The following is a 49,493-nucleotide window of genomic DNA, read 5'->3' as shown; positions in this document are numbered from 1 at the left end:
TGCAGCTTGAACTGCTCGGTGTACTTTGCCATGTAAAAACCCCAAAAAGTTGTCTCCAACTTCTGGGGGTCAGTTCAAAGCGGGAGAGGGAGCGAACAACTGGCGGTTGACTTCTCTCAGGCCTCCTTCACAGCCCCTCGCACCGGCGCCGCAGCGACTTCCGCCTGCGCCGACGCCGACCTCCGGTGATTGATCATCGACACCGCCCCCACCGCAATCACCGCCGGGATTGCCATCGCCATGAAGTTCTGCTGCAACGGCAGGGACATCCCAACCAGCACGCCGATCACGATCGGTGCCAGGATGGCGCCGCTGCGTCCCACGCCGGAGGCCCAGCCGATGCCGGTACCGCGTACCGCCATCGGATAGAACTGGCCCGCATAGGCATAGGTGACGATCTGCGTGCCGATGGTGGAAGCACCAGCCAGGCCCACCACGACGAACAGCGCGGCGCTGGGCATCGGGTAGCCCAGCAGCGTGATCGACACTGCCGCCAGCGCGTACATGCCGATCAGCACATGCTTGATCGGCAGCCGGTCGGCCAGCCAGCCGCCACCGATGGCGCCGAGCATGGCGCCGAAGTTCAGCACCAGCACGAAGGTCAGCGCCGAGCCCAGGCTGTAGCCGGCGGCGGCCATCAGCTTGGTCAGCCAGGAGCTGAGCGCGTACACCATGAACAGGCACATAAAGAACGCCACCCAGAACATCACCGTGCTGAAGCCGCGGCCGTCCTGGAACAGGCGCCGGATCGGCGCGCTGCCGGCCTTGTCGTCCGCGGCCAGGGTGAAGACGTCGCCCGGCTGCGGCCGGTGCGCCGGCACCAGGCGCGACACCACGGATTGCAGAGCGTCGGTCTGGCCCGTGCGGAGCAGGTATGGCATCGACTCCGGCAGCGAGCGCAGCACCAGCGGGACCAGCAGCACCGGCAGGCCGGCGGCGAGGAAAACCGACTGCCAGCCGTAGCTTTCGATCAGTCCCTTGCCCAGCAGCGCGGCCAGCATGCCGCCCACCGAATAGCCGCTGAACATCAGCGTCACCAGCGTGCCGCGCAGCTTGCGCGGCGAGTACTCGGTCATCTGCGCCACCACGTTGGGCATCACGCCGCCGATGCCCAGGCCCGCCAGGAAGCGCGTGACGCTGAACGTCACCGGGTCGCTGGTAAAGCCCGCCGCCGCGGTGAAGACACTGAACAGCACGATGCAGATGGCAATGGCGCGCCTGCGGCCGATGCGGTCGGCCACGGTGCCGAGGAAGATCGCGCCGAACATCATGCCGAACAGCGCCGAGCTGACCATGAAGCCGGCGCTGGTGGCGGTCACGCCCATCTCTTTCATGATCGACGGCAGGGCGATGCCGGCCACGGCCAGGTCGTAGCCGTCGAAGATGATGATCAGCGCGCACCAGAACAGGATGAGCGCATGGAAGCGGTTGAAGCGGGCCTCGTCGGCCAGCTTGTGGACATCGATCTGACGCATGGTTTGTCTCCGGTATGGTGGTATGACGGGGCGGGCGGCGTTGCCGCTCACGCCACCGCGACGGCGCGCTCTGCGGCGGCCTTCAGTTCGCGTTCGCGCAGCATGAAGCGCTGGATCTTGCCGGTGGCGGTCTTGGGCAGCGCATCGACGAACTCGATTGCACGCGGGTACTTGTAGGCCGCCAGCCGCTCCTTGACGAAGGCCTTCAGTTCGCCGTCGCCAAGCTGCGCGCCGGCCTTCAGCACCACGAAGGCCTTGGTCTTGACCAGTCCGTCTTGGTCAGGTACGCCGATCACCGCAGCCTCCAGCACTGCCGGGTGCTGCACCAGCGTGGCCTCGACCTCGAACGGCGAAACGTAGATGCCGCTGACCTTGAGCATGTCGTCGCTGCGCCCGGCGTAGCTGTAGGTGCCATCCGGGTTGCGCACGTATTTGTCGCCGCTCTTGGTCCAGCCGCCGCGGAAGGTCTCGCGCGACTTCTCGCGGTTGGCCCAGTACATCAGCGCGGCGCTGGGGCCCTGGATATAGAGGTCGCCGATCTCGCCGTCGGGCACCGGGCGGCCTTCTTCGTCGCGCAGCTCGATGGCATAGCCCGGCACTGGCCAGCCGGTGGTGCCGTAGCGCACCTGGCCGGGGCGGTTGGACAGGAAGATATGCAGCATCTCGGTGGAGCCGATGCCGTCGATGATCTCGCAGCCGAAATGCGCGGTGAAGCGCTGGCCGATATCGGCGGGCAGGGCCTCGCCGGCGGACGAGCACAGCCGCAGCGCGACCTCGGCGCGCTGCGGCAGCGCCGGCGAGGCGAGCATGCCGGCGTAGCCTGTCGGCGCGCCGAAGAACACCGTTGGCCGGTGTTGCAGCCAGCGGCGGAAGGTGGCCTCGGGCGTGGGCCGCTCGGCCATCAGCACCACGGTGGCGCCTACGCTGAGCGGGAAGCTGAGGCCGTTGCCCAGCCCGTAGGCGAAATACAGCTTGGCCGCAGAGAAGCAGACATCCTGCTCCTGCAGGCCGAGCACCGGGACTGCATAGAGCGCCGCGGTCCAGTACGGGTTGCCGTGGCTGTGCACCACGCCCTTGGGCTGGCCGGTCGAGCCGGACGAGTAGAGCCAGAAACCGGGGTCGTCGCAACTGGTGGCGGCAGGCGCCTGCAACGGGGTTTGCGCGGCAAGCAGCGCATCCAGCGCCGCCATGCCATCGGGCAGCGGCTCATGCGCACGGGACACGAACACTTGCCCGACTTCATGCCCGGGACGTGCCAGCGCCTCCTGCAGCACAGGCAGCAGCGCGGCCGACACCAGCACCGCCTGCGCGCGGCTGTGCTGCAGCATGTAGCTGTAGTCGTCGGCGGTCAGCAGCGTGTTGACGGCTACCGGGACGATGCCGGCGTACATCGCGCCCAGGAAGCAGACCGGCCAGTCGCTGCAGTCGTGCATCAGCAGCAGCACGCGCTCTTCGCGGCGGATGCCGGCGCCGAGCAGCGCCGCGGCCAAGCGCCGCACCTGCTGCGCCAGTTCGCCGTAGGTGAGCTGGCCGTCGTCATCGATATAGGCCACCTTGCCGGCGCGCCCGGCATTGCAGCCGAGCAGGTGTTCGGCAAAGTTGAAGGACGTGCCGGGTGGCCGGACGGGTGTCTCTGCGGGCGTGGCGGTCATGGGTGTCTCCCCGTTGCTGGTGTACGGTGTGCCGCGCGCCGCCATGCGGGCGTGGCGGCGCGGTGAAGCGGGTTGGCTTGAGCGGTCAGGCGAGCGCGTCGAGCACCGCGGTACTGGCCTGGATGGCGCTGCGCCGGTGATAGAAGTGCAGGGCGCGCAGTCCGCCCAGTTCCTCGCCGCCGCCGGCGCGGCCGGGGCCGCCATGCAGCGATTGCGGCATGACGTTGCCGTGGCCGGTGTGCAGCTGCGCCACGTCGGGCGAGATCACATGCACGCGGCCATGGCTGTCGGCCAGCTCGACGGCGGCCGCGCCGAGCGCGGCCGCGTCGCTGCCATAGAGCGATGCCACCAGCGAGCCCTGTCCACGGCGCACGAGTGCCAGTGCATGGGCGGTATCCCGATAGGCCAGCAGCGTGGCCACCGGGCCGAACACTTCGGTGTCGTGCACCGCGGCGGCGGCGTCCGCATCGGTCACGCCCAGCAGCGTCGGGCCGACGCAGCAGGCCACGGCCGGATCGGCATCGACCAGCGGCTGCTGCGTGCCGTCATGCAGCACCTGTGCCTGCTTGCGCAGGGTTGCCAGCCCGTCTTGCACGGCGTTGAACTGCGCACGGCTGACCAGCGCACCCATGCGCACCGTATCGTTGCGCGGGTTGCCCACGGTCACTTTCGACAGCCGTGCGCCGATGGCCTCGGCGGCCTGGCCATACAGCGCTTCAGGCACGAACACGCGCCGGATCGCGGTGCATTTCTGGCCGGACTTGACCGTCATCTCGCGCACGACTTCCTTCGCCAGCAGGTCGAAGGCGGCGGTATCAGGGCCGTCCTGCGGCAGCAGCACGGCGGAGTTGATACTGTCCGCCTCAATATTCACGCGAACAGAGCGTTGCGCGATGACGGGATGCGAGCGGATCACCGCGGCCGTATCGGCCGAACCGGTGAACGACACCACGTCAAACGGCTGCAACTGGTCCAGCAGTCCGGCCGAGCTGCCACACACCACCGACAACGCGCCGGCCGGCAGCACGCCGGCCTCGACCACGTCGCGCACCATGCGCTGGGTCAGCCAGGCGGTGGCGGTAGCGGGTTTGACGATCACCGGCACGCCGGCCAGCAATGCCGGCGCCGCCTTCTCCCACAGTCCCCAGCTCGGGAAGTTGAAGGCATTGATAAACAGCGCCACACCGCGCGTGGGCACCAGCACGTGCTGCGACTGGAACAACGGGTCCTTGCCCAGCCGCGCGGCCTCGCCATCCAGCAGGTAGTGCCGGTCGCCGAGCGTATCGCCCAGCCTGGCGTAAGTGCCCAGCGTGAAGATGCCGCCGTCGATGTCGACCGCGGAGTCGTTTCCTGACGGTGCCGCTGTTGGCCGTGGCGATGTCGTAATAGGCATCGCGATTGGCCTGCAGCACCTTGACGATGTCAGTCAGCAACGCGGCACGCTGGCGATAGGTCAGCGCGCGCAGGGCCATGCCGCCCTGTTCGCGGGCAAAGGCGAAGCCGGCAGCGAGGTCCAGCCCGGTGGCGTCAACGCGCACCAGTTCGTCGCCCAGCACCGGATCGAACAAGGGCGTGCCGGCACCGCTGCCGGCCTGCCACTTGCCGCCGAGGTAGTTGGATAGCAATTCAGTCATGGGGGATCTCAGCGCGTGAAGTCGATGCGGCCTTCCGGCAGCAGATAGAGCACCAGCGCGCGGCCGTTGTTGACGGTGGGGCGGTGGGCGCTGCCCGGCGGGCACACCAGCCAGCCGGCGGGGCGGCCGTCGAACTGCGCGTCGCCCTCGAGCGGCATGATCAGGTCGATCTCGCCGTTGGGATGGGTGTGATGCGGGCCGGCAATGTCCTGCATGTCGACCACGTCGACGGAAAAGCCGTGCAGGTCGTCAGCCGGCTTGAAGATGCGGCCGTAGCGGATGCCGCCGCCTTCGCGGTCGCACAGCCAGCCTTCGGCCACGCCGGCCTGGCAGGCGTCCTTAAGTTGCTGGTAGGTGGGGCTGCCGGCGCCGTGCTCGGCATTGAGCCACGCATCGAGTGCGGCATCCAGCGGGCGGCCTGCCAGTTGCGCGGTGAGCTGCGCGATCTGGCTGCGGAATTCTGTGGGGGACATGGTGTTGGGGGCTCCATCTGATTCGCCAGTTGCTATCACTGGATTCATGCATTATTGTGCATGTATGAAAAATAGAGCCGCGCAGAAATCATGTCAAGCACTATATTGCATAAATCTGGGTTAACCCCGGCAGCCGACATGCACCATGATTCAGATGCAAGCGCTGCCAATGGTATTGAGAAGAACCCGTTCCTGGTCGCGCTGGGCGAGCGTGTGCGTGAGTTGCGCGCCTGCCGCGGCCTGACCCGAAAGGCCGCCGCGCAGGCCGCCGGCGTGTCGGAGCGGCACCTGGCAAACCTGGAATACGGCAGCGGCAACGCTTCGATCCTGGTGCTGCAGCACATTGCGGATGCGCTGCAGTGCTCGCTGGCCGGGCTGCTGGGCGACGTCACCACTTCGTCGCCGGAATGGATCCTGTTGCGCGAACTGCTGGAGCGCCGTGACGAAGCCACGCTGCGGCGCGTGCGCATTGCCGTGGGCGAGATGCTCGGCACGGGTGGCGAAAATGCCGGCCAGGCCGCGCGCAGCCCGCGCGTGGCGCTGATCGGGCTGCGCGGCGCCGGCAAGAGCACGCTGGGCGGGATGCTGGCCGAAGACCTGGACTTCCCCTTTGTCGAGCTGAGCCGCGAGATCGAGAAGTTTGCCGGCTGCAGCATCTCGGAGATCCAGGGCCTGTATGGCATGAACGCCTATCGCCGCTATGAGCGGCGCGCGCTGGAAGAAGCCATCCAGATCTACCCCGAGGCCGTGATCGCCACGCCCGGCGGCCTGGTCTCCGATCCGGCCACCTTCAACCTGCTGCTGGCCCACTGCACCACGGTCTGGCTGCAGGCGGAGCCGGAAGACCATATGGAGCGGGTGCGCGAGCAGGGCGACTTCCGTCCGATGGCGGCAAGCAAGGAGGCCATGGAGGACCTGCGCCATATCCTGGCCGGTCGCGCGGCCTTCTATTCCAAGGCGGAGTTCGCGCTGGACACCAGCGCGCAACCGCTGGAACCCACATTTACCGCGCTGCGCGAGCTGGTGCGCCAGGCCTTGCGCATGCCCTTGTGACGGCTGGGGCGCAATAAGGCGGCATCGGGGGCAGCGACCGGCACCTTCTGAGAAATCTGCACAATAGTGCTTGCAGAAAATCTGAGAGATGAACTATAGTTCGTCTCACCAGATTCCTGTTCATGCACGATAGTGCAGTTTCGCAGAGGAGACACCGCCGTGACAACCGCCCCCCGCGTCGACTACCAGACCGCCCCCGCCCAATACAAACACCTGAAGCTGACGTTCGACGGCCCCGTCGCCACGCTGGCGGTGGACATCGACGAGAACGCCGGCCTGCGCCCCGGCTACAAGCTCAAGCTCAACAGCTACGACCTCGGCGTCGACATCGAACTGAACGACGCGCTCAACCGCGTCCGCTTCGAGCACCCGGAAGTGCGCACCGTGGTCGTCACCAGCGGCAAGGACAAGGTGTTCTGTTCCGGCGCCAATATCTTCATGCTGGGTGTCAGCAGCCATGCGTGGAAGGTCAACTTCTGCAAGTTCACCAACGAGACCCGCAACGGCATCGAGGATTCCTCGGCGCACAGCGGCCTGAAGTTCCTGGCCGCGGTCAATGGCGCCTGCGCCGGCGGCGGCTATGAGCTGGCGCTGGCCTGCGACGAGATCCTGCTGGTGGACGACCGCTCGTCGGCCGTGAGCCTGCCGGAAGTGCCGCTGCTGGGCGTGCTGCCCGGCACCGGCGGCCTGACCCGCGTGACCGACAAGCGCCACGTGCGCCATGACCTCGCCGACATCTTCTGCACCACCACCGAAGGCGTGCGCGGCCAGCGTGCCAAGGACTGGCGCCTGGTGGACGATATCGCCAAGCCCGCCGTGTTCGCGCAGAAGGTGCAGGAGCGCGCGCTGGCGCTGGCCGCGCAGAGCGATCGTCCGGCCGATGCGCAGGGCGTGGCGCTCGAGCCGATCGAGCGGACGATCGAAGCGGATGCGCTGCGCTATACGCATGTGACGGTCGAGATCGATCGCACCGGCCGTACCGCGACCTTCACCGTGAAGGCGCCCGTCGGTGCGCAACCGCAGAGCATCGAAGAGATCGTCGCCGCCGGCGCCGCCTGGTACCCGCTGCAACTGGCGCGCGAACTGGAAGACGCGATCCTGTCGATGCGCACCAATGAACTCGACATCGGCACCTGGCTGATCAAGACCAGCGGCGATGCCGCCGCGGTACTGGCCACCGACGCCACGCTGCTCGCGCACAAGGACCACTGGCTGGTGCGCGAGACCATCGGCCTGCTGCGCCGCACGCTGAGCCGCCTGGACGTGTCGTCGCGCAGCCTGTTCGCGCTGATCGAGCCGCAGTCCTGCTTTGCCGGCACCTTCCTGGAACTGGCGCTGGCCTGCGACCGCAGCTACCACCTGGCACTGCCGGACGACGAGGCGCGCGCACCGAAGATCACCGTGGCGGAAGTCAATTTCGGCCTGTACCCGATGGCCACCGGCCAGAGCCGCCTGGGACGCCGCTTCTACGACGAGCAGCCCGCGCTGGACGCGGTGCGCGCCAAGGCCGGCCAGCCGCTCGATGCCGATGCCGCCTATGCGCTGGGCCTGGTCACCGCCAACCCCGACGACATCGACTGGACCGACGAAGTGCGCATCGCGCTGGAAGAGCGCGTGGCGATGTCGCCCGATGCGCTCACCGGCATGGAAGCCAACCTGCGCTTCAACGGCCAGGAAAACATGTTCACCCGCATCTTCGGCCGCCTGACCGCGTGGCAGAACTGGATCTTCCAGCGTCCCAACGCGGTGGGCGACAAGGGCGCGCTCAAGGTCTACGGCAAGGGCGACAAGGCCGCCTTCGACTGGAACCGCGTCTGATCCAGCCTTACACGACAACCGAATCGTCCCCCGAAGGAGACCACCATGTCCGGCATCAACTACAGCGACAAGATCCCCAACAACGTCAACCTGAGCGAAGACCGCACCCTGCAGCGCGCGCTCGAGCAATGGCAGCCTAACTACCTGAGCTGGTGGAACGACATGGGCCCGGAAGGCTCGCACAGCCATGACATCTACCTGCGCACCGCGATCAGCGTCGATCCGCAGGGCTGGGCCCACTTCGGCCACGTCAAGATGCCGGACTACCGCTGGGGCATCTTCCTGAACCCGGCCGAGGCCAACCGCAAGATCCATTTCGGCGACCACAAGGGCGAGGATGCGTGGCAGGACGTGCCCGGCGAATACCGCGCCAACCTGCGCCGCATCATCGTGACGCAGGGCGATACCGAACCCGCGTCGGTCGAACAGCAGCGCCACCTGGGCCTGACCGCGCCCAGCATGTATGACCTGCGCAACCTGTTCCAGGTCAACGTGGAAGAGGGCCGCCACCTGTGGGCGATGGTCTACCTGCTGCACAAGTATTTTGGCCGCGACGGCCGCGAGGAGGGCGAGGCCCTGTTGGAGCGCCGCAGCGGCCAGCAGGACAATCCCCGCATCCTGCAGGCGTTCAACGAACAGACCCCGGACTGGCTGTCGTTCTTCATGTTCACCTACTTCACCGACCGCGACGGCAAGTTCCAGCTGTGCGCGCTCGCGGAAAGCGCCTTCGATCCGCTGGCGCGCACGACGAAATTCATGCTGACCGAGGAAGCGCACCACATGTTCGTGGGCGAGTCCGGCGTGTCGCGCGTGATCCAGCGCACCTGCCAGGTGATGAACGAACTCAAGACCGACGATCCCGCCAAGCTGCGCGGGGCCGGCGTGATCGACCTGCCGACCCTGCAGCGCTACCTGAACTTCCACTACAGCGTCACCATCGACCTGTTCGGTGCCGATGAGTCGAGCAACGCCGCCACCTTCTACAGCACCGGCCTCAAGGGCCGCTACGAAGAAGGCAAGCGCATGGACGACCACGTGCTCAAGGGCCAGACCTACCGCATCCTGCAGGCGCAGAATGGCCAGCTGACCGAGAAGGAAGTGCCGCTGCTGAACGCGCTCAATGAAGTGCTGCGCGACGATTACATCAAGGACAGCATGGCCGGCATCGAACGCTGGAACAAGGTCATCGAGAAGGCCGGCATCCCGTTCCGCCTGAAGGTGCCGCACAAGGCCTTCCACCGCAATATCGGCGCGCTGGCGGGCGTCAAGGTATCGCCGGACGGCCGCGTGATCTCCGACGCCGAATGGCGCGACTTCCGCGACCAGTGGCTGCCCAGCGAAGGCGATCGCGCCTTTGTCGCCAGCCTGATGGGCCGCGTGGTCGAGCCGGGCAAGTTCGCCAACTGGATCGCGCCGCCGGTGATGGGCATCAACCGCCAGCCGGTGGATTTCGAGTACGTGCGGTTTAACTGAGCTTCGGGCCATCCGCCCGCTACGGGTTTGCTCCCCTCTCCCGCATGCGGGAGAGGGGTGGGGTGAGGGCGGGGGCATCAACGAAGCGCCGGTGCTTAAACCACCCCTCACCCTACCTCTCCCCTGAGGGAGAGGGGAACACCAAGGGCAGGGATACACGCCCTGGAAGCACTCTGATTCTGGAGACCGCCATGGACATGGCAGAAATTCAAGTCATCAAGCAGCACCTGATCGATCCCGAGATCTGCATCCGCTGCAACACCTGCGAAGCCACCTGCCCGGTGGGCGCGATCACGCACGACTCGCGCAACTACGTGGTCGATGCCGACAAGTGCAACCTGTGCATGGCCTGCATTTCCCCGTGCCCGACCGGCTCGATCGACAACTGGCGCGCCATGCCGAAGCTGCGCGCCTACAGCATCGAAGAGCAGCTCAGCTGGGACACGCTGCCCGAAGAGCTAACGCCCGAGCAACTGGCCGACCTGGCACCCGGCGCCGAGCTGCAGACCGCCGCGCCGGAGATTCCCGCCGCGTCGCCGCTGGCCGGCTCAGGCGAAGATGCCATCAACGGCGCCCGTTACGGCGCCACGGTGCCGCCTTGGTCCGCCGCGCATGCATACACCAACCTGTATGGCGCGAAGTCCGCCAACAAGACCATCACCGCTACCGTGACCGGCAATGTGCGCGTGACCGAAGTGGGCCGCGAATACGACACGCACCACATCGTGCTGGACTTTGGCGCGACCCCGTTCCCGGTGCTGGAAGGTCAGTCGATCGGCATCGTGCCGCCCGGCACCGACGCCGGCGGCCGCCCGCACCATGCCCGTCAGTACTCGATCGCCAGCCCGCGCAACGGCGAGCGTCCGGGCTACAACAACCTGTCGCTGACCATCAAGCGCGTGCTGCAGGACCATGACGGCAACCCGGTGCGTGGCGTGGCCTCCAACTACATGTGCGACCTCCAGGTCGGCGACAAGGTCGAAGTGATCGGCCCGTTCGGCGCCAGCTTCCTGATGCCCAACCACCCGCGCTCCAACATCGTGATGATCTGCACCGGCACCGGCAGCGCACCGATGCGCGCCATGACCGAATGGCGCCGGCGCCTGCGCAAGGCCGGCAAGTTCGACGGCGGCAAGCTGATGCTGTTCTTCGGCGCGCGCACGCAGGAGGATCTGCCTTATTTCGGCCCGCTGCAGAACCTGCCCAAGGATTTCATCGACATCAACCTGGCGTTCTCGCGTACGCCGGGGCAGCCCAAGCGCTATGTGCAGGACCTGATGCGCGAGCGCGCGGCGGACCTGGCAGCATTGCTGGCGAGTTCCGACACCTGCTTCTATGTGTGCGGGCTAAAGAGCATGGAAGAGGGCGTGGTGCTGGCGCTGAGGGACGTAGCGCAGCAGGCGGGGTTGCAATGGGAGGCGCTGGCTGAAGGGTTGAAGCGGGAGGGGCGGCTGCATCTGGAAACGTACTAGATGCAGCCGCGGGCGCGAACCGCTCAATCCGTATCCTGCTGCGCCTTGTGTTTCGATGCCATCTTGTCCTGCTGCGCCGGCGGCACGTTGTCGTAGTGGCTGAACTGGATGGTATAGCTGCCGTGGCCGCCGGTGATGCTGTTCAGCCGTGACTGGTAGTCGTTGAGCTCGGACAGCGGCACCTGGCCGGCCACCACCACGGCGTTGCCGACCGCGGTGCGCGTGCCGTGGACCTGGCCGCGCTTGGTGGAGAGGTCGCCGATGATGTCGCCCATGGCTGTGCCCGGCGCCGTCACCTCGATGTCGACGATCGGTTCCAGCACGCTGGGCCTGGCCTTGAGCACCGCATCGATGAAGGCCTTGCGCCCGGCGGTCGCGAACGCGACTTCCTTGGAATCGACCGGATGGCTCTTGCCGTCATACACGGTTACGCGCACGTCCTGCATCGGGAAGCCCGCCAGCGGGCCGCTGTCCAGCACCTGGCGGATGCCTTTTTCCACGGCGGGAATGAACTGGCCGGGAATCGCGCCGCCTTTTACCGCATCGACAAAGTCGAAGCCCTCGCCGCGCGACAGCGGCTCCACGCGCAGCATTACTTCACCGAACTGCCCGGCGCCGCCGGTCTGCTTCTTGTGCCGGTGATGGCCCTCGGCCTTGCCGCCGATGGTTTCGCGGTAGGCGATCTTGGGCGGGCGCGTCACCACCTCCAGCTTGTATTGCTCGGTCAGCCGCTCGAGCGCGCAGCGCAGGTGGAATTCGCCCAGGCCGAACACCACGGTCTCATTGGTGCCAACCGGATGCTCGACGCGCAGGCACGGGTCTTCCGCGCTGAGCTTGTGCAGCACTTCGGCCAGGCGCTGCTCGTTGCCGCGCCGCGCCGGTTCGATCGCCAGGCCGTAGATGGGGGTTGGAAACTCCAGCGGCGTCAGGTGGATATTGCCGTCCTCGGTGGCGTCGTGCAGCACGGCATCGAAGCCCAGTTCGTCGACCTTGGCCACCGCGCAGATATCGCCCGGGCCGGCCCGTGGGATCTCCTGGGTCTCCTTGCCCTGCAGCCGCAGCAGGTGCGCCACCTTGAACGGCTGGCGCCCGTCGCCGATATAGAGCTGGCTGTCGCGCGTGACTGTGCCCTGGTGGATGCGGAACACCGCCAGCTTGCCGACATAGGGGTCGATCACCACCTTGAAGACATGGGCCAGCACGTGCTTGTCAGGCACGGGCTCGGCGCGCACGGCCTTGCGGTGTTCGCTGCCATCGCCCGTATCGCGATAGAAAAGCGGCGGATTGCCTTCAGTCGGGTTGGGCAGCAGTTGCACGAACACGTCGAGCAGTTCCGTGATGCCGGCGCCGGTGGCGGCCGAGGTAAAGCAGATCGGCACCAGGTGGCCTTCGCGCAGCGCGCGCTCAAATGGCGCATGCAGCTGCTCCGGCGTGATCGCCTCGCCTTGTTCCAGGTACAGCTCCATCAGTTCGGGATCGATCTCGATCACCTGGTCGATCAGCGCATCGTGGGCGGCGGGAACAGATAAAAAATCCGACTCGCCGGCCGGATTGAAGAAGCAGTCCACCACCTGGCTGCCGTTGCCGGCAGGCAGGTTGATCGGCAGGCATTCCTTGCCAAAGGCCTCCTGGATATCCGCAAGCAGCGCGGGCAGGTCGACCTTGTCGCCGTCGATGCCGTTGACGATGATCATCCGGCACAGCTGGCGCGCCTGCGCCCACGCCATCGCGCGGCGCGTGGTCATCTCGATGCCGGTCTGGGCATTGATGACGATGGCGGCGGTTTCCACCGCCGCCAGCGCGCTGATGGCGAGGCCGGAGAAGTCGGGGTAACCGGGGGTGTCAAGCAGGTAGATGCGGGTGTCGCGGTAGTGCAGGTGGGCGGCGGCGGTGGTGAGCGAGCGTTTGTACTTGCGCTCGAGCGGGTCGCTGTCGCAGACCGTGGAACCGCGTTCGACGCTGCCGGGCGTGTGCAGGGCACCGCCCTTGTGCAACAGCGCTTCGACCAGCGAGGTCTTGCCGCATCCCGCGTGCCCTAGCAAGGCGACGGTGCGGATGGCATCGGGACTATCGTGCATGGTGGCTCTCGTCCGGCAATGGCTGTCCGGGAATTATTGGCCAAATTCGCCGGAAGCGACATACGCGGATGCCCGACTCGGTGCATTGCCTGACGCAAGATGGCCCGCAAGTGGCGAGGCCGGCGCTCGGCCGGCCTCGCTTCGCGTTTCGCACAGCTTGCCCGCATTGCAGCAAAGCGTGCGCTGCTGCGTTGCAGCAAGATCAGCGGCGCACGTCGTCGTGGTCGGTCGACACCGCCAGCGCCTGCCAGGCGGCCAGTTCGCTTTCCACCTTGCGGTTCTTCTCGGTGATGCGGTAGACCGTGTCCGAGCCCAGCGGCAGCCGCACCGGCGGGGTTTCGCTGTCGGCCAGGGTCAGCAGCGCTGCCGCCAGCTTGGCCGGGTCGCCGGGCTGCTGGTGGTTGGCCGAAGCCATGTGCTCGCGCATTGCCCCGACCGTATCGGCATATGCGGCGATCTCGGTGCGCACGCGCACCAGCGAGCTGGCATCGAGGAAGTCGGTGCGGAAGAAGCCCGGCTCGACCACGGTGGCGCGGATGCCCAGCGGCGACAGTTCCGCATCGAGCGCTTCGGTCAGGCCCTCCACCGCAAACTTGGTGGCGCCATAGACGCCCCAGCCGGGATACGCGGCGTAGCCACCGATCGACGAAATGTTGAGGATGCGGCCGCTGCGCTGACGGCGCATCTGCGGCAGCACCGCACGCGTCACGGTCAGCACGCCGAACACGTTGGTGGCGAACTGCTGCTCGACTTCCTGTGCGGAGGCCTCTTCGACCGCGCCGAGCAGGCCGTAGCCGGCGTTGTTGACCAGCACGTCGATGCGGCCGAAGCTGGCCACGGCGGCCTCGGCGGCGGCGATCGCCTGCGCTTCGTTGGTGACGTCCAGCGCCACGCCCAGCAGGTTGTCGTGCTCGCCCAGTGCGGCGGTGATGGTTTCCGGGCGGCGCGCGGTGGCGACGACCCGGTCGCCGCGTGCCAGCGCGGCACGGGTCAGTTCCAGGCCGAAGCCGCGCGAAGCGCCGGTGATGAACCAGACCTTGCTGGCAGCGTTGATGGCGGTGTTGGTGGTGTTGGCGGACATGGTGAATCTCCTTTCAGGGTGCTCGGTTTGACTGCGATGTCTGATGGCGGGGGCCACGGAGACCAATTTAGGCCGGCAACGCCCACAACACTAGGCGATGTAATCGCGTTTCAACGACAACCATTAGTTGTGAATGGAAGGCCGGCGCGTCGAGCCGACGAAATCGACATAGCCGAGCGCATGCGGAGCCAGTCCGCTCTTGCGCGCGGGGTGGACACGGTGAAGCTGTAGAGCACGCCCGTGCCGGGATGGCGACGGTCTCGTGCCCGTCCGCCAGTGGCGAGTCGGGCTGGCAGCGCCGGGAAGATCCACTCGCCGGTGGCGCGGTCGCGCGACGCGAGCAGTTGGGGACGGGTTCCGCGCTCCAGAGCGGATAGAGCTGGTCTGAGATCGCTGTTGGTTGGCCTTGGCGTAATGGTTGTCGTCGTCGGCTTGCGCGACAAACGATATTTCCGGCGTTTTCGGTTGAGAAGAATCAAGCGAAAGGGGAGGGAGGGCGTTTGCAGACGTGCTTTGGCGGCGGGGTGCTTGCTGCTGTCGTCGTTGCAAACAAGCGGTGGTGAAGCGGCTCAGGGCACGATCCCGACCAGGCGCGACAGCGATTGCTCCGCGCCCCGGCCCGCCTCCACCACGAAGTCGATGAAGCGCCGGACCCGCACCGGCATCTGGCTGCGATGCGGGTAGTACATGTACAAGCCGACATTGCTGCTGCTGTACCCCGGCAGGATCGCCTTCAGCCGCCCGCTCACGAGGTCGGCGTGGATCATGTAGGCGGGGAGCTGGCCGATGCCCATGCCGGCGCGCACCGCTTCGACCTCGGTTTCCACGTCATTGAAGCTCGCCACCGCAGGCACCTCCTGGTAGATCAGGTCGCCGTCCACCTGCAGCTCCCACGGCACCATGCGCCCGGTCGCGGGGCGGCGGAAGCCCGTGCACTGGTGCTGCAGCAAGTCGTCGAGGGTGGCCGGCTCACCGTGCCGAGCCAGGTAATCCGGCGCCGCGCAGATGACCAGCGGCAGGTCGCACAGCCGCCGCGCCACCAGGTTCTGGCCGGGGCTGGTGCCGACGCGGAAGCCGACGTCGATCTTGGCTTCCACAAGATCGGTGAAGAGGTCGCTCAGCACCACATCGAAGGTGATGCCGGGATATTGTTCGCGAAAGCCGCGCACCAGCGGGACCAGCACGCGGCTGCCGAGCGACGGCGGAGCGGTCAGGCGGATCAGACCGTCGTCGTCGCTCTTGCTGCTGCGGACCTGCTCTAGCGCTTCGTCAAGCTGGCGCATGCCCGGCGCGGCCAGCTCGAACAGGCGTGCGCCTTCTTCCGTCAGGCTGAGCTTGCGCGTGGTCCGGTGCAGCAGGCGCACGCCGAGATGATCCTCCAGCGTGCGCACGGCCTTGCTGGCCGCCTGCGGCGTGACGCCCGCTTCCACCGCGGCGCGGTGGAAGCTGCCGGCGCGTACCACGCCGAGGAAGAGGGTGAGGACACGGGCCTTGTCCATGACTGGCAACCAGAGGTTGGGAATGTGGCCATCATAATGCCAGCCGGTAGTACGAAAACAGCAAGGGCAGGCCAGTGCGCAGACTTTTGCTCGACCAGGTGCTCGACGCGGATCGGAAGCTCCCGCACGCGCTTTCCGGTTGCGTGGAACACGGCGTTGGTCACGGCCGGCGCCACGCCCACCAACGCGATTTCGGCTAATCCCTTGACGCCCAGTTCGTTCGTATGCGCATTCACCGGCTGGCCGTTCATGGCCTGTCCGGCGCCCGTCAGCTGCCTCGGCGATTTCATCCATTCCGACGACGCCTTGAACCCTTTGCCATGTGAACAATGTCCCACCACCCAAGGAGACAATCACATGACAAAGCATCCATTCGACCTGAGCGGCAAAGTGGCACTGGTGACCGGTGGCAACGGCGGCATCGGCCTGGGCATTGCCGAAGGGCTGGCCGCGGCCGGCGCCGATATCGCGATCTGGGGCACGAATGCCGCCAAGAACGCTGCCGCCGCCGACCGCCTGGCCCAGCATGGGCGCAAGGTGCATACCGAGCTTTGCGACGTTGGCGACGAGCAGGCGGTCGATGCTGCAATGCAGCGCACGGTGGCGGCGCTGGGGCGCATTAACGGCTGCTTTGCCAATGCCGGGGTGGGCAGCGGCAACAAGGGGCCGTTCGACCAGATGCCGACCGAGGCCTGGCGCAGGACCATGCGCGTCAACCTGGACGGTGCCTTCTTCACGCTGCGCGCCGCGGTGCGGCAGATGCTGGTGCAGGGCGAGGGCGGGGTACTGTGCAGTACGGCCTCGGTTGCAGCGATTGAAGGCGCGCCGCGCTCCGAGCACTATGCCGCCACCAAGGGCGGCGTGATTTCGATGATGCGGGGGCTGGCGGTGGAGTACGCGCGCAAGGGCATCCGCGCGCACTCGATCCTGCCGGGCTGGATCAAGACCGAGATGACCAGCGTGGCCCAGGGCAACGATGCCTTCCAGGAAATGGTGCACAAGCGCGTGCCGATGCGCCGCTGGGGCGAGGGCAGCGACTTCGCCGGGATTGCGGTGTACCTGATGAGCCCGGCTTCCGCATACCACACGGGGGACACCTTCGTGATCGACGGTGGCTATACGCTGTTCTGAGCCGGACGTCCGGCAGGCCTAACTGGCCAGACCCGGCCGCCGCCGACCCCATAGGCGCGCTCGTCCGGTTGCGGCCGAACGGTGGCGTGGCCGGTGAAGGCGCCAAAAGCCGGCAGGATGGCGCCATGCGGGCCGAACAGGAAACAGGGCAGGCGCAGGCTGTCTGCGCCTGCGCCGCGCAGGCGGCAGGCCGGATGCAGGTGGCCTGCCAGTACATAGCCCTGTGCAGAAGCACCGGGCATATGGCATAGCGCGAAGGGGCCCGCCACGGCGGGCTCGGTCACCACGGAGATGTCGAGGGACTCAGGCGGGTCGCCGGCGCGCGCGTCATGGTTGCCGCGCACCAGCGTGCAGCAGACCTGCGGCGGCAGGCGGTGACGCCAGTCGTCCAGCGCCCGTAGCACTGCCTGCGCACGGGCGGCACGCGCATGCAGGAAGTCGCCGAGGAAGACCAGCTCATCCACTGACAGCTGCCGGGTCAGCCGTGTCAACAGCGCCAGGTTGTCGCCGGTGGTGCCGTGCGGCACCGGCTGCCCCAGTGCGCGGAACGCCGCGGCCTTGCCGAAGCGGACATCCGCCACCATCAGCATGCCTGCCGCGGGCCACCAGATCGCATGCTCGGGCAGCAGCCACAGCGTCTCGCCGGCGGCCGTCACGGCGAAAGCGCCGTTCGCTTCCAATGTGCGGGCATCCGGGTTCATAGGAGCGGTAAGGGCTTTGAAGGTTTGCGCACGCGGCGCGGCTTGCGCGGCGTGCGCCCGGACGGGCCGGCGTGGTCGGCCATGCCAAATCGGGCGGCTTCGGCCAGCGCCTCGGCCGGCATGCTTTCCGCTTCGCCTGGCTCCGGACCTGCCGCCAGTTCCAGGTCGGCCAGCATGCGGGCGATGCGGTCGGCCAGCTTCTCGGTGCTCAGCTTCTCGCGCAGGAACTCCACCACCAGCGGGAACGACAGCGGCGTGGGCCGCTTCAGGTCATGCAGGTCGAGCTTCAGCGCCGACAGGCGCTCCAGCGTATCGGCGAGCCGGTGCGCATCCAGCTCCTGCGTCAGCACCTCGCGCTCGGCCTGGCCCAGCAGCAGGTTGCGGGGGGCGTGCTTGCGGAACACCTCGTAGAACAGGCTCGACGACGCCTGCAACTGGCGCGCGCTCTTGGGTGCGCCGGGATAGCCCTGGAAGATCAGCCCGGCAATGCGCGCGATCTCGCGGAAGCGCCGCGCAGCAGGCCGTGCAGGATGCGCTGGGCCTTGCCGAAGGTGTAGGCGTGGACGATGCTGGCGCGGCCGGCCTGCGCGTTGGTTTGCCACCAGTGGAAGATCTCCGCCATCAATGCGGCCTGCGGTGGCCAGCGGTAGATCGGCAGGCCAAAGGTGCTTTCGGTGATGAAGGTACCGCACGGCACCGGCTCGAACGGGTCGCAGGTGCCGTCGGCTTCGAGCTTGTAGTCGCCGGAGGCGACCCAGACCTGCCCGCCGTACTCGATGCGCACCTTGGCCGAGCCGAGCACATGTCCTGCGGGATGCAAGCTCAGCGTGACGCCGTGGTGGCGGATGCGCTTGCCGTAGGGCTGGGTATTGAGGTCGATGCCGGGCAGGCGCGCCAGCAGCACGCCGCGGCCCGGTTCCGCGCACAGGTAATGGGCGTGGCCGAAACGGGCGTGGTCAGAGTGGGCATGGGTAATGACGGCGCGCTCGACCGGGCGCCAGGGATCGATATGGAAGTCGCCCGGCGGGCAATACAGGCCCTCCGGGCGGGCGACGATCAGGTCGCCGGCATGGGAAGGCTTGGGCGATAGCGGCCGGGGTAGGGCCAAGCGTGCCTCCTGATGCACTGCGGCCGGTGCGCGGCCGCGATGCTCCCGGGGCGGGAGACCTGGGAATCATACTGCTGCGTTGCGCTGGCTGGGGAGGCGGTGGGGTCCGGTTTGGGTGTCGGTGGGGGGCCGACAAGGATGGGAGGCGAAGGCCTGCTATCGCGTTGCCGGCGTCCTCGATGCAGCCGCCCGACCACATTCCTCAAAGCACGTCATCCTTCAAGTGATACCAGTGGTACAGCACGCGCTGCCCCATCCTCCGGAACGGCGCGAACATCTGCGATTCCACCATCTCGCGCACGTTCGGGAACGGCAGCGGCGAGCGGAAGATCGGCAGTTCCGGCAGCGCGGCAGCTTTGCCGGCAATCAACGCCGCCAGCCGCTTGCCGGCCTGCGCGGAGTACATCACGCCATTGCCGCCATAGCCCATGGCGTAGTAGATCGACTGGGCCGGATCCGGCTGGGTGATGCGCGGCATCATGTCGTGGCTGACATCGACCCAGCCCCACCATGAGTAATCGACCTGGATCCCCTGCAGCGCTGGGAATTTGCGGTACATGTCGCCGATCAGCTTGTGCTTGTACTGCTCCTGCGGCGCGTCGTTGCCGGTGATGGCGCTGCGGCTGCCGATCTGCAGGCGGCCGTCTGGCATCAGGCGGTAGTAGTGGCGCAGGATGCGGGTGTCGGTGATGACCTGCGTGGTGCGGAAGTTGCACGCGGCCAGTTCGCTGGCCGTGAGCGGGCGCGTGACGATGGAGTTCGACAGGATCGGAAACAGCCGGTTCTTGAGCTCGCGGTGCAGCGTCTGCGAGGTATAGCCGCCGGTGGCCACACCCACCGCGCGGGCGCGCACGATGCCGCCGGGGGTGCGCAGGTAGTGCACGCCGTTGCGCGTTTCCCAGCCGGTCACCGGGCTGGACGGATGCACCTTGGCGCCCAGCTCGCGCGCGCGGCGCAGGTAGCCGAAGGCGAGCTTGCCGGCGTGGATGCCGATGCCTTCGGGCTCATGCATGGCGCCGGCGGCTTCCTTGTCGTCGACATACTCGCGCCGCACGGTGTCGGCGTCCATGATCCGTGCGTCGTACTTGAAGACTTCGCGCAGGAGCTTGGCCTCCTTCTCCAGCGCCGGCATCACCTTGGCGCGGTGCGCGATATACAGGTGGCCGCCCGGCTGCGGGTCACAGTTGATGTCCTTGATCAGGCCCTTGAAGGTCTCCATGCCGTCGCAGACTTCCTCATGCAGGCGCAGCGCGGTATCCAGGCCGTAGCGCTGGATCCACTGCGAGCGCTTGAGCCGCCCGGACGCGCATTGCGCCTGGCCGCCGTTGCGCGTGCTGCAGCCCCAGCTGACGCGGTTGGCTTCGAGCACGGTGGCCTTGATGCCGTATTCCTGTGCCAGGAAGATGGCGCAGGTCAGGCCAGTGAAGCCCGAGCCGATGATCGCCACATCCACGTCGATGTCGTGCGTGATCGGGCCGTCGTCGGCGGGCGGCTCGCCCGCGGTGCCGATCCAGTAGGTGGGCGCGTACTCGCGGCCGTGGCCGGGGTTGGGGGTGTGCAGCGGGTCGTAGGCGGGGTCGTACGGGCGGGCGGGAGCGGTGGACTGCTCGCCGGCAAGGAGGCTGCGGGGGGCTACGGCTTGCATGGCGCGTCTCCTCGGTCAGGCTGCGGGCGCTACGACGGGCGGGCGATCCTTGCGGTACGCGTTCTTGACCGCGATCTTGCCGTCGCGGAAGGTGAAGACGTCCACCATGCGCGCCTCGATGCGGGCGCCGTCGGCACGGGTGCCGCGGAAGGTGGATTCGCTCACGCCGCGGTCGCCCACGACGAAGTGCTCGCCATCGACCCACTGTGCGTCGGGGAAGGTCTGCCAGGCCAGCTGGAAGCCTTCGCGCACCGCGTCGCGGCCGATATAGCTGCGGCCCAGCAGATCGGGCCCGGCCACGCCGTGGAAGGCGCAGTCATCGGCCATGAAGCTCATCAGGGCCTCGATGTCGTGGCGGTTCCAGGCGTCGTTGAAGGCCTGCAGCAGTTCGATGCCGGCGGCGGTGTTGTCCTTGGACATGGGTTGGTCTCCTGAGTGTTGTCTGCCGGTCCGTGGGGAACCGGCCATGACTCGAGGATAGGGAAGCCGTGCGCGGCGCTGTAGCGCCAGTTCGGGACAATCGCTTGGGCCAGCGGCGGCAGACACCGCCGCGGGCAGGCTCAGGCCGCGGGACGGACCCGGGAAGTGACGGCGGCGATGGTTGTGGCGCCGCTGGCGGTGGCCTGCAGTTCACGCGCCACGCCCGCCAGCACGCGGATGCCGGGCTCGATGCGGTCCAGCGAGATCGACGAGTAGCCCAGCCTGAAGCCGTTGCGCGGCGCGGGCTCGGCCATGAAGAAGACGCTGCCGGGCTCGATCAGCACACCCTGCAGCTCGGCCAGCCGCGCCAGCGCATCGGCATCGAGCCAGGACGGCCCCTCGATCCAGCATGAGGCGCCGCCGGCGATCGGCACCGCGCGGAAGTCAGGCATATGCGTGGCCAGCGCCGCCAGCACGGCTTCGGCGCGCTCGCGGTGCGCGGCCGCCAGCCGGCGCAGGTGCGCGTCATAGTGGCCCAGCGACAGGAACAGCGAGAACGCGCGCTGGATATACGCCGACGGATGCCGCAGCATCAGCCGCCGCGCGCCGCGCAGTTCGGCGATCAGCGCCGCCGGCCCGACGATATAGCCGATGCGCAGCCCCGGCGCCAGGCTCTTGGACAGGCTGCCGACATAGATCACGCGGTTGCTGCGGTCCAGGCTCTTGAGCGTGGGGGTGGGGTCGCCTTCGAAGCGGCTTTCGCTTTCGTAGTCGTCCTCGATCAGCACGAAGTCAGCTTCCTCGGCCTGGCGCAGCAGGGCCTGGCGGCGCGCCAGCGGCATGGTCACGGTGGTCGGGCACTGGTGGCCCGGGGTCACGTAGACGTAGTCGCAGGCGCGTTGCGCGTCAGACAGGGTCAGGCCGTCGCCGTCGACCGGCAGCGGCACCAGGTGGGAGGTGTGCGAGCCAAAGATATTGCGTGCGTCCGGATAGCCGGGGTCCTCGATGCCCACCGGCGTGTCGGGGCTGACCAGCAGGTCGGCCAGCAGGTACAGCGCCTGCTGCGCGCCCACGGTCACCACGATCTCGTCGGCGCCGGCCCACACGCCGCGGCGCGGCAGCACGCGGGTGCGGATCTGCTGCACCAGCGATTCGTCGTCGCGCAGGATCATGTCCTGGGCCCAGTCGTGGATGTCGAGCACGCTGAGCGCCTTCAGGCAGCATTCGCGCCAGTCCGCGGTGGGGAACAGCACCGGGTCGTACTGGCCGTAGATGAAGGGGTAGGGGTAGTCGCGCCAGTTGGCGCGCTTGACGATATTGCGCTGCTGCGTGGGGCGGAACACAAAGCGCCGCTCCCAGTCGGGCTCGCCCGAGCGGGCGGGCACCGCCTCGCCGCGCAGCGAGGCCACGCCGCTCACGCGCGTGCCCAGGATCTCCGGGTTGACGAAGTAGCCGCTGCGCTCGCGCGCCACCAGGTAGCCTTCATCGACCAGCTGCTGGTAGGCCAGCACCACCGTGTTGCGCGCCACGCGCAGCTGCGCCGACAGCTCGCGGCTGCTGGGCAGCGGCTCGCCCTGCGGCAGCTGCTCGTCAAGGATGGCCGAGACCAGCATCTGGCGGATCTTGCCCTGCAGGCTCAGGCCCGAGTGGGCATGCTGCTGGAACAGCTGGGACCAGAGGGTGGTGGGAGACTTCAGGCTCATGGGGCGGGGGCGTTGCCTAGACGGCGAAGCGCGCCAGCATACCGCCCCGGCGCGCCACGTCAGTCATGGTCAGTCATCAATACTCATGCAGGTCCGGGCGCGGCATCTCCGCCAGCGGCACTACCGGATCCACGCTACCGCGAAACAGTTGCCGCGCGGCGTAGGCCACCAGCAGGATGCCCAGGCTCACCACACCCAGCGCAAGCGGCGTGCGCTGGTCGGGGATGAAGGCCATCGCCACCACGATACCGATCATGCCGACGATCGCCAGGTAGGTGAGGTACGGGTAGCACCACATGCGCACGCGCAGCTGGCCCGGCGCTTCGCGCTCCAGGCGGGAACGCAGGCGCAGCTGCGAGATCGCGATCAGGATGTAGACGAAGATCGCCACCGTGCCGTACGAGTTCACCAGGAAGGCAAACACCGTATCAGGCGAGACATAGGACATCACCACCGCACCGTAGCCGAACAGGGTCGCCACCAGGATGGCGCGCACCGGCACGCCGTTGCGGCTCACGCGGGCCAGCGACTTGGGGGCGTCGCCACGGCGGGTCAGCGCGAACAGCATGCGCGACGAGGCATAGAGGCCCGAGTTGAGCGCCGACAGCACCGCGGTCAGCACGATCGCGTTCATGATCTGCGCGGCCGCCGGCACGCCCATCACGTTCAGCGCGCTGACGTACGGCGTGGCGATGCTGGAGGAGTCCCACGGCACCAGGCAGACCACCAGCAGGATCGAGCCCACATAGAACACCAGCACGCGCGTGATCACCGAGCTGGTGGCCTTGGCCACGGCCTTCTGCGGCTCGGCGGTCTCGGCAGCGGCGATGGTGACGATCTCGGCGCCAAAGTAGAAGCCGGTGGCGGCTACCGCGCCGGTCAGCACCGGGACAATGCCGTGCGGCATGAAGCCGCCGTTGGCGGTCAGGTTGGCCACCTGCATGCCATGGGAGCCCGGGGCCAGGCCCAGCACATAGACGCCGGCGACGAACAGGAACACCATGATCGCGGCGACCTTGATCGATGCGAACCAGAACTCGAACTCGCCGAAGGACTTGACCGACACCAGGTTGGTCAGCGTCAGCATCACCAGCAGCACCAGGCTGATGATCCAGTTGGGCACGTCGGGCAGCCAGTAGCGCACCAGGTCGGCACCGGCCACGGCTTCCAGCGCCACCACGATGACCCAGAAATACCAGTACATCCAGCCGGTCAGGAAGCCGGCCAGGTTGCCCACCGCCGGGCGGTCGCGCCAGGCTTCGCGTGCATACTCATAGAAACCGCCGCTGCCAGGCATGGCGCAGGCCATCTCGCCCAGCATGCGCATCACCAGCACCACCAGCAGGCCGGTGATCAGGAAGGAAAGGACCGCGGCGGGGCCGGCGGACTTGATGACGACGCCGCTGCCGACAAAGAGGCCCGCGCCGATCACGCCACCCAGCGCGATCATGGTCATGTGGCGTTGCTTCAGGCCGTGGGATAGCCCGTTGCCGGACTCTGGTTGTTGGATCATGTTGTGTCTCCTGTGCTGCGCTTGCTGTCGGTACTGCGTCGCAGCCAGTACAGCGTTTAAGGCAGGCGCCACGGCTTCTCTTCGGTATAGGCGGCAGGGCAGTAATTGCCAGCCTGGGGCCGTGGTCGGTCAGTATTTGCAATCCCGGGGAGGGAAGGCCTATCCGTACATGTCGACTTGTCTCCGGTGATCGCTTAAAAAATTGGAACCATAAGTTCCGAAAAATTGTTCTTTCACTGGAATGTAGGCCGTTCGCGGGGGAAGGTCAACCAGAAGTTTCGATAATTGATATGATTTGACTCTGAAAATGAAACTTACCTATGATGGAGCCAGGCATGAACGATATGCGCCTCGCCAAAAGTGACGCCAAGCCGGATGGAGACACGCCGGCACTGCGTTTGTTCGGCCTGCTCGAAGTCATCGCGGAGAAGGACCAGTCCTTCAACCTGCAGGCGCTGGTGGAAGAAACCGGACTGCCCAAGCCCACGCTGCACCGCATGCTGCAGCAGCTCGAGGCCGCGGGCCTGATCCAGCGCAACGGCGACGGGCGGCAATACGGCACCGGCCTGCGGCTGCGCCGGCTGGCGGAGAACCTGTTGCTCAACAGCACCTCGCACGGCGCGCGCCACATGGTGTTGCGCCGGCTGGTGGAAGAGGTGGGCGAGAGCTGCAACCTGACCGCGTTCTCCGGCGGCGAGGTGCTGTACCTGGACCGCGTGGAAACGGCGGCGCCGCTGCGCTTCTACCTGCATCCGGGCTCGCGCGTGCCGGCGCACTGCTCGGCCACGGGCAAGCTGTTCCTGGCGCAGCTGGCGCCGGCGCAGCGCCAGCGGCTGCTGGCCAACGTGGAGCTGGAACGCTACACGCAGAACACGCTGACCGACCACGCGCAGCTGGAAGCCGAACTGGAGCGCGTGAAGCGCGACGGCTACGCGATGGACGATGAAGAGTTCCTGCCGGGGCTGGTCTGCATCGGCGTGCTGGTGCCGGCCGTGGACGGCGGCAAGTCCAACCTGGGGCTGGCGCTGCAGGCCCCGGTGATGCGCGTGACGCGCGACAAGGTGCTGCAGTTGCTGCCCGCGCTGCAGCGTGCGGCGGGCGCGCTGGCGGCGATCGAGGCCGACAGCGCCGGCAACTGGCAGGGCGGCGCGGAAGAGGACGAATAGCGCGCACGGCGTCACGCGGATTGCTCCGCTTGCCGCAGTGCCGATGGCATGGCAGCAAGCAACAAGGAGCATGAGGTGACGCAAGACCAGTTTGGCAAGCCGGACCGGATGATTCCGGTGCGCAGCGCGTTCGGCATCGATTCCGGCCTGATGGTGCCGGCCTTCAGCCAGCGCGACGACCACGTGCCGGAGATCGATCCGGCCTACCGCTTCCAGCCCGAGGTGACGCTGGCAATCCTGTCCGGCTTCATGCGCGACCGGCGAGTGATGGTGCAGGGCCTGCACGGCAGCGGCAAGTCGACCCATATCGAGCAAGTCGCCGCGCGGCTGAACTGGCCTTGCGTGCGCGTCAACCTGGACGGGCATATCAGCCGGCTGGACCTGGTCGGCAAGGACGCCATCGTTATCCGCGACGGGCGCCAGGTCACCGAATTCCAGGAAGGCATCGTGCCGTGGGCGCTACAGCGCCCGGTGGCGCTGATCTTCGATGAATACGACGCAGGCCGGCCCGATGTGATGTTCGTGATCCAGCGCATCCTGGAGCGCGACGGCAAGTTCACGCTGCTGGACCAGAACCGCGTGATCCGCCCGCATCCGTCTTTCCGCTTGTTTGCGACCTCCAATACCGTCGGCCTGGGCAACGTCAACGGCCTCTACCACGGCACCCAGCTGCTCAACCACGCGCAGATCGACCGCTGGAACGTGGTCGCCACGCTGGACTACCTGCCGCATGAAGAGGAGGCCGGCATCGTGCTGGCGCGCGTGCCGGAGCTGGACCACGACGCCGGGCGCGCGCTGGTCGATGCGATGGTGGCGCTGGCCGGCCTCACGCGCCGCGGGTTTGCCGCCGGCGATGTGTCGGCGCTGATGTCGCCGCGTACGGTGATCAGCTGGGCCGAGAACTGCCAGATCTTCCGCGACCCCGCGCTCGCCTTCCGCCTGACCTTCCTGAACAAGTGCGACGAGGCCGAGCGGCCGGTGGTGGCCGAGTACTACCAGCGTTGCTTCGGCCACCTGCCGGGTGAGGCCGCCGGCGTGAGCGCCGAGTCGGAGCCCGCGCGATGAGTGCGGCCACGGTCGCGCAGCAGTTGCGCCGGCGCCAGTGGCAGGATGCGCTGTCCGGTGCCGCGGTGCGCGCGATCACCGGCGATGCGGCGCTGCATTTCCGCGACGGCCAGCTCTGGCGCGCGATGCGCCCGGTGCCGCAGCATGCGCCGCACTTGCGCACGGACCTGGAAACCGACACCGCCACCTGCCTGCGCGGCGCGGCCGATGGTGCCGCGCTGCGCCAGGCGCATTCCGACGCCGCGCTGCATCGGCAACTGTGCCCGGCCGATCCGGTCGAGCGCCTGGTCTTCGAACTGCTGGAGCAGCTGCGTTGCGAGACCCGCCTGCCGCGCGGCATGGCCGGCGTGGCGGCTAACCTGCGCCACCGCTTCATGGCGTGGTCGCGGGCCTTCCATCGCTCCGGGCTGACCGAGGGGCATCTCGGCATCCTGCTCTATACCGTGGCGCAGGTGTCGTGGTCGCGCCTGACGGGGGAGCCGGTGCTGGAAGAGACCGAAGACCTGATCGAGGCCACGCGCGCCGCCATCGTGCCGGTGCTCGGCACCTCGCTGGCCGGCCTGCGCGCGCAACGCCACGACCAGGCCGCCTACGCCGCGCACGCACTGGCGCTGGCGCGCGCGGTGGCGCAGATGATCCGTACCGAAGCCCCGCTTGCCGGCGAAGACGACGACAACTCAGCCTCGGCCGCGCGCGCCGGGTTTGCGCTGTGGCTGGATTTCGACGAACCGCCTGCGGAAGACTTTGCACTGGCCGACAGCGGCCACAGCCGCGTGCTGGCTGACGCCACCGACGGTTACCGCGTCTTCACCGCCCGCTACGACCGCGAAGTGCGCGCCGCCACGCTGGTGCGCCGCGCCTTGCTGGACGAGTACCGCACGCGGCTCGACGCACGCATCGCGCGCGCGGGCGTGAACGTCGCCCGGCTGGCGCGCCGGCTGCGCGCCGCGCTGTCGCAGCCGCGCGTGGACGGCTGGTCCTTCGGCGAGGAAAGCGGCCGCATCGACGGCCGCCGCCTGGCGCAACTGGTCAGCTCCCCCGCCGAGCGCCGGCTCTTCCGCCTGGAAGCGCACAAGGCCCATGCCGACTGCGTGGTCGCCTTCCTGATCGATTGTTCGGGCTCCATGAAGGCGCAGGCCGAGCCGCTTACGCTGCTGATCGACATGCTCACCCGCGCGCTCGACCAGGCCGGCGTGGCCACCGAGGTGCTCGGCTTCACCACCAACGCCTGGAACGGCGGCCGCGCCCGCGCCGACTGGCTCGCGCGCGGCCGCCCGCAGCACCCTGGCCGGCTCAACGAGACCTGCCATATGGTGTTCAAGGACGCGCAGCGCAGCTGGCGGCGCGCGCGCACCGACATCGCCGCGCTGCTCAAGGCCGACCTGTTCCGCGAAGGCGTGGACGGCGAGGCGGTGGAGTGGGCATGCGCGCGGCTGCACGCCACCGGCAAGGTGCGCCGCATCCTGGTGGTGGTGTCCGACGGCAGCCCCATGGATACCGCGACCGGGCAGGCCAACGACGCTTGCTACCTGGACAACCACCTGAAGGCCGTGGTGGCGCGGCACGAGGCGCTGCGGGATGTGGAAGTGCTGGGGCTGGGGGTGGGGCTGGATTTGAGCCCCTACTACCGGCACACGCTGGCGCTGGACCTGTCGCAGCCGGTGGATATGGCGATGCTGGATGAGGTGGCGGGGCTGGTGGGGGCGAGAAGACGCTGAGGGGCGGTGAGGGCGCGGACACGCATCAGTGTGCGCTGTCCGATATTTCGCGATGTACGCGTAACGTGTACATCGCACGGAACACGTACAGCGGCAGCCGCCGTTACATCACCCACCCCACCACCGCCGGCAGCATCAGGCTGACCCCGATCCCGATCAGCACGCCAAACGCAAGGCGTCGCGTCGTCATCGGCGAGAACGGCGGCGGGAAACGCCGCCCCAGCAGCGTGGCGATCACCACCACCGGCACGGCGATGGCGGCCTGCATGCACACGGCGGCATCGAGCTGCCCCTGCCAGGCCGAGAACAGCGTGCGCACGGTTGAGGTCACGGTAAAGACCAGGATCAGCGCGCAACGGATTTCAACCGGCTTCATCGGCTGCCGGTAGAACTGGAAAATCAGTGGCGGGCCAGAGACACCGAACATGCCGCTCAGCAGTCCGCCGAAGACCCCGCTCATGAAGAAGGTGCCATCACCGGAGCGTTGCGCCAGCGGCGCGGGCTTGAGTGCGGCGCTGAGGCCGCCATACAGGATCACGGCGCCCAGCAGCAGTTGCAGCAGGGTGGCTGCGCTGGAACTCAGGTACTCCAGCACCAGCACGCCGACCACTACCGACGGCAGGATGCCGATGGCTGCCGCGGCGACGGCGCGCCAGTCGATATGCTGCAGCTTGCCTGGCAGCGCGCAGGCGCTGTTGGCCAGCGTGACCAGGCTCACCACCGCGGCCACGGTGGCCACGGGCGCCAGCCCCAGTCCGCTGGTGACGCCCATCACGATCATGCCAAGGCCAAAGCCGGTCACCGTCTGGAAATAGGTGCCGGCACCGAGCAGGGCCTGCAGGCCCAGCAGCGGCAACAACAGTTCTGCTTTCATGCCGCCGCCTGCTCGCCCTTGCCGGCCTGTTCCGCGGTGGCTTGCGCCTGGACCACGGTGACGGCGATGACGTGGAACACATCGTCCGCGCTGCAGCCGCGCGAGAGGTCGTTGGCGGGCTTGTTCAGCCCCTGCAGCATCGGCCCGATGGCCTTGGCGCCACCGACCCGCTCGGCCAGCTTGTAGCCGATATTGCCGGCTTCCAGGCTGGGGAACACCAGCACGTTGGCGTGGCCGTTCACCTGCGAATGCGCGACCTTGCGCGCGGCGATCTCGGCGACGATGGCGGCGTCGAGCTGCACGTCGCCATCGATGGCCAGGCCCGGGCGTTGCGCGCGCACGCGCTCGGTGGCTGCCACCACCTTGTCCACCGCCGCATGGCTGGCGCTGCCGCTGGTCGAGAACGACAGCATGGCCACGCGCGGCTCTTCCATCAGCAAGGTGCGTGCGCTGTCGGCCGCGGCCATGGCGATATCGGCAAGCGCATCGGCATCCGGATCCACCACCAGCCCGCAGTCGGAGAAGATCAGCCCGCCCTTGAGCGTGTGGAAAGGCTCGCACAGCATCATCAGGAAGAAGCTCGACACCAGCCGGAAGCCGGGTGCCAGCCCGATCAGCTGGATCGCGTTGCGCACCACGTCGGCGGTGGTGTGGTCGGCGCCCGCCACCGAACCGTCGGCGTGTCCGAGCCGCACCATCAGGTTGGCGAAGCACAGCGGATCGAGCACCGCGCGCTTGGCTTCATCGAGCGTCATGCCCTTCTTCTGGCGCAGCGCAAAGAGTTGCTGCGCGAACGAGGGCGTGAGCGCCGAGGTCGATGGATCGACCAGCGTCATGCCGTCCAGCCCGATGCCGTGGATGGCCGCGGCGGCGTTGATCTGGCGCGTGTTGCCGACCAGCACGATGCGCGCGATGCCTTCCTGCGTCGCGCGCTGCGCGGCCTGCAGGATGCGCGGGTCTTCGGCCTCGCACAGCACGATGCGGCGAGGCGCGGCGCGGGCGCGGTCGATGATGCGGAGGATGGCTTTCATGGTCGGATGGTTTCAGAAACGGAAAAAAGGGCCGGAGCCCTTGTCATGCTTGCGGTTTGCTCCCCTCTCCCGCTTGCGGGAGAGGGGCAGGGGGTGAGGGCAGGCGGTGGCATGCCACCAGGCGGAACTTCGTGGAGATCCCCGCCCTCACCCCAACCCTCTCCCGCAAGCGGGAGAGGGAGCAAACCGATTGCAAGCGGGGCGCCTGTACAGGCTCAGACTCAGACGTAGTCCTTGTACTTGTCCAGGTAACGCACCGGCTTGGCCAGCGCATCGCGGCGGAACGGGTCGCCCAGTTCACGCGTGCACATGATCTCGATGATCGTGGTCTTGCCATGATTCATCTGCAGGTCGATGGCGCGCTTCAGGGCCGGGCCGACATCTTCCAGCCGATCCACCACGATGCCTTCCGCACCCATCGCCTTGGCGATTTCGGCAAAGCTCTGGTTGTCCAGCTCGCCTGCGACAAAGCGGCGGTTGTAGAAGTCCACCTGGTTCTTCTTCTCCGCGCCCCACTGGCGGTTGTGGAACACCACCGCGGTCACCGGGATGTTGTGGCGCACGCAGGTCATGGTTTCCATCAGGCTCATGCCCCAGGCGCCGTCACCGGCGTACGACACGGCCGGGCGGTGCGGTGCCGCGACCTTGGCGCCGATGATGGTCGGGAAGGCGTAGCCGCAGTTGCCCCAGCTCATCGCCGCGAAGAAGCTGCGCGGCTTCTCGAAGCGCAGGTAGCTGTTGGCCACCGAGTTGATGTTGCCGATGTCGGTGGACACCATCACGTCTTCCGGCATGGCCTTTTCCAGCTCGCGCAGCACCTGGCGCGGATGCAGGTAGTGGCCGCCGGTGGGCGTGCGCTCCTGCTTCTGCTCTTCGATCATGTCCAGGCTGTACGGGTCGCGCTCATGGGTCCAGTCGTCCAGCTCCTTCTCCCACGCGGCCTTTTCGTTGGCGATTTCGGTGGCGCGGGCCTCGCGGCTGGCATCGCAGGCCAGCGTGCGGCCGGCCAGGCGCTGGCTCAGCGCGACCGCGGCGGCCTTGGCGTCGCCGCAGATGCCGACCGAGATCTTCTTCACCAGGCCCAGCATCTTGTGGTCGGCGTCGATCTGGATGATCTTGGCGTTCTTGGGCCAGTAGTCCATGCCGTGCTGCGGCAGCGTGCCGAACGGCCCCAGGCGCGAGCCCAGCGCGATCACCACGTCGGCGCGCGAGATCAGCTTCATCGCCGCCTTCGAACCCTGGTAGCCCAGCGGGCCGCACCACAGCGGGTGGCTGGCCGGGAACGAGTCGTTGTGCAGGTAGCTGTTGACCACCGGCGCGCCCAGGCGCTCGGCCAGGGCCTTGCACTCTTCGATCGCATCGGCCATCACCACGCCGCCGCCCGAGATGATCACCGGGAACTTGGCGTTGGCCAGCAGCTCGGCCGCATCGTTCAGGCTCTGCTCGCCGCCGGGGCCGCGGTCGAGGCGGCGCGGCTGCGGGATCTCGACGTTGACCTTGCCGTAGAAGTGGTCACGCGGGATGTTCAGCTGGGTCGGGCCCATTTCCGCGGTGGCGCGGTCGAAGCAGCGGGCGGTGAACTCGGCCATGCGGGCCGGGTTGGTGACGTGGCCCTGGTACTTGGTGAACTCCTGGAACATCGGCAACTGGTTGGCTTCCTGGAAGCCGCCCAGGCCGATGCCCATGGTGCCGGCCTCGGGCGTGACGATCACCACCGGGCTGTGGGCCCAGTAGGCAGCGGCGATCGAGGTCACGCAGTTGGAGATGCCGGGGCCGTTCTGGCCGATCACCACACCGTGGCGGCCCGACACGCGGGCGTAGCCGTCGGCCATGTGGCCGGCGCCTTGTTCGTGCACCACCGGGATCAGGCGGATGCCCGCCGGCGCGAAGATGTCCATCGCATCCATGAAGGCCGAGCCCATGATGCCGAACATGTCGGTCACGCCGTTGGCGGCCAGCGTTTCAACGAAGGCTTCCGACGGGGTCATGGTCTGCGGGCCGGCCGGGACCTGGCTCTCCTTCGCGGCGGCCGAGCCACCGGAAACGGCGGGATTCGAGGTGGTATCGAGGTCGCGCATGGCGTTGTCTCCTGATGAGGGTCTTATAAAGTGGAACAGGACGTTCCGGAAAATTGCTTGTTGGGGGAAATGTAGGCGGAAGACTTCGGCTGGTCAATAGGAAGTTTTGGTTTACGGAATGAAATTGATGAAAAATTGAGACAAGATGCGGTTTTGAGTGCCTTGTACGGCATTTATAGGGGTCGGTTGGCCGTTCCAGAGCGGCGACGGAAGGTGCGCCGCGGGCGAGGGCTCACCTGCGGTGGAGGAAACAAGGGGGAGGAGGGGCAGGCGTGCGGCACTCGGATGGCTGCGTGCCGGCCTGGGGGGCGGTTCAGTGAATGAAACCGCCCTTGACGAAGCGCACCGGCTCGGCGTCCATGCGCAGGAGCAGCGCAGTCAGCCCGTCAGCCGCGGGTGACGGCGCGCGCTGTGCGCCGGCGTCCGGTCCCGAGACGCAGACCAGGTCTGCGTCGGACCATTGCCGCCCCGGCGTGCCGCGGGCGCGCAGCCAGCCGCCGCGGTCGGCCAGCAGCTGGGTGCCGGCCAGGCGCGAAGGCGATTGCCCGGCGATTGCCGCCACGGCCTGCCAGGCATGTGAGGAAACCGCGGTGCAGCCGGCACGGAAGCGCGGCACCTGCGCCGGCGGTTGCCCGTCGGGGGTGACCAGCACGGTCAGGAAGCGGGGATCCTCGAACGGCAACGATGCCGTCCCGTCCACCGCCACCAGCCGCACGCGCTGGTCGCCGCGCCATTGCGACAGCGCCAGCGGCGCGGCATTGGCGCAGCGGATTGCCATCTCCGGCAGCCGCAACGGCACCGGCCAGTTGCCCTCGGCACCACCGCCGGCCGACAGCGCTTTCATGTAGTCGATCACAGCCCAGGCCTCGCCGAGGCCGAGCACATTGCCGAAGGCGGGCATGGTGGGCTGGCCGTGACGGTCGCGCATGCCGGCCAGCACATGCCAGAACAGTTCGCCATCGGCGCGGCGTGCCAGCAGCGGGCTGACCAGCGTGGGCGGCCACTGCGCCAGGCTGGCGGCCAGCGGGCCTTCTCCGCGCCCGTCCGCGCCGTGGCAGCTGGCGCAATGCTGCGCATAGACCCGGGCGCCGAGCGCGATGGCATCGACGGAGAAGCGGGTAGGGCTGGCGTGGAAGCTGGTCGGCGCGGCTGGCACCAACAGCAGCGCTGCGCCGGGCCAGGGAGCCGCCACCAGGGCGAGCGCACCGGCGGCAAGCAATATGCCGCGCTGGCGTCGCCATGCCAGCGCGGCGGTAATGGCCAGCACGGCAAAGACAAGCGCGCACAGGCTCAGGCCGACCTGGCGCGCGAGGCCCAGGTCGATCAGCAGGGTTTCGCCCGCCACGCGCCGTGCCCACGGCCAGGCTGGCTGGCCGTGGCTGTCGCCGGTCAGGCCAAGGGCATGCCATAGCGACAACAGGGCCAGCTGGCATTTCTCGATCAGAACCAGCAATGCATTGAGCCATGCCTGCGGCGGCGAGCCGTTCATCTGGCGGCCCGCGAGGCGGAGCGCAACGCCATTACCAGCTCGCGTCCAGCCCCAGGTGGCGCAGCGCTTCGTGCCGCAGCCCGGTCAGCCGCGGATCGCCGCGATGGCGCGGGTAGGGCAGGTCGACCCGGATCTCTGCCGTGATGTGTGCCGGACGCTGGCTGAAGATGATCACGCGCTGCGCCAGGAACAGCGCTTCCTCCACGTCGTGCGTGACCAGCAGCGCCGAGAAGCGCGAACGCTGCCACAGTTCGACCAGGTCGCTCTGCATCGCCAGCCGCGTCAGCGAATCCAGCTTGCCCAGCGGCTCGTCCAGCACCAGCAGGCGCGGATCGTTGACCAGCGCGCGCGCCAGCGCCACGCGCTGCGCCATGCCGCCGGAGAGCTGGTGCGGGAAGGCGCGGGCAAAGGTTTCCAGCCCGACGCGCCGCAGCGCGTCATCCACGCGCGGGCGCTGGCTTGCCAGCACGCCGCGCGCCTGCAGGCCCAGCGCGACGTTGTCCCATACGCGCCGCCACGGGTACAGCGTGGGGTCCTGGAACACCACGATGCGCGACGGGTCAGGCTCGGTGATCGAGGTGCCGTCTTGCAGGATCTCGCCGGAGGAGGGCTGGTCCAGCCCTGCCACCAGCCGCAGCAGCGTGGACTTGCCGCAACCGCTGGGCCCCAGCAGCGCGACGAACTCGCCCGGTGCGACGCTCAGGTCGACGTCGTCCAGCACCTGCAGCCGGTCGCCGCCGCTGCCGAACCAGTGGCTGACCTGATGGATGTCGATGCGGGCACCGGTCCGGGCTTCCGCGGTGTCGTCTGCCGCCGCGTTAACTCCCCTCTCCCGCGTGCGGGAGAGGGGAGCCTTCTTCACGTGCGTGTAGGGTCTAGATGCTTTCAACCGCTCAACAACACTCACCATTTCACCGTCCCCTTCTGCCACGACAGCACCCGGTCACGCGTCACGAACAGCAGCGTGATCACGCCCGAGAACAGCAGCGCCATCACGATCAGCGCCGCATACATATTGACGTACGAAGCCCAGCCCTGCGCCCATGTCAGGTACCAGCCCAGGCCCGACTTCACGCCCATCATCTCCGCCGTCACCAGCACCGAGAACGAAGCGCCCAGCCCCATGAACAGGCCGACGAATACCTGCGGCAGCGCCGCCGGGATCGCCACGCGCAGCACCAGGAACCAGCCCGAGGCGCCCATGGTGCGCGCCACGTCGTAGTAGCTCTTGTTGACGCCGGCCACGCCTGACCAGGTCAGCACCGCCACCGGGAAGGCGGTGGCCAGCGCGATCAGGAACACCGCGGCGGAATAGCTCGACGGGAAGAAGTAGAAGGTCAGCGGCAGCAGCGCGGTCGACGGCAGCGGGCCCAGCACGCGCAGCACCGGATGCACCCAGTAGCCGATGCGGCGCGACCAGCCGATCGACACCCCCACCAGGAAGCCGGCCAGTCCGCCATAGGCCACGCCCAGCCCGAGCAGCCTGAGCGTGTTCAGCACGCTGTCGCCGAGGCGCCGCCAGTCGTCGGCATAGACCTCGATCAGCGCCTGTGGCGGCGCGAAGAAGGGCGTGGGCAGGATGGCGGTCTTGGCGGTCAGGATTTCCCACGCGGCCAGGGCCACGGGCAGCGCCACCAGCCACGGGCCGGCGGCGCGCAGCGCGGCCAGCACGCGTTGCGCCGCCCGGACCCGCTGGCCGGCCAGCGCAACCAGTGCCAGCAACGCGGCGCCTGCCAGCGCCGCCATCCCCAGTTCCGCCGTATAGGCCCAGTCGCTGAAGCCCACCGCCTGGTTGGGCCACAGCCACGTCAGCGCGCCGAACGCGGCCCACGCCAGCGCGGCGAGGATGCCGGCGGCCCAGACCGGGCCGGACGCGCGCGCGCTTGCGTCGGCATGCGGCACGGGGGCCGCGGCTGGCTTGCGCGCCAGCCCGGCGTCGAATGCAGGTTGGCTTGTCGTCATGGCATCACCCCAGCACATTGGCGTAGACGTGCTGCGCCAGGCGTTTGGCATCGGTGGTCTTCTTCAGCACGCCGATGCGGCGGAAATCATCGGCGTAGAAGGCGATCTCGTCGCGCAGGTCGACGCCGGTCGGGTGGTGGGTATAGGTCAGCGTGGCGTAGAGCTTGCGCAGGTCTTCCGGGTTGATCTTGGGCGAGTACTTGGCAAAGACCCTGGCGGCCTCGTTGGGGTTCTCGTTGACATAGTCGGTGGCCTGCACGATGGCGCGCGCCAGCGACGTGGCCGCGGGGCGGTCGTTGCGCACCAGCTCGCCGCGGGCGCCGACCACGCAGCAGACCTTGCGCGCGTACTCGCCGGTGAGGTTGGTGGCCAGTTCCACGTAGGCGCCGTTGGTGCGCTTTTCCAGCAGGTAGAGGTTGGGGTCGCCGTCGGCGATCGCCTGGATCTCGCCCTTGTCCACCGCCACGCCCAGCAGGTCGGCCGGGTACTGGCGCCAGGTGATGTCCTTGTCCGGGTCGATACCGTTCTTGGCCAGCAGGATGGTGAAGAAGTGTTTGCCCGGTGCGGCCAGGTCGCTGACGCCAACGGTCTTTCCCTTCAGCTGCTGCAGGCTGGTGACCCCCGCCGCTTTCGATCCCACCAGCCGCACGCAGCCGCCGTGCGAGCTGCCGATGATCTTGACGTCGAAGCCGGCTTCCAGCGGCTTGAGCCAGCGGTGGATCATGCCGACCGCGGCATCGGCCTTGCCGGTGGCGATCGATTCCAGCAACTGGTCGGTCGAGCCGCTGTAGTTGATCAGGTCGACCTGCAGGCCGTTCTTCTCGAAGAAGCCCTTCTCCTGCGCCACCACGATCGGCGTCAGGCAGAAAGAGTTCTGGTTCCACGCGAAGGTCAGCTTGCGCGGCGCCGACCAGGCCTGTCGGCCCAGGATCAGCGACGGCGCGGCAATGGCCGCGGCGCCGGCCAGCCGCAGCATGCTGCGCCGGCGCGGGTCGGCGTGATTGTTGTTGTCCTGGCTCATGGTGAGACTCCCCGTCTTCGTTGTGTGGTGTGGTGAGGCCATCAGGCGGCCTTGCGCTCCGGCCGCTGCGCGGCGTCGTGCTGCGCCACCAGCTCGCGCACGCGCGGGATCAGCTCACGGCCATAGTCGATGGCGTCTTCCAGCGGATCGAAGCCGCGGATCAGGAAGGTGGTGACACCCAGTTCGTAGTACGCCAGCAGGGCCTGCGCCACCTGCTCCGGGGTGCCGACCAGGCCGGTGGAGTTGGAGCGCCCGCCGGTCTCGCGCGCGATCGCGGTCCACAGGCGCTGGTCGACCCGCTCGCCTTGGTCGGCCGCAGCGAGCAGGCGCCGTGCGCCTTCGCTCTGCTGCGGGCCGCCGCGGCTGTAGCCGGCCTGCACGCGCAGGCCGCGGGTGCGCTCCAGGATGCTGTCGGCGCGGGCCCAGGCTTTTTCTTCGGTCTCGGCCAGCACCGGGCGGAACGACACCGAGAAGCGCACCGTGCGGCCATGCTGCGCGGCTTCGGCACGCACGCGGCCGGTCAGCTCGCGCACCTGCTCGAGCGACTCGCCCCACAGCGCGTAGACGTCGGCATGCTTGCCGGCCACTGCCAGCGCCGCTTCCGAGGCGCCGCCGAAATAGATCGGCACATGCGGCTGCTGCGCGGGCTTGACCTCCGAGAAGCCCTGCGTAAAGCGGTAGAACCGGCCTTCGTGGTCGAACGGCGCGGCTTCGGTCCAGATGCGGCGCAGGATGTGCAGGTACTCGTCGGTGCGCGCATAGCGCTGGTCATGGTCGAGGAAGTCGCCGTCGCGCTGCTGCTCGCTGTCCGAGCCGCCCGAGATGAAGTGCACCCCGAGGCGGCCGCCGCTGAACTGGTCGAGCGTGGCAATCTGGCGCGCGGCCAGCGTCGGCGCGGTAAAGCCGGGGCGGTGCGCCAGCATGAAGTGGATGCGCTCGGTCACGCTGGCCGCGTAGGCGATGGTCAGCGTGGCCGACGGGCCGGTGGAATGGTGCGGCACCAGGATGCGGTCGAAGCCGGCCTGCTCATGGGCCTGGGCAAAGGCGCGCACATAGTCGCGATCGATCACCGGGCCTGATGGCGGATGGATCTCGGACTGCTTCTGGCTCTGGATCATGCCGATGAAATCGACGCTCATGCGCGTTCTCCTGGTTTCGGTGAGGGCGGCAGCGTGACCGCCCGGATGGTGTTGGGCTGAGGCAGAAAGTACGACAGGCGCGCGCGCTCACTAACGAATAAAAACGACGGTCCATATTCAATAAGCGTCGTTTTCGTAATGCGGTGCTGGCGCTACGCTAGGCGGCATTCGGTGCGAGCCTCGTGCAGGCTGCGCGCCGCATCGTGATCCTTCCCGGAGTCTTCTCCCATGTCTTTAACGTCTACCTTGCGCAGGCTGCCCAGCAGCGAAGCGCGCCTTGGCGAGGTGCTGGCCGGGCTGTCCGCGCGCTTTGCCGCCAGTGCCGGCGCGCACGATGCCGCTGCCAGCTTTCCGCACGACAACTTTGCGCAGCTGCATGCCAGTGGCCTGGTTGCGCAGGTGGTGCCGCACGCGCAGGGCGGCGGCGGGGCAGGCCTGGCGCAGGCGCGCCGCATCGTGGCGGCGGTGGCGGGCGGCGATGCCGCAACCGCGCTGGTGCTGACCATGACCTACCTGCAGCACCGCGCGATCACCCGCGCCGATTCGCACTGGCCACAGACCGTGCGCGACCAGGTCTTTGCCAGTGCGGTGCAGGACGGTGCGCTGATCAACGCGCTGCGGGTGGAACCGGAACTGGGATCGCCGGCACGCGGCGGCCTGCCGGCCACGGTGGCCACGCGCGTGGCCGACGGCTGGCGCATCAGCGGGCGCAAGCTGTACAGCACCGGCATCCCGGCGCTGCGCTGGCTGGCGGTCTGGGCGCGCACCGATGAGGCGCAGCCGCGCGTGGGCGTGTTCCTGGTGCCCGGACCGGCGGCCGGCATCGCGGGCGTGCGCATCGTCGAGAACTGGAACCACCTTGGCCTGCGCGCTTCCGGCAGCCATGAGACCGTGCTCGACAACGTCTGGATCCCGCCTGACCACGCGGTCGATATCCGCCCGCCGTCAGCATGGGCGCCGGCCGGCGCCAGCCAGGCCGACATCGACGCCAACGCCGACCAGCAGGCCTGGATGACCGTGTTGCTGGGCAGCCTCTATGACGCGGTGGCGCACGCGGCCGCTGTTTGGATTGGCGATTTCGTGCGCGAGCGTGCGCCCGGCAGCCTGGGGGCGCCGCTGGCCACGCTGCCGCGCGTGCAGGAAGCCATCGGCGAGATCGCCGCGTTGCTGCGGGCCAATCAGGTATTGCTGGACGATGCCGCCGTGCGCACCGACGCGGGCGAGCCGCCCGCGCCGGCCGACAGCGGGCTGCTCAAGTACACCGTGACCGGCAATGCCATCCGCGCGGTGGAACTGGCACTGCAGCTCTCCGGCAACCACGGGCTGAGCCGCAACAACCCGCTCGAGCGCCACTACCGCGACGTGCTGTGCAGCCGCATCCATACGCCGCAGAACGATTCCATCCTGGTCGCCGCCGGGCGGGCGCAGCTTGGCCTGTAAGCGCGGGCCTGCCTGGCCGTGCTATGTTTGCAGCAGCACCGCCCCGCAGAGGGCCGCGGCGCAGGCGCCCGCCGCGCCGGCAAACCAGAACGAGACACTCCGGAGTCATTCCCATGGGCAGCACCCCCACCCCCGACACGCTCGCGCCGCTGCGCGACTTCATCACCGGCCTGGCCGCGCTGCTGGACCAGCAGCCGGACGAGCCCCGCATCCTGCGCGAAGGCGGCGCGCTGCTGGCAAGGCTGGTTGCGCGCGACGACTGGCTGCCCAATGCCTGGGCCCAGCCGCATCCCGAGTACTACCAGCAGCACCTGCTGCATTGCGATTCCGCCGAACGCTTCTCGGTCGTCAGCTTTGTCTGGGGACCGGGCCAGCGCACGCCCATCCACGACCACACCGTATGGGGCCTGATCGGCATGCTGCGCGGCGCGGAAGACTCGCAGCCGTTCGTGCTCGACGCCGGCGGCCGGCCTGTGCCGCATGGCGACGCCGTGCGCTTGCTGCCCGGGCAGGTCGAGGCCGTGTCGCCCACGGTAGGCGATATCCACCGTGTCAACAACGTGCATGACGACCGCGTCTCGGTCAGCATCCACGTGTACGGCGCCAATATCGGCGCGGTGCGGCGCTCGGTCTATACCGAGGACGGCACCCGCAAGCCTTTCATCTCCGGCTATTCCAACCAGACCCTGCCTAACCTGTGGGACCGTTCCCGCGAAGTTGCCCAGTCATGATCACGATTACTGCTACGCAAGCCGCACCGGCATTTCCGACGTATTCGCCCGAAGCTGTGCGCAAGGCCCTGCGCAACGGCGACGAGATCGCGCTGATCGACGTGCGCGAGGAAGACCCGTTCGCGCAGGAACATCCGCTGTGGGCCGCCAATTTTCCGCTGTCGAAGCTAGAGATCGACGCCTGGGCACGCATCCCCCGCCGCGACACGCTGATCGTCGTCTACGGCGAATACGCCGGCACCGACCTGGCGCCGCGCGCCGCGGCCGTGCTGCGCGAGCTGGGCTATACGCGCGTGCATCTGCTGGAAGGCGGCCTGCGCGCCTGGATCGACGGCGGCGGCGAGGTGTTCCGCGACGTCAACGTGCCGAGCAAGTCGTTCGGCGAGGTGGTTGAGGCAAAGCGCCACACGCCGTCGCTGGCGGCCGAGGAGGTGCAGGCATTGATCGACACCAAGGCCGATGTGGTGGTCGTCGATGCGCGCCGCTTCGACGAGTACCAGACCATGAGCATTCCCACCGCGACCAGCGTGCCGGGCGCCGAACTGGTGCTGCGCGTGCGCGAGCTGGCGCCCGATCCGCGCACGCGTGTGATCGTCAACTGCGCCGGGCGCACGCGCAGCATCATCGGCACGCAGTCGCTGGTCAACGCGAGGATTCCCAACCCGGTGGCGGCGCTGCGCAACGGCACCATCGGCTGGACCCTGGCCGGCCAGCGACTGGACCACGGTGCCAGCCGCCGCGCGCCCGCCGCGGTCAGCGACGCCAACCGCGACAGTGCCCGCCGCGGCGCGCGCGAGATCGCCGACCGGGCCGGCGTGCGCCGCATTGCGCTGGCCCAGATCGAAGCGCTGCAGCCGCCTGGCCGCACCGTGTACCGCTTCGACGTGCGCACGCCCGAGGAATTTGCGGACAGCCACCTGCCGGGCTTTGTCAACGCGCCCGGTGGCCAGCTGGTGCAGGAGACCGACCATTCCGCTCCGGTGCGCGGCGCGCGCATCGTGCTGGCGGATGATGACGACGTGCGCGCCAGCATGACCGGCTCATGGCTGGCGCAGATGGGCTGGGACGTCTGGGTGGTGGAACCGGTGGCGGCGGCAGAGCGCAGCGAAACTGGCGCGGTCAGCGCACCGGTGCCGGCGTCAGCGCCGGTATCGACCGTCACTGCAGCCGAACTGGCTACATGGATTGACGCAGGCGATGGCAGCACCGCTGTCCTCGACTTCACCACCAGCGCCAACTACGTCAAGCGCCATATTCCCGGCGCCTACTTCGTCATTCGCGCGCAGCTGGCGGACACGCTGCCACGCATCCCGCAGGCCAGGCGCTACGTGCTCACCTGCGGATCGAGCCTGCTGGCGCGCTTTGCCGCTGCCGACCTGCAGCGCCTGACGGATGCGGAAGTGTTCGTGCTGGAAGGCGGCACCCAGGCATGGATCGCCGCGGGACTGCCGCTGGAAAGCGGGGAAACGCGCCTGGCCTCGGAACGCACTGACCGCTACCGCCGGCCGTATGAAGGCACCGACAACCCGCGCGAGGCGATGCAGGGCTACCTGGACTGGGAGTTCGGCCTGATCGCGCAACTGGAGCGCGACGGGACGCATGGGTTCAGGGTGGTGTAGGGCCGCTGCATGATATGCACTGACGCTGCATATCATGCAGCGAGGCTGGCGACGGGCGAGACCGAAAGGCCTAAAGGCGGAGCAGCAGACGCATGGCCTCTTCCACCTTGCGCAGGTGATTGGGCGCCAGCGTGGCTACCGGCCGGCCGCCCATGAACCGGCGATTGGACACCGCTCGGACCTGGTCGATCAACAGGTCCGTCTCACAGGCTAGGCCAGGCAGCCTGCCCAGCGCGACCCGCAACGGGAAGCAATCCTCGCGCTCGATTTGTGATGTGCCCGGCACGATGATCGTAGTCGGATGGCCGGCGTCATTGAGCAAATCCGTCTGGATGATCAGTGCCGGCCGGTTGCGCTTGGCCGGCTCTTCCCGATGCGTCTGGGGATTGAGGTCGACCTCCCAGATCTGCCCGCGCTTCAGCTCAGTCAAGCCCGTCTCCAGCCGATGCGTCCATGTCTTCGCTGGCGGCCAGGTGCTTTGCCGAGAGCTTGCGGGAAAGCATGGCGATACGGGAGGCCATTTCCCGCTCGTTCTTCTCGCGCACGGCATCGCGGATGTAGTCGGAAGTTTTTTGTCCCGATGCCTTTGCCAGCGCGCGAGTCTGGTCGGCCAGTTCTTCGCCGGCGCGGAAGGACAAGGTCGTTCCTTGCATGAATGGCTCCGTACTTGGCTGATACGGAAGTATAGCGCTCATTTGTCTCTCATTTTTGTATTACAAAACCACCAACAGATGGATGCTCAGGCCGGCTTACAGGGTTTGGAAGCATTGACCAGCGCGTAGCTGGGAAGCGGATCGGGCAGAAGTTGGAGGAGTCTGAAAGCCCTTGCAGGCGCCCGATCTCTCTACAGCAAGGGAACGAACGTAACGATTCCCTGTCAATCGTAATCGTTACGTTACAATGCTGTCCTGCAGCATCCCACCGGCCAGCTCCGACAGCGGGCCCGGCGGTGATGCCGTCAATGCCCCCGATCCAATGCGCCTGTTGTTCCTCCTGCTGACTGCCATGTGCTTGTCGCTGCTCTCCTTCGGAGCAGTGGCGGACGCGCGCGCCGCGTCGCAGGCGCAGGTCAGCGTTGACCTGGTGGACCTGGCGGCGGCACAGCCTGTCGACGACCTGGGCCGGATCATCGTGCCCGGTGACGACGGCTTGCATGACGACGATATCTGCGACGACCCGCCCCCCGGGTATTGCAATATCTGGTCGGCGGACCTGCTCGATCCCCTCGACCTGCTCGACGAGATCGAGGAATCCAGCGCCCTGATTGCATTGCCGCCAGTGAAGCTGCTGCTGCCCTCCGGCGACGTCGCCCAGCATCCGCCTGGCCGCGCCGAGCCGCCGCCTTCGGCCTTCTTCCGGCCACCCATTTCCCGCGCCTGAGCGTTTCCTGCGCCCGCACCGCACGCGCTGCAGCATGCCGCTGCCGTGCCGCGGGCCGCGCCCCCCTTGCCTGATATCGCCAGCCTGCCTGCTGCCTGACCGCGCGGGCAAGCCGCTGCCGTTGTGCGTCCTGCCGTGATCGCGTCCAAGTGACCGCTCGCCCCGGGGCGGGCGGCAGCATGGCGACAGGCAGCCGTATTGCTTGCTTTCCCGACTCATGACAACAACCAAGCTGACCCTGATCGCGTCGCTTTCGCTGATCGCGCTCGCCGCTGCCCCGGCCCATGCCGGCGCACAAGGCGGGGTGTCCCCGAAGCCAACGGACGCGGCCGGTGCCGCGCCAGCCGCCTCCGCGCCCCTGACCAAACCTGCTGCCGCACCCATGCCGGGCTCCGCCATCCTGGCGGCCGCGGCGGTGCCGAAGCCCGCATCCGCCGCAGCGGCCGGCGCCCAGGCGGGACCCGCCTACTCGCTGCCCCAACTGCTCGACCTGGCCCAGTCCACCAACAAGGGCGTGGCCGCCGCCGAGGCCGGTGTCGATGCCGCCAGCGCGGCCATCAGCAGCGCACGTGCCTATCCCAACCCGCAGGTGGAAGTGATGTACGGCCGCTTGTCCGGCAAGCAGCCGGGCGTGACCAGCGGCAATGCGCCCAGCTACGCCGTGGTGCAGAAGCTGGACTACCCGCACCAGCGCAGCCTGCGCGAGGCCATGGCCACCCGCGGGCTGGAGTCGTCGCAGGCCATGCGGCAAGGCTTCCGGGCCGACCTGGCCGCGCGCGTGAAGACTGCCTACTACGACGTGCTGCGCCGCGAGAGCGAGCTGCATGCCGCCGAGGAAGACCTGGCGATGATGCGCCAGATCCATTCGCGGGCGCGCCTGCGCGTGGAGGTGGGCGAGGCGCCGCGCTATGAACTGATCAAGGCCGAGACCGAACTGCTGGCCTCGCAGAAGAGCCAGCAGACCGCCGGGCTGCGCGTCAACCAGGCCAAGGCCGCGCTGCGCCAGCAGGTGGGCGGTGCCATGCCGGGCCAGTTTGCGCTGGCCGGCACCCTGGGCCAGGCGCCCGACGTGCCGCCGCTGCCGGTGCTGCGCGACACCATGACCGCCAGCAATGCCGAGCTGGTCCAGCGCCGCATGGAGCTGGAGCGCGCGCAGCTGGGCGTGAACTACCAGAAGTCGCTGCGCTGGCCCGAGGTGGCGGTGCGCGCCAGCACCGACCGCCAGCCTGACAACAACGTCTCGCAGATCGGCCTGGTCCTGACCATCCCGCTGTGGGACCGCCGCAGCGGCCCGGTGGGCGAGGCCACGGCGCAGGCCACGCAGGCGCGCAGCGCCCTGGAAGCGCGCGAGTTCGAGCTGACGCAGGAGCTGGAAGCCGCCTACCGCCAGTACGAGATCAACCAGGCCCAGGTGACGGCGCTCGAGTCCGGCATCGTGCGCGAGGCCGAGTCGGCGCTGGGCGTGGCCGAGTCCGCCTACCGCTTCGGCGAGCGCGGCATCCTGGACTACCTCGATGCCCAGCGCGTGCTGCGCGGCGCGCGCAATGACCTGATTGCCGCCCAGTACGACCTGCAGGTGGCCGCCATCCAGATCGAAAAGCTTATGTCGACCGCCCCGGGCGCTACCGCAGCGCCGGGCCTGCAGCCGACCTCCACCATCGAACAGAAATAACCATGCGCCCCAATTTCCTGCTTTCTCTGACGGCCGCTGCCGTCCTGACGTTCAGCCTGGCGGCCTGCTCCGACAAACCTGAACCCGTCGCCGAAGCGCCCAAGCTGCCGCCGGGCGTGATCCAGCCCGAGGGCAACCTGCAGAAGGGGCTGAAGGTGGCGCCGGTGGCCACCTCCCCGTTCAGCGAGATGCTGCGCGTGGCCGGCCGCATCGACTTCGACGAGCAACGCGTGGCCCGCATCGGCGCCAGCGTGACCGGCCGCGTGACCGATCTCTATGCCACCCTGGGCCAGGAAGTGAAGGCCGGCCAGGTGCTGGCGCGCCTGCACAGCAGCGAGCTGGGCACGGCGCAGATGGCCTTCCTGAAGAGCGAGGCCCAGACTGAGCTGCAGGGGCGCAACGCCGAGCGCGCGCGCCAGCTGTTTGCCGCCGACGTGATCGGCCGCGGCGAGCTGCAGCGCCGCGAGAGCGAACTGGCGATCGCCTCGGCCGAGATGCGCGCCTACCGCGACCAGCTGCGCGTGCTGGGCATGTCGCAGGCATCGATTGCCGAGCTGGCCAGGAGCGGCAGCATCAACTCGCATTCGCCGGTGTTTTCCAGCATCAGCGGCACCGTGGTCGAGCGCAACGTGGCGCAAGGACAGGTGGTGCAGCCGGCCGATGCGCTCTATACCGTGGCCGACCTGTCGCGCGTGTGGGTGGTGGCCGAGGTGCCCGAGCAGCAGGCCGCCCAGGTGGCCGAAGGGCAGAGCGTCGACATCGAGGTGCCTTCGCTTGGCAACGGCGCGGGCAGCAAGAGCATCACCGGCAAGCTGATCTACGTCGGCCGCACGGTCAACCCGCAGTCGCGCACGGTGCTGGTCCGCACCGAGCTGGAGAACCGCGAAGGCCGCCTCAAGCCTGCCATGCTGGCCAGCATGCTGATCGCCGGCAAGCCGGTCGACCAGCTGGTGATCCCGGCCGCCTCGGTGGTTCGCGACGGCAACGACGAGCTGGTCTATGTCGAGATGCCGGGCAGCAAGTACCGCCTCACCAAGGTCAAGCTGGGCGCCGAGAGCGACGGCATGCGCGTGGTGCAGAACGGTGTGAAGGCCGGCGACCGCATCGTGGTCGATGGTGCCTTCCATCTCGACAACGAGCGCAAGCGCCTCGAGCAAGGGTAATCGGCCATGATGAAATCCCTAGTCGAAGCCGCCATCAAGCAGCGGCTGGTGGTGTGCGTGATAGCCGTGGTGCTGTTCTTCTTCGGCCTGCGCGCTGCCACCAGGCTGTCGGTGGATGCTTTCCCCGATGTCACCAACGTGCAGGTGCAGATCGCGACCGAAGCCGCGGGCCGCTCGCCCGAGGAAGTCGAGCGCTTTGTCACCGTGCCGGTGGAAATGGCCATGACCGGCCTGCCCGGCCTGGAAGAAATGCGCTCGCTGAACAAGGCGGGCCTGTCGCTGATCACGCTGGTGTTTACCGACGCCACTGACGTGTACTTTGCCCGCCAGCTGGTGATGGAGCGCCTGATCGAAGTGGGCGGGCGCATGCCGGAAGGCGTGTCGCCGGTGCTGGGCCCGGTTTCCACCGGCCTGGGCGAGGTCTACCAGTACACGCTGGACCGTGCCGACGACGGCAACCGCGAACTGACGCAGGAAGAGCTGGCCGAGCGCCGCATCGCCCAGGACTGGGTGGTGCGCCCGCTGCTGCGCTCGATTCCGGGCGTGGCCGAGATCAACTCGCAGGGCGGCTACGTGCGCCAGTACCAGGCGCTGGTCAACCCGGAACGCATGCGCCACTACCAGATCTCGACCCAGCAGGTGTATGAGGCGCTGGCGCGCAACAACGCCAACTCCGGCGGCGGCGTGCTGCCGCATTATGCCGAGCAGTACCTGATCCGCGGCGTGGGCCTGGCCCGCGGCGTGGATGACCTGGGCAGCATCGTGCTCAAGGAGATCAACGGCACGCCGGTGTACCTGCGCGACGTGGCCAACGTCACCATCGGGCATGAGGTGCGGCAGGGCGCGCTGGTCAAGAACGGCCAGACCGAGGCGGTCGGCGGCATCGTCATGATGATGCGCGGCGGCAATGCCAAGGAGGTGGTCAGCCGCGTGAAGGCGCGCGTGGCCGAGATCAACGAGCGCGGCATGTTGCCGGGCAAGCTGCAGATCGTGCCGTACTACGACCGCAGCGAACTGGTCGACTCCGCACTGTGGACCGTGACCAAGGTGCTGCTGGAAGGCGTGGTGCTGGTGGTGATCGTGCTGTTCCTGTTCCTGGGCGACGTGCGCTCGTCGGTGATCGTGCTGGCCACGCTGGTCTTGACGCCCTTGCTGACCTTCATGGTGATGAACGAGGTGGGGCTGTCGGCCAACCTGATGTCGCTGGGGGGGCTGGCCATCGCCATCGGCCTGATGGTGGACGGCTCGGTGGTGGTGGTCGAGAACGCGTTCGAGCGGCTCGGCCACAAGGAGCCGGGCCTCACCAAGACCGAGATCCTGGTCAAGGCCGTGCAGGAAGTGGCCACGCCGGTGATCGTTGGCGTGGGCATCATCATCCTGGTGTTCCTGCCGCTGATGACGCTGTCGGGCATGGAGGGCAAGATGTTCGCGCCGCTGGCGTTCACCATCTCGATCGCGCTGGCGATCTCGCTGTTCCTGTCGCTGACGCTGTCGCCGGTGCTGTCGTCGTACCTGCTCAAGGGCGGCGCCGAGCACGACACGCATGTGATCGCCTTCATGAAGCGCCACTACCTGCGCCTGCTGCACTGGGCGCTGGGCAACAGCCGCAAGACGGTGATCTGCGCGGTGGCGGCCTTCGTTGCCACGGTGGCGATCGTGCCGCTGCTGGGCACCTCGTTCATTCCGGAGATGAAGGAAGGCTCGATCGTGCCCGCGATCGACCGCGTGCCCAACATCTCGCTGGAAGAGTCGATCAAGCTGGAGAAGGAAGCCAACAAGCTGGTGCTGAGCGTGCCGGGCGTGAAGTCGGTGGTGTCCGGCGTGGGCCGCGGCGAAAGTCCGGCCGACCCGCAGGGCCAGAACGAGTCGACCCCGATCGCCAGCCTGAAGGACCGCGGCGAGTGGCCCGACGGCTGGACCCAGGACGATATCGCCAACGCCATCCGCGAAAAGCTCAAGGCCATTCCCGGCGTGCAGATCGTGATGGCGCAGCCGATCTCGGACCGAGTCGACGAAATGGTCAGCGGCGTGCGTTCGGACGTGGCGGTGAAGGTGTTCGGCGACGACCTGGACAAGCTGCGCGAGCTGGCGGGCGAGATTTCGCGCGTGGCCGGCGGCATCCAGGGCTCGCAGGACATCCGCATCGAGCGCGTGTCGGGGCAGCAGTACCTGTCGATCGAGATCGACCGCCAGGCGATTGCGCGCTACGGGCTGAACGTGTCCGATATCCATGACGTGATCGAGATCGCCATCGGCGGCAAGCGTGCCACGGACATCTTCGAAGGCGAGCGCCGCTTTGCCGCGGCGGTGCGCCTGCCGGAGGAGTTCCGCAACAACGAGCAGGCCATCCGCCAGCTGCTGGTGTCCACCCCCAACGGCACCCAGGTGCCGCTGCAGAGCGTGGCCAGGATCGAGGTCAACGACGGTCCGGCCCAGATCAGCCGCGAAATGGCCAAGCGCCGCGTGGTGGTGATGATCAACGTGAAGGACCGCGACCTCGGCGGCTTCGTGGCCGAGCTGCAGCAGGCCACCGACGCCAAGGTGAAGCTGCCCGAAGGCTACTACCTGGAGTGGGGCGGCCAGTTCCAGAACATGGAACGCGCCATGGGCCACCTGAAGATCATCGTGCCGGTGACCATCGCCGCGATCTTCTTCCTGCTGTTCCTGCTGTTCAACTCGCTGCGCTTTGCCACGCTGATCATTACGGTGCTGCCGTTTGCCTCCATCGGCGGCATCATCGGGCTGTTCGTCACCGGCGAATACCTGTCGGTGCCGGCCTCGGTGGGCTTTATCGCGCTGTGGGGCATGGCGGTGCTGAACGGGGTGGTGCTGGTGTCGTATATCCGCACGCTGCGCGACTCGGGTTTGTCGCTCGATGAAGCGGTGGTGCAGGGCGCGACCCAGCGTTTCCGCCCGGTGATGATGACCGCGACCATTGCGATGCTGGGCCTGGTGCCGTTCCTGTTCTCGACGGGGCCGGGCTCGGAGGTGCAGCGTCCGCTGGCGGTGGTGGTGATCGGCGGGCTGATTACGTCGACGCTGCTGACGCTGGTGATGGTGCCTACGTTGTATCGCTGGTTTGATGATCGCAGGTCGGATCCGACCAGGGATGTGCCGGTGTAAGGCGGCATCGTCTCGCGTCCCGCTGGTTTGCTCCCTCTCCCACTTGCGGGAGAGGGAGTACCCAATCGGTAGTCTGAGCGCCGCGTGCTTACTGGTATCTTCAAGACAATCGCCCCATGCTTGGCATGGGGCGTTTCTTTTGGTTCATCGCCGATTGGCGGGGGCTAGCGTTTTGTGGGATTGGGGTGTGGTTTTCGGGCTTCGGCACTGCGGTTGGGTGTCGTGCTTGACTAGCGTGGCTGTTTCGCCGGCGTAGCCGGCGAGTCACTTTTTGGCCGAGCGCCAAAAAGTAACCAAAAAGCGCGTCGCCTAAGCGGCTGGCTATAAATTTGCCGCTTCTGGTCATATGAGCGGCGCTGGTTTCCTTTAAGCGTGGGTGGCCGTTCGACCCGGCTACGCCCCCTGTCTGGTGCCTGCGTCCACGGACTATTGGACGAACCCGACTTTAGGTTGTTGGCAGCCTGCTAATCACGGCGTCGGTCGGACGCCTTCGGCTGCGCTGCGCGCAGACCCTAAGCAGAACGACCGGCCACGTCCTAACAGCGTTGGGTTCGGCATCACCGGCTACAACGCGGTGCGAGCGCAGCGATGCACTCCGTGCCAGTGCCTCCGACCTGAGATGATGCGTGCGCGCAGCGCAGCCGAAGGCGTCCCACCGATAACCGGGTTAGCAGGCTGCCAATCCCCTAAAGTCGGGTTCGTCCAATAGTCCGTCGACGCAGGCACCAGACAGGGAGCGTAGCTGGCTCGAACCACCACACAAATCGGCGGAAATCACCGCCGCCCGAACCACCAACGCCGAGCACTTTATAGCTAGCCGCTTGTATGTTCAAACCAGACCAGTGCGGTAAAGTCTGAGCGTCGTTTAGACGGCCAGACCGGCCCGTGTAGTT

At 67.8% G+C, this 49,493-nt stretch carries 36 protein-coding genes and 3 pseudogenes; 15 read left to right on the top strand and 24 right to left on the bottom strand.

What is annotated here, in order from left to right:
* Positions 1–116: 116 nt before the first annotated feature.
* The 4 genes and pseudogenes from AC3WLF_RS29360 to AC3WLF_RS29345 form a co-directional block, all read right to left on the bottom strand.
* Positions 117–1,475, bottom strand: a complete 1,359-nt coding sequence (locus AC3WLF_RS29360) for an MFS transporter (protein ID WP_492357238.1) — start codon at positions 1,473–1,475, stop codon at positions 117–119.
* A gap of 47 nt (positions 1,476–1,522) precedes the next feature.
* The gene (locus tag AC3WLF_RS29355; protein ID WP_492359206.1) at positions 1,523–3,127 is read right to left on the bottom strand and encodes a benzoate-CoA ligase family protein; all 1,605 of its coding nucleotides are present in this window, start codon (positions 3,125–3,127) and stop codon (positions 1,523–1,525) included.
* Positions 3,128–3,212: 85 nt separating this feature from the next.
* Positions 3,213–4,761, bottom strand: a pseudogene (locus AC3WLF_RS29350) (3,4-dehydroadipyl-CoA semialdehyde dehydrogenase).
* A gap of 8 nt (positions 4,762–4,769) precedes the next feature.
* The gene (locus AC3WLF_RS29345) at positions 4,770–5,234 is read right to left on the bottom strand and encodes a DUF4863 family protein (RefSeq protein ID WP_492359205.1); all 465 of its coding nucleotides are present in this window, start codon (positions 5,232–5,234) and stop codon (positions 4,770–4,772) included.
* 90 nt (positions 5,235–5,324) lie between these two features.
* Here AC3WLF_RS29345 and AC3WLF_RS29340 point away from each other — a divergent pair, with 90 nt between their 5' ends.
* The 4 genes from AC3WLF_RS29340 to boxA all read left to right on the top strand — a co-directional run bounded on the left by AC3WLF_RS29340 (position 5,325) and on the right by boxA (position 11,050).
* Positions 5,325–6,287, top strand: coding sequence for a helix-turn-helix transcriptional regulator (locus AC3WLF_RS29340; RefSeq protein WP_492359204.1), 963 nt, complete (start codon positions 5,325–5,327; stop codon positions 6,285–6,287).
* A 159-nt stretch (positions 6,288–6,446) separates the two neighbouring features.
* The gene (gene boxC / locus AC3WLF_RS29335) at positions 6,447–8,105 is read left to right on the top strand and encodes a 2,3-epoxybenzoyl-CoA dihydrolase (RefSeq protein ID WP_492317402.1); all 1,659 of its coding nucleotides are present in this window, start codon (positions 6,447–6,449) and stop codon (positions 8,103–8,105) included.
* A 45-nt stretch (positions 8,106–8,150) separates the two neighbouring features.
* Positions 8,151–9,578: a benzoyl-CoA 2,3-epoxidase subunit BoxB gene (gene boxB / locus AC3WLF_RS29330; protein WP_492359203.1), complete on the top strand. Its 1,428-nt coding sequence runs from the start codon at positions 8,151–8,153 to the stop codon at positions 9,576–9,578.
* Positions 9,579–9,769: 191 nt separating this feature from the next.
* A complete protein-coding gene (boxA, locus tag AC3WLF_RS29325) occupies positions 9,770–11,050 on the top strand; it encodes a benzoyl-CoA 2,3-epoxidase subunit BoxA (RefSeq protein ID WP_492359202.1) in 1,281 nt (426 codons plus the stop codon).
* Between the two features lie 23 nt (positions 11,051–11,073).
* On the opposite strand, the gene fusA is transcribed toward boxA, so the two are convergent.
* The 3 genes from fusA to AC3WLF_RS29310 form a co-directional block, all read right to left on the bottom strand.
* Positions 11,074–13,128 carry an elongation factor G gene (fusA, locus tag AC3WLF_RS29320; RefSeq protein ID WP_492357234.1) on the bottom strand — a complete coding sequence of 685 codons (2,055 nt, stop codon included), beginning with the start codon at positions 13,126–13,128 and terminating at the stop codon, positions 11,074–11,076.
* 202 nt (positions 13,129–13,330) lie between these two features.
* A complete protein-coding gene (locus AC3WLF_RS29315; protein WP_492352877.1) occupies positions 13,331–14,209 on the bottom strand; it encodes an oxidoreductase in 879 nt (292 codons plus the stop codon).
* Between the two features lie 569 nt (positions 14,210–14,778).
* A complete protein-coding gene (locus AC3WLF_RS29310) occupies positions 14,779–15,708 on the bottom strand; it encodes a LysR family transcriptional regulator (protein WP_492352876.1) in 930 nt (309 codons plus the stop codon).
* Between the two features lie 357 nt (positions 15,709–16,065).
* Here AC3WLF_RS29310 and AC3WLF_RS29305 point away from each other — a divergent pair, with 357 nt between their 5' ends.
* On the top strand, positions 16,066–16,839 hold the full coding sequence (locus tag AC3WLF_RS29305; RefSeq protein ID WP_492359201.1) for an SDR family NAD(P)-dependent oxidoreductase: 774 nt from the start codon (positions 16,066–16,068) through the stop codon (positions 16,837–16,839).
* Here the strand turns inward: AC3WLF_RS29305 and pdeM are convergent.
* The 7 genes and pseudogenes from pdeM to AC3WLF_RS29270 all read right to left on the bottom strand — a co-directional run bounded on the left by pdeM (position 16,824) and on the right by AC3WLF_RS29270 (position 23,929).
* Positions 16,824–17,540 carry a ligase-associated DNA damage response endonuclease PdeM gene (pdeM, locus tag AC3WLF_RS29300; protein ID WP_492352874.1) on the bottom strand — a complete coding sequence of 239 codons (717 nt, stop codon included), beginning with the start codon at positions 17,538–17,540 and terminating at the stop codon, positions 16,824–16,826. The two genes, AC3WLF_RS29305 and pdeM, sit on opposite strands and share 16 nt — an antisense overlap.
* A pseudogene (locus tag AC3WLF_RS29295) lies at positions 17,537–18,055 on the bottom strand (DNA ligase-associated DEXH box helicase); the annotation flags it as partial. The gene pdeM and the pseudogene AC3WLF_RS29295, both read right to left, overlap by 4 nt.
* Positions 18,046–18,648: pseudogene (locus AC3WLF_RS29290) on the bottom strand (DNA ligase-associated DEXH box helicase); the annotation flags it as partial. The pseudogenes AC3WLF_RS29295 and AC3WLF_RS29290, both read right to left, overlap by 10 nt.
* A 202-nt stretch (positions 18,649–18,850) precedes the next feature.
* Positions 18,851–20,293, bottom strand: coding sequence for an NAD(P)/FAD-dependent oxidoreductase (locus AC3WLF_RS29285; RefSeq protein WP_492317409.1), 1,443 nt, complete (start codon positions 20,291–20,293; stop codon positions 18,851–18,853).
* 15 nt (positions 20,294–20,308) lie between these two features.
* Positions 20,309–20,713 carry a nuclear transport factor 2 family protein gene (locus AC3WLF_RS29280; RefSeq protein ID WP_492359200.1) on the bottom strand — a complete coding sequence of 135 codons (405 nt, stop codon included), beginning with the start codon at positions 20,711–20,713 and terminating at the stop codon, positions 20,309–20,311.
* Between the two features lie 140 nt (positions 20,714–20,853).
* Complete coding sequence (gene pdxR / locus AC3WLF_RS29275) at positions 20,854–22,416, bottom strand: MocR-like pyridoxine biosynthesis transcription factor PdxR (protein ID WP_011617530.1); 1,563 nt, start codon at positions 22,414–22,416, stop codon at positions 20,854–20,856.
* Between the two features lie 76 nt (positions 22,417–22,492).
* Complete coding sequence (locus AC3WLF_RS29270) at positions 22,493–23,929, bottom strand: amino acid permease (protein ID WP_492317411.1); 1,437 nt, start codon at positions 23,927–23,929, stop codon at positions 22,493–22,495.
* A gap of 335 nt (positions 23,930–24,264) precedes the next feature.
* On the opposite strand from AC3WLF_RS29270, the gene AC3WLF_RS29265 reads away from it, so the two are divergent.
* The 3 genes from AC3WLF_RS29265 to AC3WLF_RS29255 are packed head-to-tail and all read left to right on the top strand — an operon-like array spanning position 24,265 to position 27,878.
* On the top strand, positions 24,265–25,095 hold the full coding sequence (locus AC3WLF_RS29265) for an IclR family transcriptional regulator (protein WP_492317412.1): 831 nt from the start codon (positions 24,265–24,267) through the stop codon (positions 25,093–25,095).
* 48 nt (positions 25,096–25,143) lie between these two features.
* Positions 25,144–26,160: an AAA family ATPase gene (locus tag AC3WLF_RS29260; protein ID WP_492317413.1), complete on the top strand. Its 1,017-nt coding sequence runs from the start codon at positions 25,144–25,146 to the stop codon at positions 26,158–26,160.
* Positions 26,157–27,878, top strand: a complete 1,722-nt coding sequence (locus AC3WLF_RS29255; RefSeq protein WP_492359199.1) for a cobaltochelatase CobT-related protein — start codon at positions 26,157–26,159, stop codon at positions 27,876–27,878. Before AC3WLF_RS29260 ends, AC3WLF_RS29255 begins: the two co-directional genes overlap by 4 nt.
* A 103-nt stretch (positions 27,879–27,981) precedes the next feature.
* Here AC3WLF_RS29255 and AC3WLF_RS29250 read toward each other — a convergent pair whose 3' ends face one another.
* From AC3WLF_RS29250 to AC3WLF_RS29215, 8 genes are all read right to left on the bottom strand, one after another.
* A complete protein-coding gene (locus tag AC3WLF_RS29250; RefSeq protein ID WP_492317415.1) occupies positions 27,982–28,752 on the bottom strand; it encodes a TSUP family transporter in 771 nt (256 codons plus the stop codon).
* Complete coding sequence (gene pta, locus AC3WLF_RS29245) at positions 28,749–29,783, bottom strand: phosphate acetyltransferase (protein ID WP_492317416.1); 1,035 nt, start codon at positions 29,781–29,783, stop codon at positions 28,749–28,751. The genes AC3WLF_RS29250 and pta overlap by 4 nt, the downstream gene beginning before the upstream one ends.
* A gap of 221 nt (positions 29,784–30,004) precedes the next feature.
* On the bottom strand, positions 30,005–31,771 hold the full coding sequence (gene xsc / locus AC3WLF_RS29240; RefSeq protein ID WP_492317442.1) for a sulfoacetaldehyde acetyltransferase: 1,767 nt from the start codon (positions 31,769–31,771) through the stop codon (positions 30,005–30,007).
* A gap of 403 nt (positions 31,772–32,174) precedes the next feature.
* Positions 32,175–33,350, bottom strand: coding sequence for a c-type cytochrome (locus AC3WLF_RS29235; protein ID WP_492359198.1), 1,176 nt, complete (start codon positions 33,348–33,350; stop codon positions 32,175–32,177).
* A gap of 31 nt (positions 33,351–33,381) precedes the next feature.
* Positions 33,382–34,260, bottom strand: a complete 879-nt coding sequence (locus tag AC3WLF_RS29230) for an ABC transporter ATP-binding protein (RefSeq protein WP_492351391.1) — start codon at positions 34,258–34,260, stop codon at positions 33,382–33,384.
* Positions 34,254–35,312, bottom strand: a complete 1,059-nt coding sequence (locus AC3WLF_RS29225) for an ABC transporter permease (protein WP_492359197.1) — start codon at positions 35,310–35,312, stop codon at positions 34,254–34,256. Before AC3WLF_RS29225 ends, AC3WLF_RS29230 begins: the two co-directional genes overlap by 7 nt.
* A 4-nt stretch (positions 35,313–35,316) precedes the next feature.
* Positions 35,317–36,333 carry an ABC transporter substrate-binding protein gene (locus tag AC3WLF_RS29220; protein WP_492317420.1) on the bottom strand — a complete coding sequence of 339 codons (1,017 nt, stop codon included), beginning with the start codon at positions 36,331–36,333 and terminating at the stop codon, positions 35,317–35,319.
* A gap of 41 nt (positions 36,334–36,374) precedes the next feature.
* Complete coding sequence (locus AC3WLF_RS29215) at positions 36,375–37,472, bottom strand: LLM class flavin-dependent oxidoreductase (RefSeq protein WP_492317421.1); 1,098 nt, start codon at positions 37,470–37,472, stop codon at positions 36,375–36,377.
* 228 nt (positions 37,473–37,700) lie between these two features.
* On the opposite strand from AC3WLF_RS29215, the gene AC3WLF_RS29210 reads away from it, so the two are divergent.
* The 3 genes from AC3WLF_RS29210 to AC3WLF_RS29200 all read left to right on the top strand — a co-directional run bounded on the left by AC3WLF_RS29210 (position 37,701) and on the right by AC3WLF_RS29200 (position 41,262).
* A complete protein-coding gene (locus tag AC3WLF_RS29210; RefSeq protein ID WP_492317422.1) occupies positions 37,701–38,912 on the top strand; it encodes an acyl-CoA dehydrogenase family protein in 1,212 nt (403 codons plus the stop codon).
* Between the two features lie 113 nt (positions 38,913–39,025).
* The gene (locus AC3WLF_RS29205; protein ID WP_492317423.1) at positions 39,026–39,643 is read left to right on the top strand and encodes a cysteine dioxygenase family protein; all 618 of its coding nucleotides are present in this window, start codon (positions 39,026–39,028) and stop codon (positions 39,641–39,643) included.
* On the top strand, positions 39,640–41,262 hold the full coding sequence (locus AC3WLF_RS29200; protein ID WP_492357075.1) for a rhodanese-related sulfurtransferase: 1,623 nt from the start codon (positions 39,640–39,642) through the stop codon (positions 41,260–41,262). Before AC3WLF_RS29205 ends, AC3WLF_RS29200 begins: the two co-directional genes overlap by 4 nt.
* Before the next feature lie 70 nt (positions 41,263–41,332).
* On the opposite strand, the gene AC3WLF_RS29195 is transcribed toward AC3WLF_RS29200, so the two are convergent.
* The gene (locus AC3WLF_RS29195; RefSeq protein ID WP_492317425.1) at positions 41,333–41,692 is read right to left on the bottom strand and encodes a type II toxin-antitoxin system PemK/MazF family toxin; all 360 of its coding nucleotides are present in this window, start codon (positions 41,690–41,692) and stop codon (positions 41,333–41,335) included.
* Positions 41,685–41,900: an antitoxin of toxin-antitoxin stability system gene (locus AC3WLF_RS29190; protein ID WP_492340416.1), complete on the bottom strand. Its 216-nt coding sequence runs from the start codon at positions 41,898–41,900 to the stop codon at positions 41,685–41,687. Before AC3WLF_RS29190 ends, AC3WLF_RS29195 begins: the two co-directional genes overlap by 8 nt.
* 337 nt (positions 41,901–42,237) lie before the next feature.
* Here AC3WLF_RS29190 and AC3WLF_RS29185 point away from each other — a divergent pair, with 337 nt between their 5' ends.
* The 4 genes from AC3WLF_RS29185 (at position 42,238) to AC3WLF_RS29170 (ending at position 48,600) form a co-directional block, all read left to right on the top strand.
* The gene (locus AC3WLF_RS29185; protein ID WP_492317427.1) at positions 42,238–42,642 is read left to right on the top strand and encodes a cobalt-zinc-cadmium resistance protein; all 405 of its coding nucleotides are present in this window, start codon (positions 42,238–42,240) and stop codon (positions 42,640–42,642) included.
* Positions 42,643–42,859: 217 nt separating this feature from the next.
* Entirely contained in the window at positions 42,860–44,314 is a 1,455-nt protein-coding gene (locus AC3WLF_RS29180) for a TolC family protein (RefSeq protein ID WP_492317428.1), read from the top strand.
* Positions 44,315–44,316: 2 nt separating this feature from the next.
* On the top strand, positions 44,317–45,477 hold the full coding sequence (locus AC3WLF_RS29175; RefSeq protein WP_492317429.1) for an efflux RND transporter periplasmic adaptor subunit: 1,161 nt from the start codon (positions 44,317–44,319) through the stop codon (positions 45,475–45,477).
* A 6-nt stretch (positions 45,478–45,483) separates the two neighbouring features.
* Positions 45,484–48,600 (top strand): efflux RND transporter permease subunit, encoded by a 3,117-nt coding sequence (locus AC3WLF_RS29170; protein WP_492359196.1) that lies wholly within the window; start codon positions 45,484–45,486, stop codon positions 48,598–48,600.
* The last annotated feature ends 893 nt before the right edge of the window (positions 48,601–49,493 follow it).

Source organism: Cupriavidus sp. FW306-01-F10A, assembly GCF_058782785.1.
Note: the sequence above shows the minus strand (reverse complement) of the source record. Positions and strands in the feature narration are given on the sequence as shown.

Coding starts and splice junctions, on each gene's coding strand:
- AC3WLF_RS29345 (WP_492359205.1), bottom strand. CDS start 5,234: ATGTCCCCCACAGAATTCCGCAGCCAGATCGCGCAGCTCACCGCGCAA.
- AC3WLF_RS29170 (WP_492359196.1), top strand. CDS start 45,484: ATGATGAAATCCCTAGTCGAAGCCGCCATCAAGCAGCGGCTGGTGGTG.
- AC3WLF_RS29310 (WP_492352876.1), bottom strand. CDS start 15,708: ATGGACAAGGCCCGTGTCCTCACCCTCTTCCTCGGCGTGGTACGCGCC.
- AC3WLF_RS29180 (WP_492317428.1), top strand. CDS start 42,860: ATGACAACAACCAAGCTGACCCTGATCGCGTCGCTTTCGCTGATCGCG.
- AC3WLF_RS29270 (WP_492317411.1), bottom strand. CDS start 23,929: ATGATCCAACAACCAGAGTCCGGCAACGGGCTATCCCACGGCCTGAAG.
- AC3WLF_RS29265 (WP_492317412.1), top strand. CDS start 24,265: ATGAACGATATGCGCCTCGCCAAAAGTGACGCCAAGCCGGATGGAGAC.
- AC3WLF_RS29285 (WP_492317409.1), bottom strand. CDS start 20,293: ATGCAAGCCGTAGCCCCCCGCAGCCTCCTTGCCGGCGAGCAGTCCACC.
- fusA (WP_492357234.1), bottom strand. CDS start 13,128: ATGCACGATAGTCCCGATGCCATCCGCACCGTCGCCTTGCTAGGGCAC.
- AC3WLF_RS29280 (WP_492359200.1), bottom strand. CDS start 20,713: ATGTCCAAGGACAACACCGCCGCCGGCATCGAACTGCTGCAGGCCTTC.
- AC3WLF_RS29315 (WP_492352877.1), bottom strand. CDS start 14,209: ATGTCCGCCAACACCACCAACACCGCCATCAACGCTGCCAGCAAGGTC.
- pdxR (WP_011617530.1), bottom strand. CDS start 22,416: ATGAGCCTGAAGTCTCCCACCACCCTCTGGTCCCAGCTGTTCCAGCAG.
- AC3WLF_RS29220 (WP_492317420.1), bottom strand. CDS start 36,333: ATGAGCCAGGACAACAACAATCACGCCGACCCGCGCCGGCGCAGCATG.
- AC3WLF_RS29355 (WP_492359206.1), bottom strand. CDS start 3,127: ATGACCGCCACGCCCGCAGAGACACCCGTCCGGCCACCCGGCACGTCC.
- AC3WLF_RS29185 (WP_492317427.1), top strand. CDS start 42,238: ATGCGCCTGTTGTTCCTCCTGCTGACTGCCATGTGCTTGTCGCTGCTC.
- AC3WLF_RS29260 (WP_492317413.1), top strand. CDS start 25,144: ATGGCAGCAAGCAACAAGGAGCATGAGGTGACGCAAGACCAGTTTGGC.
- AC3WLF_RS29230 (WP_492351391.1), bottom strand. CDS start 34,260: ATGGTGAGTGTTGTTGAGCGGTTGAAAGCATCTAGACCCTACACGCAC.
- AC3WLF_RS29175 (WP_492317429.1), top strand. CDS start 44,317: ATGCGCCCCAATTTCCTGCTTTCTCTGACGGCCGCTGCCGTCCTGACG.
- AC3WLF_RS29340 (WP_492359204.1), top strand. CDS start 5,325: ATGTCAAGCACTATATTGCATAAATCTGGGTTAACCCCGGCAGCCGAC.
- AC3WLF_RS29215 (WP_492317421.1), bottom strand. CDS start 37,472: ATGAGCGTCGATTTCATCGGCATGATCCAGAGCCAGAAGCAGTCCGAG.
- boxB (WP_492359203.1), top strand. CDS start 8,151: ATGTCCGGCATCAACTACAGCGACAAGATCCCCAACAACGTCAACCTG.
- pdeM (WP_492352874.1), bottom strand. CDS start 17,540: ATGAACCCGGATGCCCGCACATTGGAAGCGAACGGCGCTTTCGCCGTG.
- AC3WLF_RS29250 (WP_492317415.1), bottom strand. CDS start 28,752: ATGAAAGCAGAACTGTTGTTGCCGCTGCTGGGCCTGCAGGCCCTGCTC.
- AC3WLF_RS29235 (WP_492359198.1), bottom strand. CDS start 33,350: ATGAACGGCTCGCCGCCGCAGGCATGGCTCAATGCATTGCTGGTTCTG.
- AC3WLF_RS29305 (WP_492359201.1), top strand. CDS start 16,066: ATGACAAAGCATCCATTCGACCTGAGCGGCAAAGTGGCACTGGTGACC.
- boxA (WP_492359202.1), top strand. CDS start 9,770: ATGGACATGGCAGAAATTCAAGTCATCAAGCAGCACCTGATCGATCCC.
- AC3WLF_RS29255 (WP_492359199.1), top strand. CDS start 26,157: ATGAGTGCGGCCACGGTCGCGCAGCAGTTGCGCCGGCGCCAGTGGCAG.
- AC3WLF_RS29200 (WP_492357075.1), top strand. CDS start 39,640: ATGATCACGATTACTGCTACGCAAGCCGCACCGGCATTTCCGACGTAT.
- pta (WP_492317416.1), bottom strand. CDS start 29,783: ATGAAAGCCATCCTCCGCATCATCGACCGCGCCCGCGCCGCGCCTCGC.
- xsc (WP_492317442.1), bottom strand. CDS start 31,771: ATGACCCCGTCGGAAGCCTTCGTTGAAACGCTGGCCGCCAACGGCGTG.
- AC3WLF_RS29360 (WP_492357238.1), bottom strand. CDS start 1,475: ATGCGTCAGATCGATGTCCACAAGCTGGCCGACGAGGCCCGCTTCAAC.
- AC3WLF_RS29205 (WP_492317423.1), top strand. CDS start 39,026: ATGGGCAGCACCCCCACCCCCGACACGCTCGCGCCGCTGCGCGACTTC.
- AC3WLF_RS29225 (WP_492359197.1), bottom strand. CDS start 35,312: ATGACGACAAGCCAACCTGCATTCGACGCCGGGCTGGCGCGCAAGCCA.
- AC3WLF_RS29210 (WP_492317422.1), top strand. CDS start 37,701: ATGTCTTTAACGTCTACCTTGCGCAGGCTGCCCAGCAGCGAAGCGCGC.